This is a genomic window from Streptomyces luteolifulvus (genome assembly GCF_008806595.1).
Lineage (GTDB): Bacteria > Actinomycetota > Actinomycetes > Streptomycetales > Streptomycetaceae > Streptomyces > Streptomyces luteolifulvus.
In genome coordinates this window covers 57,672-115,342 of record NZ_VZRB01000022.1, presented here as the reverse complement: position 1 = coordinate 115,342, position 57,671 = coordinate 57,672, and the positions used below count along the sequence as shown (strand labels likewise).

The 57,671-nt window shown below is 70.2% G+C and carries 42 protein-coding genes, 5 pseudogenes and 1 riboswitch (1 of these 48 only partly in view); of the genes and pseudogenes, 15 read left to right on the top strand and 32 right to left on the bottom strand.

Annotated features, from left to right (window positions below; all coding sequences use genetic code 11):
• From F7R91_RS27785 to F7R91_RS27775, 3 genes are all read right to left on the bottom strand, one after another.
• Positions 1 to 675, bottom strand: the 5' portion of a protein-coding gene (locus F7R91_RS27785) for an alkaline phosphatase family protein (protein ID WP_150952618.1). It extends 519 nt beyond the left edge of the window; the window shows 675 of its 1,194 coding nt (coding positions 1–675); it begins with the start codon at positions 673 to 675; its stop codon lies off the left edge, out of view.
• On the bottom strand, positions 675 to 1,271 hold the full coding sequence (locus F7R91_RS27780) for a DUF5998 family protein (protein WP_150952722.1): 597 nt from the start codon (positions 1,269 to 1,271) through the stop codon (positions 675 to 677). Before F7R91_RS27780 ends, F7R91_RS27785 begins: the two co-directional genes overlap by 1 nt.
• 65 nt (positions 1,272 to 1,336) lie before the next feature.
• A complete protein-coding gene (locus F7R91_RS27775) occupies positions 1,337 to 4,306 on the bottom strand; it encodes a bifunctional acetate--CoA ligase family protein/GNAT family N-acetyltransferase (protein WP_150952615.1) in 2,970 nt (989 codons plus the stop codon).
• A gap of 178 nt (positions 4,307 to 4,484) precedes the next feature.
• Here F7R91_RS27775 and F7R91_RS27765 point away from each other — a divergent pair, with 178 nt between their 5' ends.
• Positions 4,485 to 4,766: an HPr family phosphocarrier protein gene (locus F7R91_RS27765; RefSeq protein WP_016432192.1), complete on the top strand. Its 282-nt coding sequence runs from the start codon at positions 4,485 to 4,487 to the stop codon at positions 4,764 to 4,766.
• 142 nt (positions 4,767 to 4,908) lie between these two features.
• Here F7R91_RS27765 and F7R91_RS27760 read toward each other — a convergent pair whose 3' ends face one another.
• From F7R91_RS27760 to F7R91_RS27745, 4 genes are all read right to left on the bottom strand, one after another.
• Positions 4,909 to 5,604, bottom strand: coding sequence for a GntR family transcriptional regulator (locus F7R91_RS27760; RefSeq protein ID WP_150952612.1), 696 nt, complete (start codon positions 5,602 to 5,604; stop codon positions 4,909 to 4,911).
• Positions 5,605 to 5,812: 208 nt separating this feature from the next.
• Positions 5,813 to 6,589 (bottom strand): M23 family metallopeptidase, encoded by a 777-nt coding sequence (locus F7R91_RS27755; RefSeq protein WP_150952609.1) that lies wholly within the window; start codon positions 6,587 to 6,589, stop codon positions 5,813 to 5,815.
• 13 nt (positions 6,590 to 6,602) lie between these two features.
• Positions 6,603 to 6,764, bottom strand: a riboswitch (cyclic di-AMP (ydaO/yuaA leader).
• 191 nt (positions 6,765 to 6,955) lie between these two features.
• Positions 6,956 to 8,344 (bottom strand): M16 family metallopeptidase, encoded by a 1,389-nt coding sequence (locus F7R91_RS27750; RefSeq protein WP_150952607.1) that lies wholly within the window; start codon positions 8,342 to 8,344, stop codon positions 6,956 to 6,958.
• Positions 8,341 to 9,729 carry a M16 family metallopeptidase gene (locus F7R91_RS27745; protein WP_150952602.1) on the bottom strand — a complete coding sequence of 463 codons (1,389 nt, stop codon included), beginning with the start codon at positions 9,727 to 9,729 and terminating at the stop codon, positions 8,341 to 8,343. Before F7R91_RS27745 ends, F7R91_RS27750 begins: the two co-directional genes overlap by 4 nt.
• Positions 9,730 to 10,021: 292 nt before the next feature.
• On the opposite strand from F7R91_RS27745, the gene F7R91_RS27740 reads away from it, so the two are divergent.
• Positions 10,022 to 12,478 carry a DNA gyrase/topoisomerase IV subunit A gene (locus tag F7R91_RS27740; RefSeq protein ID WP_150952600.1) on the top strand — a complete coding sequence of 819 codons (2,457 nt, stop codon included), beginning with the start codon at positions 10,022 to 10,024 and terminating at the stop codon, positions 12,476 to 12,478.
• On the opposite strand, the gene F7R91_RS27735 is transcribed toward F7R91_RS27740, so the two are convergent.
• Positions 12,475 to 13,515 (bottom strand): CobW family GTP-binding protein, encoded by a 1,041-nt coding sequence (locus F7R91_RS27735; RefSeq protein ID WP_225320816.1) that lies wholly within the window; start codon positions 13,513 to 13,515, stop codon positions 12,475 to 12,477. The two genes, F7R91_RS27740 and F7R91_RS27735, sit on opposite strands and share 4 nt — an antisense overlap.
• A 387-nt stretch (positions 13,516 to 13,902) precedes the next feature.
• On the opposite strand from F7R91_RS27735, the gene F7R91_RS27730 reads away from it, so the two are divergent.
• Both F7R91_RS27730 and F7R91_RS27725 read left to right on the top strand, forming a co-directional pair.
• Positions 13,903 to 14,400 carry a DUF6082 family protein gene (locus F7R91_RS27730; protein ID WP_150952598.1) on the top strand — a complete coding sequence of 166 codons (498 nt, stop codon included), beginning with the start codon at positions 13,903 to 13,905 and terminating at the stop codon, positions 14,398 to 14,400.
• A gap of 154 nt (positions 14,401 to 14,554) precedes the next feature.
• Complete coding sequence (locus F7R91_RS27725; RefSeq protein WP_150952595.1) at positions 14,555 to 14,791, top strand: hypothetical protein; 237 nt, start codon at positions 14,555 to 14,557, stop codon at positions 14,789 to 14,791.
• 258 nt (positions 14,792 to 15,049) lie between these two features.
• Here F7R91_RS27725 and F7R91_RS27720 read toward each other — a convergent pair whose 3' ends face one another.
• The gene (locus F7R91_RS27720; RefSeq protein WP_150952592.1) at positions 15,050 to 16,216 is read right to left on the bottom strand and encodes a citrate synthase/methylcitrate synthase; all 1,167 of its coding nucleotides are present in this window, start codon (positions 16,214 to 16,216) and stop codon (positions 15,050 to 15,052) included.
• Positions 16,217 to 16,313: 97 nt separating this feature from the next.
• Here F7R91_RS27720 and F7R91_RS27715 point away from each other — a divergent pair, with 97 nt between their 5' ends.
• The 4 genes from F7R91_RS27715 to F7R91_RS27700 all read left to right on the top strand — a co-directional run bounded on the left by F7R91_RS27715 (position 16,314) and on the right by F7R91_RS27700 (position 21,005).
• Entirely contained in the window at positions 16,314 to 17,570 is a 1,257-nt protein-coding gene (locus F7R91_RS27715; RefSeq protein ID WP_150952589.1) for a citrate synthase, read from the top strand.
• A gap of 54 nt (positions 17,571 to 17,624) precedes the next feature.
• Complete coding sequence (locus F7R91_RS27710; RefSeq protein ID WP_150952586.1) at positions 17,625 to 18,566, top strand: sucrase ferredoxin; 942 nt, start codon at positions 17,625 to 17,627, stop codon at positions 18,564 to 18,566.
• Positions 18,567 to 18,651: 85 nt separating this feature from the next.
• The gene (locus tag F7R91_RS27705; RefSeq protein WP_150952583.1) at positions 18,652 to 20,325 is read left to right on the top strand and encodes an ATP-binding protein; all 1,674 of its coding nucleotides are present in this window, start codon (positions 18,652 to 18,654) and stop codon (positions 20,323 to 20,325) included.
• Positions 20,325 to 21,005 (top strand): response regulator, encoded by a 681-nt coding sequence (locus tag F7R91_RS27700; RefSeq protein ID WP_150952716.1) that lies wholly within the window; start codon positions 20,325 to 20,327, stop codon positions 21,003 to 21,005. The genes F7R91_RS27705 and F7R91_RS27700 overlap by 1 nt, the downstream gene beginning before the upstream one ends.
• A gap of 68 nt (positions 21,006 to 21,073) precedes the next feature.
• On the opposite strand, the pseudogene F7R91_RS27695 reads toward F7R91_RS27700, so the two are convergent.
• Positions 21,074 to 21,592: pseudogene (locus F7R91_RS27695) on the bottom strand (ABC transporter substrate-binding protein); the annotation flags it as partial.
• Here F7R91_RS27695 and F7R91_RS27690 point away from each other — a divergent pair.
• Positions 21,548 to 22,250, top strand: a pseudogene (locus F7R91_RS27690) (response regulator). The pseudogenes F7R91_RS27695 and F7R91_RS27690 sit on opposite strands and share 45 nt — an antisense overlap.
• A gap of 33 nt (positions 22,251 to 22,283) precedes the next feature.
• Here the strand turns inward: F7R91_RS27690 and F7R91_RS27685 are convergent.
• The 4 genes and pseudogenes from F7R91_RS27685 to F7R91_RS27670 all read right to left on the bottom strand — a co-directional run bounded on the left by F7R91_RS27685 (position 22,284) and on the right by F7R91_RS27670 (position 27,336).
• On the bottom strand, positions 22,284 to 23,876 hold the full coding sequence (locus F7R91_RS27685) for a solute symporter family protein (RefSeq protein WP_150952582.1): 1,593 nt from the start codon (positions 23,874 to 23,876) through the stop codon (positions 22,284 to 22,286).
• Complete coding sequence (locus F7R91_RS27680) at positions 23,873 to 24,439, bottom strand: DUF485 domain-containing protein (protein WP_150952580.1); 567 nt, start codon at positions 24,437 to 24,439, stop codon at positions 23,873 to 23,875. The genes F7R91_RS27685 and F7R91_RS27680 overlap by 4 nt, the downstream gene beginning before the upstream one ends.
• Positions 24,440 to 24,491: 52 nt before the next feature.
• Positions 24,492 to 24,905, bottom strand: a pseudogene (locus tag F7R91_RS27675) (response regulator transcription factor); the annotation flags it as partial.
• A gap of 307 nt (positions 24,906 to 25,212) precedes the next feature.
• A complete protein-coding gene (locus F7R91_RS27670) occupies positions 25,213 to 27,336 on the bottom strand; it encodes a DNA gyrase/topoisomerase IV subunit B (protein WP_150952578.1) in 2,124 nt (707 codons plus the stop codon).
• Positions 27,337 to 27,778: 442 nt separating this feature from the next.
• Between F7R91_RS27670 and F7R91_RS27665 the strand changes: the two genes are divergently transcribed.
• The gene (locus F7R91_RS27665; protein WP_150952576.1) at positions 27,779 to 28,009 is read left to right on the top strand and encodes a DUF7455 domain-containing protein; all 231 of its coding nucleotides are present in this window, start codon (positions 27,779 to 27,781) and stop codon (positions 28,007 to 28,009) included.
• Between the two features lie 94 nt (positions 28,010 to 28,103).
• Here the strand turns inward: F7R91_RS27665 and F7R91_RS27660 are convergent, their stop codons facing one another.
• From F7R91_RS27660 to F7R91_RS27635, 6 genes are all read right to left on the bottom strand, one after another.
• A complete protein-coding gene (locus F7R91_RS27660) occupies positions 28,104 to 28,970 on the bottom strand; it encodes a serine protease (protein ID WP_150952574.1) in 867 nt (288 codons plus the stop codon).
• A 122-nt stretch (positions 28,971 to 29,092) separates the two neighbouring features.
• On the bottom strand, positions 29,093 to 30,628 hold the full coding sequence (locus F7R91_RS27655) for an RNA polymerase sigma factor (RefSeq protein WP_150952572.1): 1,536 nt from the start codon (positions 30,626 to 30,628) through the stop codon (positions 29,093 to 29,095).
• Positions 30,629 to 31,057: 429 nt separating this feature from the next.
• Complete coding sequence (locus tag F7R91_RS27650) at positions 31,058 to 31,945, bottom strand: FadR/GntR family transcriptional regulator (RefSeq protein WP_150952571.1); 888 nt, start codon at positions 31,943 to 31,945, stop codon at positions 31,058 to 31,060.
• Positions 31,946 to 32,107: 162 nt separating this feature from the next.
• A complete protein-coding gene (locus F7R91_RS27645) occupies positions 32,108 to 33,976 on the bottom strand; it encodes an ABC transporter ATP-binding protein (RefSeq protein WP_150952570.1) in 1,869 nt (622 codons plus the stop codon).
• A gap of 102 nt (positions 33,977 to 34,078) precedes the next feature.
• Positions 34,079 to 34,837 (bottom strand): NUDIX hydrolase, encoded by a 759-nt coding sequence (locus F7R91_RS27640; protein ID WP_150952569.1) that lies wholly within the window; start codon positions 34,835 to 34,837, stop codon positions 34,079 to 34,081.
• Between the two features lie 319 nt (positions 34,838 to 35,156).
• Positions 35,157 to 36,803, bottom strand: a complete 1,647-nt coding sequence (locus F7R91_RS27635) for a DUF4192 domain-containing protein (protein WP_150952568.1) — start codon at positions 36,801 to 36,803, stop codon at positions 35,157 to 35,159.
• A 143-nt stretch (positions 36,804 to 36,946) separates the two neighbouring features.
• Between F7R91_RS27635 and F7R91_RS27630 the strand changes: the two genes are divergently transcribed.
• Together F7R91_RS27630 and F7R91_RS27625 are read left to right on the top strand one after the other, a co-directional pair.
• Positions 36,947 to 39,118, top strand: a complete 2,172-nt coding sequence (locus F7R91_RS27630) for a RecQ family ATP-dependent DNA helicase (protein ID WP_150952567.1) — start codon at positions 36,947 to 36,949, stop codon at positions 39,116 to 39,118.
• Positions 39,119 to 39,425: 307 nt separating this feature from the next.
• Positions 39,426 to 40,061 (top strand): hypothetical protein, encoded by a 636-nt coding sequence (locus F7R91_RS27625; protein WP_150952564.1) that lies wholly within the window; start codon positions 39,426 to 39,428, stop codon positions 40,059 to 40,061.
• 371 nt (positions 40,062 to 40,432) lie between these two features.
• Here F7R91_RS27625 and F7R91_RS27620 read toward each other — a convergent pair whose 3' ends face one another.
• The 3 genes and pseudogenes from F7R91_RS27620 to F7R91_RS43005 all read right to left on the bottom strand — a co-directional run.
• The gene (locus tag F7R91_RS27620; RefSeq protein ID WP_150952561.1) at positions 40,433 to 41,071 is read right to left on the bottom strand and encodes a hypothetical protein; all 639 of its coding nucleotides are present in this window, start codon (positions 41,069 to 41,071) and stop codon (positions 40,433 to 40,435) included.
• A 68-nt stretch (positions 41,072 to 41,139) separates the two neighbouring features.
• Entirely contained in the window at positions 41,140 to 41,841 is a 702-nt protein-coding gene (locus tag F7R91_RS27615) for a ribonuclease HII (RefSeq protein WP_150952558.1), read from the bottom strand.
• 81 nt (positions 41,842 to 41,922) lie between these two features.
• Positions 41,923 to 42,012, bottom strand: a pseudogene (locus F7R91_RS43005) (TetR family transcriptional regulator); the annotation flags it as partial.
• Between F7R91_RS43005 and F7R91_RS27605 the strand changes: the two are divergent.
• Positions 42,004 to 42,620, top strand: a pseudogene (locus F7R91_RS27605) (MFS transporter); the annotation flags it as partial. The pseudogenes F7R91_RS43005 and F7R91_RS27605 sit on opposite strands and share 9 nt — an antisense overlap.
• A gap of 375 nt (positions 42,621 to 42,995) precedes the next feature.
• On the opposite strand, the gene F7R91_RS27600 reads toward F7R91_RS27605, so the two are convergent.
• The 3 genes from F7R91_RS27600 to F7R91_RS27590 all read right to left on the bottom strand — a co-directional run bounded on the left by F7R91_RS27600 (position 42,996) and on the right by F7R91_RS27590 (position 45,298).
• Positions 42,996 to 43,901 carry an ADP-ribosylglycohydrolase family protein gene (locus F7R91_RS27600; protein WP_150952555.1) on the bottom strand — a complete coding sequence of 302 codons (906 nt, stop codon included), beginning with the start codon at positions 43,899 to 43,901 and terminating at the stop codon, positions 42,996 to 42,998.
• A gap of 12 nt (positions 43,902 to 43,913) precedes the next feature.
• Positions 43,914 to 44,573 (bottom strand): histidine phosphatase family protein, encoded by a 660-nt coding sequence (locus F7R91_RS27595; protein WP_150952552.1) that lies wholly within the window; start codon positions 44,571 to 44,573, stop codon positions 43,914 to 43,916.
• Between the two features lie 119 nt (positions 44,574 to 44,692).
• Positions 44,693 to 45,298, bottom strand: coding sequence for a YdbC family protein (locus F7R91_RS27590; protein WP_150952549.1), 606 nt, complete (start codon positions 45,296 to 45,298; stop codon positions 44,693 to 44,695).
• A 160-nt stretch (positions 45,299 to 45,458) separates the two neighbouring features.
• Between F7R91_RS27590 and F7R91_RS27585 the strand changes: the two genes are divergently transcribed.
• Entirely contained in the window at positions 45,459 to 45,992 is a 534-nt protein-coding gene (locus tag F7R91_RS27585; RefSeq protein ID WP_150952713.1) for a TerD family protein, read from the top strand.
• Positions 45,993 to 45,995: 3 nt separating this feature from the next.
• Here the strand turns inward: F7R91_RS27585 and F7R91_RS43000 are convergent, their stop codons facing one another.
• From F7R91_RS43000 to nrdR, 3 genes are all read right to left on the bottom strand, one after another.
• Complete coding sequence (locus F7R91_RS43000) at positions 45,996 to 46,301, bottom strand: DUF2785 domain-containing protein (RefSeq protein WP_230989810.1); 306 nt, start codon at positions 46,299 to 46,301, stop codon at positions 45,996 to 45,998.
• Positions 46,302 to 46,774: 473 nt separating this feature from the next.
• Positions 46,775 to 49,669, bottom strand: a complete 2,895-nt coding sequence (locus tag F7R91_RS27575; RefSeq protein WP_150952546.1) for a vitamin B12-dependent ribonucleotide reductase — start codon at positions 49,667 to 49,669, stop codon at positions 46,775 to 46,777.
• A 162-nt stretch (positions 49,670 to 49,831) separates the two neighbouring features.
• Positions 49,832 to 50,395, bottom strand: coding sequence for a transcriptional regulator NrdR (gene nrdR / locus F7R91_RS27570; protein ID WP_150952544.1), 564 nt, complete (start codon positions 50,393 to 50,395; stop codon positions 49,832 to 49,834).
• Between the two features lie 564 nt (positions 50,396 to 50,959).
• On the opposite strand from nrdR, the gene lexA reads away from it, so the two are divergent.
• Positions 50,960 to 51,739 carry a transcriptional repressor LexA gene (gene lexA, locus F7R91_RS27565; protein ID WP_150952541.1) on the top strand — a complete coding sequence of 260 codons (780 nt, stop codon included), beginning with the start codon at positions 50,960 to 50,962 and terminating at the stop codon, positions 51,737 to 51,739.
• Between the two features lie 168 nt (positions 51,740 to 51,907).
• Here lexA and F7R91_RS27560 read toward each other — a convergent pair whose 3' ends face one another.
• From F7R91_RS27560 to F7R91_RS27550, 3 genes are all read right to left on the bottom strand, one after another.
• Positions 51,908 to 53,887: an ATP-dependent DNA helicase gene (locus tag F7R91_RS27560; RefSeq protein ID WP_150952539.1), complete on the bottom strand. Its 1,980-nt coding sequence runs from the start codon at positions 53,885 to 53,887 to the stop codon at positions 51,908 to 51,910.
• A 246-nt stretch (positions 53,888 to 54,133) separates the two neighbouring features.
• On the bottom strand, positions 54,134 to 54,862 hold the full coding sequence (locus F7R91_RS27555) for a GNAT family N-acetyltransferase (RefSeq protein WP_225320814.1): 729 nt from the start codon (positions 54,860 to 54,862) through the stop codon (positions 54,134 to 54,136).
• 150 nt (positions 54,863 to 55,012) lie between these two features.
• Entirely contained in the window at positions 55,013 to 56,977 is a 1,965-nt protein-coding gene (locus tag F7R91_RS27550) for an IucA/IucC family protein (RefSeq protein ID WP_150952533.1), read from the bottom strand.
• Positions 56,978 to 57,671: the final 694 nt, after the last annotated feature.

Here is a 57,671-nt window from a genome sequence, read left to right as displayed (position 1 = left end):
GGCGCCGTCCAGTTCGGCGTAGTACGTGTAGATCAGCGAGCGGTCGCCGAGGGCCAGCTGCTCGGCAGCGAAGTCCACTCGGTCCTCGCCCGACAGCCGCCCGTGGAAGGTGCCGCCGCTCAGCGCCACCTGCGTCAGCGGGGTGTTCTGGAACGTGGGCGACGACACCTGGGCGGCATGCACACCCGCCGCGTGCGCCAGCTCGAACACCGTCGGATAGGGCTGCCAGACGCCCGGCGGGGTCCAGGGCTGCCAGCGCAGCTGGTTCATCAGCTCGCCGGTGGCCGGATCGCGCACGGTGTACCCCGGCAGACCGTGGGCGCCCGGCGGCAGGCCCGTGCCGACGGAGGCGAGGGAGGTCGCGGTGGTCGCCGGATAGCCGGTGGTCAGGGGGCGGCCGGTGCCGCCGCGCGAGCCGGCGAGGAGCGACGTCATGAAGGGGGCCTCGTCCGGGTGTGTCCTGAGCTGCTCCCAGCCGAGACCGTCGATCAGGAACACGCAGTTCCGGTCGGCGGCGGTCAGCTCGGTGATCGCGGCGGTCATGCCCGGTACGCCCATGCCCGCGGCCAGTGTGGGCAGGAGATCCGCGAGCGAGCCCGAGCCGTACTCCGGCAGGGGCGCGGAGTCGACGGCGAGGGGTTCCGGGTGGGAGTCCCAGGTGGTGGGCTGCGCCATCAGCGTGTGACGTCCGCGGTCGCCTCGGAGATGGCCTGGGCGAAGACGAGCGTCTGGCGCACCGTCTCCGGGCCGTCCCCGGCCTCGCTGACCCGCAGGCTGAGGTCGTCCGCCGTCGAGTTGCCGGTGTAGCCGTGGTCGGCCTCGCAGTTGGGGTCGCCGCAGGCGGCGGGCTCCAGGTCGATGCGGGAGACGGCGCCCCAGCCGATGGTCAGCACGACCTCGCGGGGCAGCGTGCCCGGTGTGTACGACTCCGGGTTGGCGACCACACGGCTGACCACGACCGACGAGATCCGGCCGAGCTTCACCGACTCCGTGGACGTCGTGGCGTACGGCGTCGGGGAGGTGCTGTCCGCGGCCTGCTCGTCGGTGTGGCTGACGATGAAGCGGTTGCCGGTGAGGACGAGCACGGTCACATGCCGCCGCACCTCGTTCTGGTCGAACGTCGTCTCCTGATGGACCAGGTACGACCGGATGGGCTCGCCGCCCACAGCGGCCTCCACCGCCTCGGCCACGAGGGCCGGGTAGTAGCCGCTGCGCTCGATCGCCGCACGCAGCCCCTGGGTCGTCGTACTGGTCTTGGCCATGACGCCCATCCTACGGGGGCGCACTGACTACGAGGCACCGCTCCGCGCACAGGAGACGTCGCTCAGTAGATCGTTCAGTAGACCGGAAGCGTCCTCGGGCCGAGGTCGTCGCGGGCGGGCGGCGGCGCCAGGCGCACGGTGGCGCCGAGCACGCTCAGGCCGTGCGGGGCGACGACGACCGGCTCCAGGGTGACCGCGACGACCTCCGGATGGTCGTCGACCAGCCGCGACACCCGCAGCAGCAGCTCCTCCAGCGCAGGCGTGTCGACCGGGGTCGAGCCGCGCCAGCCGAACAGGAGCGGTGCCGTCCGGATCGACCGCACGAGCGAGGCCGCCTCCCGGTCGGTGACCGGAACCAGCCGGTGCGCCATGTCCCCGAGCAGCTGCGAGGCGGCCCCGGCGAGCCCGAACGAGAGCACCGCCCCCGCCGCCGGGTCGATGACGGCCCGGATCACCGTGTCCACCCCGCGCGGCGCCATCCCCTGCACCACCGGCCGCAGCTCCTCCGGCTGCCCGAACAGCTGGGTCAACTCGGTGTACGCGCGCCGCAGTTGCTCCTCGTCCGCGAGATCCAGTCGTACGCCGCCCAGGTCGGCGCGGTGCCGCAGGTGCGGGGCGGTTGCCTTGAGGGCCACCGGGTAGCCGAGGGTGCGTGCGGCTTCGGCGGCGGCGTCCGGGGTGGGGGCGGGCAGGGCGCGGTGCACCTCGATGCCGTACATGCCGAGCAGGTCGCACGTCTCGTCGCCGCCGAGCGTGAGCCCCTGTCCGCGCGCGAGCAGCCCGCCGATCAGCTCGGCGGCCCCCTTCTCGCGGATGTCCTCGAACTCGGGCACCTTCCCGGGCTCAGCGGCCTCCCTCCGCCACTGCCCGTACTTCACCGCCTCGGCAAGCGCCCGAACGGCCCGCTCGGCGGCGGGGTAGGCGGGGATGAGCCGGGAGCCGGCCGACGGCTCCCCACCACCCTTCGGCTTGGCCGCACCTCCGCCGGCCGCGGCCTTCTGCTCCACTCCCGCGGCCGCGGCCGTCCGCTCCGCTCCAGCCGCCGCGGCGGTCAGTCGTTCCGCAGGGCGACGGGAGTCCCCCGGCTCGAGCGAAGCCGAGCGTGGACGAGGGTGGGCGCCGCCTGCAGTGCCGGGTGCGTCGGCACCCGCCTGTGCTGCAGTACCGGCACCCGCCTGCGGAGCAGTACTCGCCGCCGCCGACAGCGCATCCGCAAGCCCCCCTAGCTCCACATGCACCACCAGCACCGGCTTCCCGGGAACCTCGTCCGCGGCCGACCTCAACGCCTCGGCCAACGCCGCATCCCCGGCCGACCCCTCCCCCACCGCCGGGATCGCCGTGACCACCACCGCATCGCACGCGTCGTCCCTCAACTCCCGCAGCAACGCCGCATGGAAGTCCTCCGCGGACGCCCCCGTCGTCAGATCCAGCGGAGCCAGCGGCTTCAGCCCTTCCGCGAGACAGGCGTCGTAGGTCAGCAGCCCCAGCGACTCGGAGTTCCCGAGGATGCCCACCCGCGGCCCGGCCGGCAGCGGCTGCCGCGCCAGCAGGAGCCCCGTGTCGACCAGCTCGGTGATCGTGCCCACGCGGATCACCCCGGCCTGCCGGAGCAGCGCGGACACCGTCGCGTGCGGCAGCCGTGTGGCCCGTACGGCGTGCCCCTGCGGAGCGGATCCCGCGCCCTGTACCACGACCAGCGGCTTCGCCGCCGCCGTGCGCCGCGCGAGACGGGTGAACTTGCGGGGGTTGCCGATGCTCTCCAGGTACATGAGCACGACGTCGGTGTCCGGATCGTCGTACCAGTACTGGATCAGGTCGTTGCCGGACACGTCCGCGCGGTTGCCCGAAGACACGAAGGTGGACACGCCGGTGACCCCGGTGACCCCTCCTCCGCGCCGGTGCAGCCGGGACAGCAGCGCGATGCCGATGGCGCCGGACTGCGCGAACAGCCCGATCCGCCCGGGCCGCGGCATCTCGGGGGCGAGAGAGGCGTTGAGCTGTACGTCCGGGGCGGTGTTGATGACGCCGAACGCGTTGGGCCCGATGATCCGCATGCCGTACGCGCGCGCGTGGCGCACGAGTTCACGTTGGCGCTCGCGTCCCTCGGGGCCGCTCTCGGCATAGCCCGCGGAGAGCACGACGAGTCCCTGCACGCCGTGCGCACCGCATTCGGCGACGGCCTCGGGGACGTACTCGGCCGGCACGGCGACGACCGCGACATCCACGTGACCGTCGATGTCGCCCACCGAGCGGTACGCCGGGACCCCGTCGAGTTCCTTCTGCCCTGCGGGGAAGGCCCTGTTCACGGCGTACAGACGGCCGGTGAACCCGGCGTCCCGGATGTTGCCGAGCACGCTGCGGCCGACGCCGCCGGGGGCACGGCCGGTCCCGATGACGGCGACGGAGCCGGGCGCCAGCAGCCGTCGTACCGACCGCGCCTCGGCGCGCTGTTCCCGCGCGCGCTGCACCGCGAGCGAGCGGTCGGTGGGTTCGAGGTCAAACTCCAGGCGTACGACGCCGTCCTCGAAGCTGCGCTTCTGGGTGTACCCGGCGTCCGTGAACACCTTGATCATCTTGGTGTTGGCGGGCAGCACCTCGGCGGCGAAGCGGCGGATGTCGCGTTCGCGCGCGACGGCGGCGATGTGTTCGAGGAGGGCCGAGGCGACCCCGCGTCCCTGGTGGGCGTCCTGCACCAGGAAGGCGACCTCGGCCTCGTCGGCGGGCGCGGAGGCGGGCATGCCGTCGGTACCAATGCGGTCATAGCGTACGGTGGCGATGAACTCGCCGCCGATCGTGGCCGCGAGTCCCACCCGGTCCACAAAGTCGTGGTGCGTGAAGCGGTGGACGTCCTTGGCGGACAGACGAGGGTAGGGCGCGAAGAAGCGGTAGTACTTCGACTCGTCCGAGACCTGCTCGTAGAAGCTGACCAGGCGGTCCGCGTCATCAGCGGTGATGGGGCGGATGCGCGCGGTGCCGCCGTCGCGCAGCACCACGTCGGCTTCCCAGTGGGCGGGGTACTCGTGCCTGTCCGACGAGGTCTGCATGGGCCCCAGAGTACGGCTCGCGTACGACAACGGCGCGAGGCAGTCTGTGCAGGACGCACGCCGGACCGAGGCCGCGGTCCGGCGCCACCGGGGAGGGACCGACGACCCCCCTCCCGGCATGGATGACGATATGGGAAACTGGTCTAGACAACCCTGAGACACTGAAGGGCAGCATCACATGGCTGAGCGCCGCGTCAACGTCGGCTGGGCCGAGGGCCTCCACGCCCGCCCCGCATCCATCTTCGTCCGGGCCGCCACGGCCGCAGGTATCCCGGTGACGATCGCCAAGGCCGACGGCAACCCCGTCAACGCGGCCTCCATGCTGGCCGTTCTGGGCCTGGGCGCCCAGGGCGGCGAGGAGATCGTCCTCGCCTCCGACGCCGAGGGTGCGGACGCCGCGCTCGACCGCCTCGCGAAGCTGGTCTCCGAGGGCCTCGAGGAACTCCCCGAGACCGTCTGAGGACCCTCTTGACGGCCTCCGGCCGTCAGCGATTCGCAGAAGGGCTCGCTCGAATTATCGGGCGAGCCCCTCACATTTCCCTCTCGCGGGCAGCAGAAATAATCCCCCGCGAATTACGTCTTCTTTGTATACGGCGCCTTTGTTAATGCCGCACGCTCGACATGTTTACGGGATGTTGCGAGTTCCTCACACGGTCGGAACGGTCCCCGCCCCCGGTGAAGCGCAGCCGGTGCGCCGTCGTCGAGCGCTCCGTGTGCAGCGTGGCCACCGACCGCGCGCGCTCGCTGTCACCACGCGCCACCGCGTCCACGATCGCCCCGTGCTCGGCCCAGGACTCCACGGGGTCGGCCGGCGCCTCCACCGAGTAGATCCAGGCGATCTTGTGTCGCAGCTGGGTCAGCATCGAGGAGAGCGCTGGGCTGCCGGAGGCCTGGGAGAGCGTTTCGTGGAACCAGCTGCCCAGGGAGCGCAGATCATCGCTGTTGCCGCCCCTGGCCCGCTCCTGGCCCAGCCGCACGAGGCCGCGCAGCACCTTGAGATGCGCCTCCGTGCGGCGCTGGGCGGCGCGGGAGGCGCCGAGCGGCTCCAGGAGCATGCGCATCTCCAGGAGGTCGGCACCCTCCTGCTCGGTGGGTTCGGCGACGCACGCGCCCGCGTGCCGCCGGGTCACCACGAAGCCCTCGGCCTCCAGCGTGCGCAGGGCTTCACGGACGGGGACGCGGGAGACGCCGTAGCGGCGGGCGAGCAGTTCCTCGGTGAGCCGGCTGCCGCGCTCGTAGACACCCTCGACGATGTCGTCCCGGATCGCCGTGCATACCGAGTGCGCCGGAACACGCATGACCGACCTCCGCTTTAATCCCCGTGAAACGTCGATGATTGACGTGTGTTCAGTGACTCTATTGCAATGAGCGGGAATTTCCGACGGCGGTTCGGAATCCGGGGATATTTTTTGGACAGCGTTGGCCGAGCCGGCCGTGAAACGCCGAAAGCCCCGGCTCGGTGAGCCGGGGCCTCGGGATGCCGTGCCGTGTGGACGACCGGACGGGTCAGACGTTCACGCCGTGCGAGCGGAGGTAGGTGACGGGGTCGATGTCCGAGCCGTACTCCGCGGTCGTACGGGCCTCGAAGTGCAGATGCGGTCCGGTGACGTTGCCGGTCGCACCGGAGAGGCCTATCTGCTGGCCCGGGGTGACCTGCTGGCCCACCGAGACGGCGATGGACGACAGGTGGCCGTACTGGGTGTACGTGCCGTCGTGCATCTTGATCACGATCTGGTTGCCGTAGGAGCCGCCCCAGCCGGCCTCGACGACGGTGCCGGAGCCGACCGCGTGCACGGTGGTGCCGCTCGCGGCGTGGAAGTCGACGCCGGTGTGGCTGCCCGAGGACCAGACGCCGCCGCCAGCCAGGTAGCCGGTCGAGACGTAGGAGCCGGAGATCGGAGCGACGAAGGAGTTGAGGCGCTTGCGCTCGGCCTCGCGGGCGGCGCGTTCCTTGGCCTCGCGCGCCTTCTCGCGCGCCTCCTCCGCCTCCGCGGCCGCCTTCTTGCGCGCAGCCTCCTCGGCCGCCTTCTTGTAGGCGGCCAGCTGGGCGGCCTCCCGCTGGGCGTCGGCCTGGGCGTCGATCTGCTCGGCGACCGAGTCGCCGATCTTGATGACCGGGGTGAGGCCGGTCTGCTCGGCGGAGGTCTCCGCGGCGAGCGCCGGGGCGGCGAGGGTGCCGACGACACCGGTCGTGGCGAGGGCCGCGACGCCCGCGGCGCGGGCGGAGGTGCGGTGCATCCGGCTGGGACGACGGTGCTTCCCGGTGGCGCGGGTGAACGCCATGGAGTGGCTGGTCCTTTCCTTCCTTCTCGCCTACCGGGTTAGCTGACGGGTTCGGAGCAGGAAGGTCTCCTACGGACCCCCTCGCGGTGCGCGGGCGTCCGATTCACCCCAGGGACTGCGATGGGTCCCCGGCTCCCCTGGCTCGCGCCGTACGGGGACTCGGCGATGGCTGTCCGGTGCCGCGGGTGCGGCGCACTGCCTGACGAACAGCCCGACCGACGCTAGACGCGGTCTCTTTCAATCCCCAAACGGATCACGCCTTTTGTAGCGCATGCCACAGGGCAGACAGGCAACCTCTCCCTCAATTCGGACATACGGGGGCCCTGATGACGCCTGCGTCACCAGGGCCCCTGTACGCGCGTGTCCCTACTCGGCCGTAACAACGGTGACTTCACCGATTCCGAGCGCCTCGACGGGCTCCTTGATCTGGGCCGCATCGCCGACCAGCACCGTCACCAGACGGTCCACCGGGAAGGCGCTCACGGCCGCCGCGGTGGCCTCCACGGTGCCGGTCGCGGCGAGCTGCTGGTACAGCGTCGCCTGGTAGTCGTCGGGCAGATGCTGCTCGACCTGGTCGGCCAGCGTGCTCGCCACGGCCGCGGCGGTCTCGTACTTCAGCGGCGCCACACCGACGAGGTTCTGCACGGCGACGTCGCGCTCGGCATCGGTGAGCCCTCCTTCGGCGAGCGTGCGCAGCACCGTCCACAGGTCCTGCAGCGCCGGGCCCGTGTTCGGGGTGTCCACCGAACCGCTGATGGCGAGCATCGCCGCGCCCGTGCCGTCCGGGGCGGACCGCAGGACCTGGCCGAACGCCCGCACGCCGTAGGTGTAGCCCTTCTCCTCACGCAGGACACGGTCCAGGCGGGAGGTGAGGGTGCCGCCGAGGCAGTACGTGCCGAGCACCTGCGCGGGCCACACACGGTCGTGCCGGTCGGAGCCGACGCGGCCGATGAGCAGCTGCGTCTGGACCGCGCCGGGCCGGTCCACGATCACGACCCGGCCGGTGTCGTCGGCGGTCACCGGCGGTACCGGCCGCGGCTCGGCCGGGGAGCCGGTCCAGGCGCCGAGGGTGTCGCCGAGCAGCGCGTCCAGCTCGATCCCGGTGAGGTCGCCGACGACGACGGCGGTGGCGGTGACGGGGCGGACGTGCTTCTCGTAGAAGGCGCGTACGGCAGCGGAGTCGATCGCGGCGACCGTCTCCTCGGTGCCCTGACGCGGACGCGACATGCGCGCGGTCGCCGGGAACAGCTCCTTGGAGAGCTCCTTGGCGGCCCGGCGGGACGGGTTGGCCAGCTCGTGCGGGATCTCGTCCAGCCGGTTGCGGACGAGCCGCTCGACCTCGCTGTCGGCGAAGGCGGGCGCCCTGAGAGCGTCGGCCAGCAGACCCAGCGCCTTCGGCAGACGCGAGACCGGGACTTCCAGGCTCAGGCGGACGCCGGGGTGGTCGGCGTGCGAGTCGAGGGTGGCGCCGCAGCGCTCCAGCTCGGCGGCGAACTCCTCCGCCGAGTGCTTGTCGGTGCCCTCGGAGAAGGCCCGCGCCATGATCGTGGCCACGCCGTCGAGGCCGGCCGGCTCGGCGTCCAGCGGGGCGTCCAGGAGCACCTCCACGGCGACGACCTGCTGGCCGGGGCGGTGGCAGCGCAGCAGCGTCAGGCCGTTGTCGAGCGTCCCGCGCTCGGGGGCCGGAAACGCCCACGGCCTGGCCTCGCCCGCCTGGGGCCGGGGGTGGAAGTCCATGTTGGCGAGCTCGGTCACTTGGCCGCCTCCTCGTTCTCGTCCTCGTCGGCGGTGTTCTCGGTGCTGTCGGGGCCCTCGGCGCCTTCGGTGCCGTCGGTGCCGTTGACGGGCTCGTAGACCAGTACGGCCCGGTTGTCGGGGCGCAGGCGGGCCTTGGCGACCTCCTGGACCTCCTCGGCCGTCACCTCGAGCACACGGCGGACCGCGGTGAGGGCGAGCTGAGGGTCGCCGAACAGGACGGCGTAGCGGCACAGTTCGTCGGCGCGGCCCGCGACCGTGCCGAGACGGTCCAGCCATTCGCGCTCCAACTGGGCCTGGGCGCGCTCCATTTCCTCGGCCGTGGGGCCCTCCTCGGCGAACCGGGCGAGCTCCTCGTCGATGGCGGCCTCGATGACCGGCACCTCGACGTCACCGGAGGTCTTCACATCCAGCCATCCCAGCGAGGGCGCGCCCGCCAGCCGCAGCAGGCCGAAGCCGGCCGCGACGGCGGTACGGTCGCGTCGTACGAGCCGGTTGTAGAGGCGGGAGGACTCGCCGCCGCCGAGGACGGTGAGCGCCAGGTCGGCCGCGTCGCACGCGCGTGTGCCGTCGTTCGGCAGCCGGTAGGCGGCCATCAGGGCGCGGGCCGGGACCTCCTCCTCGACGACCTCGCGCAGCTGCTCGCCGATGGTCACGGGCAGTGAACCGTCGCGCGGGGCGGGCTTGCCGTCGTGGGACGGGATGGAGCCGAAGTACTTCTCGATCCAGGCGAGAGTCTGCTCCGGGTCGATGTCTCCGACGACCGACAGCACGGCGTTGTTGGGCGCGTAGTACGTACGGAAGAAGGCGCGCGCGTCCTCCAGGGTCGCGGCGTCCAGGTCGGCCATCGAGCCGATCGGGGTGTGGTGGTAGGGGTGGCCCTCCGGGTAGGAGAGGGCGGTCAGCTTCTCGAACGCCGTGCCGTAGGGGACGTTGTCGTAGCGCTGCCGGCGCTCGTTCTTGACGACGTCCCGCTGGTTCTCCATGGACTCGTCGTCCAGGGCCATGAGCAGCGAGCCCATGCGGTCGGCCTCCAGCCAGAGGGCGAGTTCCAGCTGGTGGGTGGGCATGGTCTCGAAGTAGTTGGTGCGCTCGAAGCTCGTGGTGCCGTTGAGCGAGCCGCCCGCGCCCTGGACCAGCTCGAAGTGGCCGTTGCCCGTCACCTGGCCGGAACCCTGGAACATCAGGTGCTCGAAAAGGTGAGCCAGGCCGGTACGGCCCTTGACCTCGTGACGCGAGCCGACGTCGTACCAGAGGCACACCGCCGCGACGGGGGTCAGGTGGTCCTCGGAGAGCACCACGCGCAGGCCGTTGGCCAGGCGGTGCTCGGTCGCTGTCAGACCGCCGGAGTCTGCCTGGTCTGTGGCCGTGTGACCCATGGGCATGTCGTCCCTTCGATCGCGGACGCGGTCGTTGAAACCGCGTTTTTCCTGCTGTCCTGCCACTGTATGCAAGCGTGCGCGGCCTCGGCGAAGTTCCGGCGGGACGTACGCCGACAGCGGATCGCGTAGCCTGCGCACGTGCCGCCCCTCCCAGCGCGGGCGGCACCGGCGCACGCCGGGCGGGGCCGGCCGAGGTCGGGTCGTCGTCCGGGTTGTCAGTGCCGCGGTCCACAATGGTCCGCGTCAGATCCCGTCACACGCTCGAGCGACCAGAGAACAGAAGGAGCCGGCAGCGATGGCCCGCCGCAGCACGAAGACCCCGCCGCCCGACGACTCGTACGAGGAGAAGATCCTCGACATCGACGTCGTCGACGAGATGCAGGGCTCCTTCCTCGAGTACGCGTACTCGGTCATCTACTCCCGCGCCCTGCCGGACGCCCGCGACGGCCTCAAGCCGGTGCATCGCCGCATCGTGTACCAGATGAACGAGATGGGGCTGCGCCCCGACCGCGGTTATGTGAAGTGCGCCCGTGTCGTCGGCGAGGTCATGGGCAAGCTGCACCCGCACGGCGACGCGTCGATCTACGACGCCCTGGTGCGTATGGCGCAGCCCTTCTCCATGCGCGTCCCGCTGGTCGACGGCCACGGCAACTTCGGCTCGCTGGGCAACGACGACCCGCCGGCCGCCATGCGGTACACCGAATGCCGGGCGGCCGACCCCGCGAGCCTGATGACGGAGTCGATCGACGAGGACACGGTCGACTTCGCCCCAAACTACGACGGCCAGGAGCGGGAGCCGGTCGCCCTGCCCGCCGCTTTCCCGAATCTCCTGGTCAACGGCGCGTCGGGCATCGCGGTCGGCATGGCGACGAACATGCCGCCGCACAACCTGGCCGAGGTCATCGCGGCCGCCCGCCATCTGATCCGCCACCCGAACGCGGACCTCGACGCCCTGATGAGACACGTCCCGGGCCCCGACCTGCCCACGGGCGGCCGGATCGTCGGCCTCTCCGGCATCCGGGACGCGTACGAGACGGGCCGCGGCACCTTCAAGATCCGCGCGACGGTGTCGGTGGAGACGGTGACGGCGCGCCGCAAGGGCCTCGTCGTCACCGAGCTGCCCTTCACGGTCGGCCCGGAGAAGGTGATCGCCAAGATCAAGGACCTGGTCGGCGCGAAGAAGCTGCAGGGCATCGCCGACGTCAAGGACCTCACCGACCGTGAGCACGGACTGCGCCTGGTCATCGAGGTCAAGAACGGCTTCGTGCCGGAGGCGGTCCTGGAGCAGCTCTACAAGCTGACGCCGATGGAAGAGTCCTTCGGCGTGAACAACGTGGCGCTGGTCGACGGCCAGCCCCTGACGCTGGGCCTCAAGGAACTCCTGGAGGTCTATCTCGACCACCGCTTCGAGGTCGTGCGCCGCCGCTCCGAGTTCCGGCGGGGGAAGCGGCGCGACCGTCTGCACCTGGTCGAGGGCCTGCTCACCGCGCTGGTCGACATCGACGAGGTCATCCGCCTCATCCGCTCCAGCGAGAACTCCGCGCAGGCGAAGGAGCGCCTGATGGAGCGCTTCTCGCTGTCGGAGGTCCAGACCCAGTACATCCTCGACACCCCGCTGCGCCGTCTCACCAAGTACGACCGCATCGAGCTGGAGTCCGAGAAGGAGCGGCTGAACGCGGAGATCGCGGAGCTGACGCGGATCCTCGAGTCGGACGCCGAGCTGCGCAAGCTGGTCTCCGGCGAACTGGCCGCGGTCGCCAAGAAGTACGGCACCGCGCGGCGGACGGTCCTGCTGGAGTCGGCCGGCGCCCCGGTGGCCGCCGTGCCGCTCCAGGTGGCGGACGATCCGTGCCGGGTGCTCCTGTCCTCGACGGGGCTGCTGGCCCGTACGGCGAACGGCGAGCCCCTCCCGCAGGACACCGGCGCCAGGCGCGCCAAGCACGACGTGATCGTCTCGGCGGTGCCGGCCACGGCCCGCGGCGAGGTGGGCGTGGTGACCTCGGCCGGCCGTCTGCTGCGGCTCAACGTCGTCGACCTGCCGCAGCTCCCGGACACGGCGACGGCGCCGAACCTCGCGGGCGGCGCACCGCTGGCGGAGTTCGTCTCCCTGGAGGACGACGAGACGGCGGTCTGCCTGACCACACTCGACGAGTCGTCCCCGGGCCTGGCGCTCGGCACCGCACAGGGCGTCGTCAAGCGTGTGGTCCCCGACTACCCTTCCAACAAGGAGGAGTTGGAGGTCATCACCCTCAAGGAGGGTGACCGGATCGTCGGTGCGGTGGAGCTGCGCACAGGCGAGGAGGACCTGGTCTTCATCACGGACGACGCGCAACTGCTGCGCTACCAGGCCTCGCAGGTGCGTCCGCAGGGCCGCCCGGCCGGTGGCATGGCCGGCATCAAGCTCACCGCGGGCGCGAAGGTCATCTCCTTCACCGCGGTCGACCCGGCCGCCGACGCGGTGGTGTTCACGGTCGCCGGCTCGCGCGGCACGCTGGACGACTCCGTCCAGACGACGGCCAAGCTGACCCCGTTCGACCAGTACCCGCGCAAGGGCCGCGCCACCGGCGGCGTCCGCTGCCAGCGTTTCCTGAAGGGCGAGGACTGTCTGTCTCTGGCCTGGGCGGGCCCCGTCCCCGCCCGGGCCGCCCAGAAGAACGGCACCCCGGCCGAGCTGCCCGAGATCGACCCGCGCCGTGACGGCTCGGGCGTGTCGCTGGCGAAGACGGTGTCGGCGGTGGCGGGTCCGGTCTAGGCGGCTGAGTCTTCCGGGTCCGGTACGTAGCGCAGGACGCCCCACATGCCGTGCTCGTCGGCGTGCGGGGCGTCGCTCTTGCACGCCTCGAGTTCCTTGGCCAGTGCGGGCGCGTCGATGCCGGAGCCGATCAGGACGAGCTGCGTGAGGCGTTCGGCACCGGGCGGCCAGGCCTCGGGATAGAACCGCAGGAACCGCCCGACGGCATGGACGGCGTACCGGTTCGCCGGGTCGTGCGGGCCGAAGCCGATGGACCCCTTGATCCGGTACAGCCCCTCGGGCCTGGTGTCGAGGAACTGCATCAACCGGCGTGGGTCCAGGGGGACTTCGGAGGTGAAGGACAGGCTGTCGTAGCCGGTGTGCAGATGACCGGCGTGCTCGTGGCCGGAGCTTGCGGTGCGGTCGTGCAGGTCGTCGAAGGACAGCTGGCCGATGCGCTCCTCGCTCGGCCTGCAGTCGAAGAGGAATTCGGGGTCGATGCGTCCGTAGGAGGCGGGGACGACGGCCGCCCGGTCGACGAGGGACCGGACGAGTCCGAGGACCCGCTCACCATCGGCGGCCCGGTCGAGCTTGTTGACCACGACGAGGTCGGCGAGCGCCAGATGCCGGTCGAGTTCGGGATGGCGCGCCCGGGTGGCGTCGAACTCGGCGGCGTCGACGACCTCGACGAGTCCGCCGTACACGATCCCCGGGTGCTCACTGGCGAGGACCATGCGGACGAGTTCCTGGGGTTCGGCGAGACCGCTGGCCTCGATGACGATCACGTCGATGCCGGCGGAGGGCCGGGCGAGCCGCTCCAGGTAGCCGTCGAGCTCGCTCGCGTCCACGGCACAGCACAGGCACCCGTTCCCGAGGGAGACGGTGGAGTCGCCGAGCGCTCCCGCGACGGCCATCGCGTCGATCTCGATGGCACCGAAGTCGTTGACAAGGGCCCCGATGCGGCTGCCGCCGCTGCGGTGGAGAAGGTGGTTGAGGAGAGTGGTCTTGCCGGAGCCGAGAAAACCGGCGAGCACGACGACCGGGACCTGCCGGTTCAATGGGCGCCCTCTCTCACGAATTTCACGCTGTACGACCTCTCTCACGCCGACGCGTGCACCGGATCGCGGGTTCGGCGCACGGACGAAGGTTGAATGCCGACCCAGGATACGAGCCGGAACAATCACGACGAAGTGAACGATTGTTAGCAGCACTTGCGGGGCAGACGTTGGGCAAGGCGCCGGTTCGTGCGACCCTCGCTTCCCTCCGTGCGCCTCCTCTCCGCCTCCCCGCCGATCAGAGCCGCTCGGCATCCTGGGAGACGGCAAGCGCCGCCCACCGCTCGCCGGTCCGCTGCCCGTTGTCCACACCCGACGACCGGCGGACGGCCGCCTGACTCGGGGGTTGACATGTCCACTTATGGAAAGCGGGGGTGGGGTCCTGTGGCGATGGCAGGTCTCGCCTTCGCGGCAGGGGCTTTCGCGGCTCTTGCCGTGCAGCGCCTGCACGGGGAGGCCATGCTGCTCGCACGGCTCGAGCTGATGCACGAGGAACAGCGGCAGCACCACTGGCGCACCGACATGGCAGACAAACACCGGCTCCACTTCGACCTGCTGTGCAAAGCGGTCCAGGATCCGGACCTGGCGGCCGTGCTCGACACCTACGAAATCGAGATAACTCCGACGCAGTTGAAGCAGTACCTGTTCGCCAACGCCCTGTACGGAAACCTCCTGCATGCCTTTCGCTCAGGCACGGTCAGCCTCGAGGAAGCCCTCGGCCATATGCGGGGCATATGCCAGAGCTCGATCTTCCGTGAGTACTGGGAAGTCACCGGACACCACCGGGAGAGCCTGCCGGCCGGCTCGCAGGAACGATTGCTCGCCCGACATGTGGACGAGATCGTCGCCCGGGCCAACGACGAGAACGACCAGTGGTGGGTCGCCTGACGATCGACGCCGCTTTCCTTCACCTGCCGGGCCCGCATTAGGCACCCTGGCTGAAAAATTTCGTCACATCCGACATGGACGATTACTTTTGGTGAGGAGTTCCGCTAGACAAACCCGGACAAAACAGAACAACTCACCCGAATGGAACTCCCCGTTGAAGATCGTCCGCAGAATCGGCGTACCTCCCACGGCCCGGGGCAGCATGTCGGGGCAGACCTGCCCCGACATCTTCGAGCTCAGTGATGGAAATTTCGCCATTATCGGTACAGACGCCACCGAGACCCTGGACGGGAAGCTTCCTCCGGATGCCGCGCGAGCTGAATACGAGCGCATCGTGGTCATTGATCGCAAAACACTGATTCACGCCAAGACGGACATCCCCGATGTGTGACCAGCCGATCAAGGCCGAAAGCCGTCTGCGGCAGGCAGAGGCGCGATGACGCCACCGGGCCGTCGAGGTCCGCGTTCTTCCTTGTTGAGGACGTCACAAACGTCATGGCCCCCCTCGCGGGAGCCACACCGGGCCGCACTCCCGGCCCCCCTGAAAGCTACGGTGAGGTCCGCACCCGATCGGTGCCGGGCCTCGCAGTCATTTCAGGCCAACTTCGGGCCTCTGCGGGGTTCCGGTGAGGGCGGCACGCCCCGCCCGTCATGCCGCCTCGGGGACGGCCTGAGGTGCGGGAAGCCCCACATAGCGCGCCGCGGGCCTGATGATCTTCGATTCCGCCGCCTGCTCCAGGATGTTCGCGCTCCAGCCCACCACTCGCGCGGCCGCGAACGTCGGCGTGAACATCTCCCGCGGCAGACCGCACAGTTCCATGACGACGCCCGCGTAGAACTCGACATTGGTGTGGAGTTCGCGGCCGGGCTTCAGCTCGGCGAGGATCGCCTCGACATGGCGCTCGACCTCGACGGCGAACTCCACCCGCGGGCCGCCGAAGCTCCGGGCGACGTCGCGCAGCATCCGGGAGCGCGGGTCCTCCGTGCGGTAGACCGCGTGACCGAAGCCCATGATCCGCTCGCCGGCGAGGACACGCTCCCGGATCCACGGGTCGATGCGGTCGGGAGTGCCGATCGCATCCAGAGTGTCCAACGCGCGGCTGGGTGCGCCGCCGTGGAGCGGACCCGAGAGCGCCCCCACCGCTCCCACGAGGCAGGCCGCCACGTCCGCCCCCGTGGACGCGATGACGCGTGCGGTGAATGTTGACGCATTGAATCCATGGTCAATGGTGGAGATCAGATATTGCTCGACCGCGCGGGCCTGTCGCGGGTCGGGCTCCGAACCCGTCAGCATGTACAGGTAGTTCGCCGCACCGGACAGATCCGTGCGCGGCTCCACCGGATCGAGTCCCCGGCCGAGCCGGTACAGCGCCGTGAGCAGGGTGGGTACGGCCGCTGCCGCCACGAGGGAGTCCTGCCGCCGCCGGTCGGCGTCGATGTCGTACAGCGGGCGGAAGCCCTTCGCGGCGCCGAGCAGCGACAGCGCCGTGCGCATCCCGGCCAGCGGGCCGGACCGTCCGCTCGCCGCGGCGATGGCGGGCAGGGCGGCCCGTACCTCGTCCGGCAGTCGGCGCAGCGCGGCCGTCTCCTCGGCGAAGGCGGCGGAGCGTGCGGCGTCCGGCAGTTCACCGTGGACGAGGAGATGCCAGACGTCCTCGAAACCCCGGGTTTGTGCGAGGTCGACGGCCGAGTACTGGCGGTAGTGGTAGAAGCCCTCAAGGCCCCGGACGTCACCGATCTCCGTGTCGGTGACGACGACACCCGCGAGTCCCCGCGGTACGTCGACAAGTGTGGCTGCTGACCTCTTGACGGACATGATTTCCTCCCTGGACTTGATTCGACTGTCCATGCTTGACTATTTCCCTGTCAATATTGATTGAGTCAATGCATCGGATGCGGATACCGTGACCTCCATGCGCGATCAAGAGCCCGACCCCGGCGACGCGGGGCGGCGGCTGAGCACCAAAGAGGCCGCCGAACTCCTGGGCGTGAAGCCCGAAACCGTGTACGCGTACGTCAGCCGCGGCCAGCTCACCAGCCGACGGGTGCCGGGCGGCCGGGGCAGCACCTTCGACGCCGGGGAGGTGGAGGCGCTCGCCCTGCGCAACAGGCGGGAGAGCGGCGGGAGTCCGGGCAGCAGCGGTGAACTGTCCGTCCGGACCCGGATCACGCTCATCAACAAGGACCGGTACTACTTCCGGGGTGTCGACGCGACGGAACTGGCGGCACGCCGCTCCTACGAAGAGGTCGCCGAGTGGCTGTGGACGGGGCAGTTGCGCCCGGGCATCACCTTCGCCGCACCCGACGCCTCCGTCGCCGTCGCCCGACAGGCCGCGGACTCACTGCCCGAACACACCAGCCCCACCGACCGGTTGCGGGTCGCCGCGGTCGCCGCGGCGGCCGCGGATCCGCTGCGCTTCGACCTGTCGGTGGAGGCCGTGCTCGGCACCGCGCGCGTGCTCATCCCCACGCTCGTCGCCTCACTGCCACCGGTACGGCACAGTCACCGTGACACCGGCCCGCTGGCCCACCGGCTGTGGGGGCGGCTCAGCGGGAAGCCCGCCGACGACGACTCGCTGCGCGCCCTGGACACCGCGCTCGCCCTGCTCGTCGACCACGACCTGGCCGCCTCCACCCTCGCGGTGCGCGTGGCCGCGTCGGCCCGCGCGCACATCTACGCGGCCGTCTCCGCCGGGCTGGGCGTCATCGAGGGCCCCCTGCACGGCGCGGCCAGCGGCCTGGCCCACCGGCTGCTGCTCGACGTGCTCGACCACGGCGACGCGGCCCCCGTGATCGCGGACGAACTGCGCGCGGGCCGCCGCATCCCGGGCCTCGGCCACCGGCTCTACACCGGCGAGGACCCACGCGCGCGTGCCCTGTTCGCCCTGCTGGAGGAGATGCCGCACACGGCGCCGGCCCTCGCCGCGGCCCGCGACATCGTGGCCACCACCGCCCGGCACACCCCGTTGCACGCCAACGTCGACCTGGCTCTCGCCGTCTTCACCGCGTCGTCGGGCATGCCGTCGACAGCGGGCGAAACGATCTTCGCCGTGGCCCGTACGGCGGGCTGGATCGCGCACGCCCTGGAGGAGTACGGCGAACGCCCGCTGCGCATGCGCCCGAGCGGCCACTACGTGGGTCCCAGGCCGCCACGGCCGCTGCCTGAGTAGACACACACAGGGCCGGGAGCGGGTTCTGCCTCAAGTCAGGTTAGGCTCACCTTTGTGAGTACGTGCTCAACCGTCTCCCGGGGCCTCGACGAGCCCCTGTCGGGAACCGCGGCCACCGCGAGGACCTGGCTGCTGCTCGAGCAGCCCGGCCCATGGGGTGCCCAGGCGCTCACGTCGAGCCACCTGGACCCCGCGCTGGGCCGCGCCCTGGAGGCGGCCACGGAGGGCACCGGCGTACGCATCGCGCTCATCCGCCGCCCCGGCCGCCACGCCGACAGCCGGACGCCCACCGTGCGTCAGGTGTACGCGGCCCACACCAGGCCCGGAAACGCCTGGCTGCACGCCGCCACGACCCGCGACCCCCGCCGGCTGCTCGATCTCGACTTCGCGGAGCTCGGCGCGGGCGACCACCACACCTTCGGCTCGGCGCTCCATGGCAGACCCCACGCCGGCGACCCGCTCGCGCTGGTGTGCACCAACGGCAAGCGCGACCAATGCTGTGCACTCCTCGGCCGGCCCCTCGCGGCCGAGCTGGCCGCCTCCGGTGTGGAGGGCACCTGGGAGGTCACGCATCTGGGCGGTCACCGCTTCTCGCCGACCCTGCTCGTCCTGCCCTACGGCTACGCCTACGGCCGGGCCGAGGCCCATGCCGTCAAGGAGGTCCTGCACGGGGTCCAGGAGGGGCGGATCGTCGTGGAGGGGTGTCGCGGCAGCTCGGCCTGGGAGCGTCCCGGGCAGGCCGCCGAACTGGCCGTGCGCGCGTACGCGGACGAACACGCGGCGGACGCCCTGGCCGTCGTACGGACGGAGGGTGCGGCTCCGCGCTGGGAGGTGACCGTCGCCCATGCCGACGGGCGCCGCTGGAGCGTCGTCGTGGCCCAGGGCGCGTCCCTGCCGCCGCGGCCGGAGAGTTGCGGCACCTCGGTGCTCGGCTCACCCGCGCGGATGGACGTGGTGGCCGTGCGCGAGCTGACGACGACGGCACTCGCGGGTTGACGACCGCAACGCTCGCGAGCTGACCGGGAGTATCCGGGCCACACCCCCTACGGCAGCTCCGGCACGCCCCCGTACCGTCTCGGGTATGAGCCCCGCTCCCCCCGCTCGCCGCCTGCGCCTCGGACTGCCTCGGCGGGTCTTCTCGCAGGTGCTGATGATGCAGCTGGCCATCGCCGCGGGAGTCGTGGTGCTCGCCACCGGGTTGTTCCTCGCGCCGCTCAGTCACCAGCTGGACGACCAGGCGATGCGCCGCGCGCTCGCCATCGCGCAGACGACCGCCGCGCAGCCGCGGATCGCGCAGGACGTCACCACCACGCCTCCCACGGCCGAGGGGCCCGTCCAGCAGGAGGCGGAGCGGATCCGCCTGGCCACCGGTGCCGAGTACATCGTGGTCATGGACCGACGAGGTATCCGCTGGTCGCACACCGAGCCCAAGCAGATCGGGAGGAAGGTCTCGACCGACCCAAGCCGGGCCCTCGCCGGCGAAGAGGTCATGGAGATCGACAGCGGCACCCTGGGCCGCTCGGCACGCGGGAAGGTGCCCCTGCGCGACGGTCGGGGCGACATCGTCGGCGCGGTCTCGGTCGGCATCGCGTACGACAGCGTGCGGGCCCGGCTGATCCACGCGATCCCGGGGCTGCTCGCGTACGAGGGCGGTGCCCTGGCCGTCGGCGCGCTCGCCGCCTGGTTCATCGCCCGCCGGGTCCAGCGGCAGACGCGGGACCTGGCCTTCTCGGACATCTCGGGGCTGCTCGCGGAGCGCGAGGCCATGCTGCACGGCATTCGGGAGGGCGTCGTCGCCCTGGATCGCACCGGCCGCGTCCGACTGCTCAACGACGAGGCGCAGCGCCTGCTCGGCCTGGGGGACGAGGCCGTCGGCCGGTCCCCCGACGAGGCGCTCGGGGAGGGCCGTACGGCCGACGTCCTGGCCGGCCGGGTGGCGGGCACCGATCTGCTCACCGTCCGCGGCCGGCGCGTCCTGGTCGCCAACCGCATGCCCACCGACGACGGCGGCGCCGTCGCCACCCTGCGCGACCGCACGGAGCTGGAGCAGCTGGGCCGGGAGCTGGACTCGACACGCGGTCTGATCGACGCCCTGCGCGCCCAGGACCACGAGCACGCCAACCGCATGCACACCGTCCTGGGCCTGCTCGAACTGGAGATGTACGACGACGCCGTGGAGTTCGTCGGGGAGGTGGTCGGCGATCACCGGGCGACCTCGGAACAGGTCACCGAGAAGATCCAGGACCCCCTGCTGGCCGCTCTGCTCGTCGGCAAGGCGACGGTCGCGGCCGAGCGTGGAGTCGCCCTGTGGATCTCGGACCGGACCCGGCTCCCGGACCGGCTGGTGGATCCCCAGGGACTCGTGACGGTGGCGGGCAACCTGGTGGACAACGCGCTGGACGCCGTCGCGGGCTCTCCGCACGCGCGCGTGGAGGTCGAACTGCGCGCGGAGGGACGTACCGCCGTCCTGCGCGTCCGGGACACCGGGCCCGGGATACCTGTGGAGCAGCGTGAACTGGTCTTCACCGAGGGCTGGTCCACGAAGGAGCCCCCGGCGCACCGCAAGCGGGGAATCGGGCTCTCCCTGGTGCGCAGGCTCGCCGAGCGGCAGGGCGGCAGCGCCACCGTCGGCGAGGCGGCCGGCGGAGGCGCCGAGTTCACCGTCGTGCTGCCCGAGGCGCTGGCCGGGCCGGATCTGGAGCCGGCCCTCACCATGCCGTCCGCACCGCAGTCCGCCACCGAGGAGGAGTCGTGATGATCGAGGTCCTGGTCGTGGACGACGACACCAGGGTTGCGCGGGTCAACGCCGCCTATGTCGAGAAGGTGCCCGGCTTCCACGTGGCCGGCGAGGCGCACAGTGCCCGGGAGGCGCTGCAGCAGCTGGAGATGCTGCCCCGGCTGGATCTGGTGCTCATGGACCACTATCTGCCCGACGAGACGGGCCTGGCGGTCGTCCAGGAGATGCGCCGGCGCGGCCACCAGACCGACGTGATCATGGTGACAGGGGCCCGGGACGTGACGACCGTGCAGGCGGCGATGCGTCAGGGCGCCCTGCAGTACTTGATCAAGCCGTTCGCCTTCGCCGGGCTGCGGGCCAAGCTGGAGGCGTACGCGGAGCTGCGCCGCACGCTCGACAGCGGCGGAGAGGCGGAACAGGCCGAGGTGGACCGGATCTTCGGCGCCCTGTCGGCGCCGTCGGAGCCCCACCTGCCCAAGGGCCACTCCCCCACCACCGCGGAGCTGGTGCGGCAGTCCCTGATGAACGCCGAAGGCCCCCTGTCGGCCCAGGAGATAGCCGGGCGGACGGGAGTGAGCCGTCAGACCGCCCAGCGCTACCTGAAGCTTCTGGAGCGCACGGGCCGGGCCCGGCTCACGCTCAGATACGGCGACGCGGGCCGCCCGGAACACCGTTATGTGTGGGCGACCCGCGCCTGAGGCACGGCCCGTGGGGGCGGGGGAAGTGACCGTGCCCCCTCTGTGTACGGATGGCAGGCGTCCTGGTGTCAGCCGGTCGCCTTCTCCACGAACTCCGTCGTGTAGGTCTTGTCCAGGTCCACGTCGGCATTCTTGATGTTGGGGTTGAACGCCTTGAGCACCTTCTCGACGGTCTCGGGGCCGTCCTTGGGCATCACACCGTCCCTGGTGAACATCGGCAGCGTGCTCTTGATCGCCGCCGCGTAGAGGAGCTTGTTCCCCTGGGAGTACTCGGCCGGCATCTTCTCGGCGATCTCGCTCGCGCTGTGCGAGGACATCCAACGCAGCGTCCTGACGAACGCGTTGGCCAGCTTCTGGACGGTGTCCTTGTGGCTGTTGACCCAGTCCGTCTGCATGTACAGGCTCGACGAGGGGTACGGTCCGCCGAGCGCCTCCTGGGACCCGCGGGGCGTCCTCATGTCCAGCAGGATCTTCCCCGCCTTCTTGTCCAGGATCGTGGCCACGGTCGGGTCGGTCGTCATACCGCCGTCGATGGCGCCTTGCTGGAGCGCCGAGATGAAGGTCGGTCCGGCGCCGACGGCGACCGGCACGACGACTTCCGTGTCGCCGAGATCAACGCCAAGTACGTGGGAAGGGTTCCCGGGTTCCAGGTGACCGCCCGCGCGCACAGCGCTGTCCAGGCGCTGGCCACCGTGCAGCGCGGAACGATCGACCTGGTGCTGCTCGACCACTACCTGCCCGACGGGACGGGCCTCGAACTCGTCCACCGCATGCGGGAACAGGGTCACGGCACCGACGTCATCATGATCACGGCGGCCGGGGATGTGGCGACCGTGCAGGCCGCGATGCGCCTGGGTGCCCTGCACTACCTCGTCAAGCCGTTCACCTTCGCCGCACTGCGCACCCGCCTCGACTCGTACGCCGCGCTGCGCCGCACCGTCGACCGCGTCGGCGGCCGCGGCATCGCCGGCCAGGAGCAGGTCGACCGGATCTTCGGCGCCCTGCGCACCTCACCGGCGCCTTCTTCACCGGGGCTGCCGAGCGGCCACTCGGAGCCGACGACGGATCTCATCTGCCGTGTCCTGCACGGCGCGGACCGTCCGCTCTCGGCCCACGAGGTCGCCGCCGAAACGGGCCTCAGCCGCTCCACAGCCCAGCGCGGAACAGGCCGGCCGCCTCCGCCTCTCCCTCAAGTACGGCGACACGGGGCGCCCCGAACACCGCTACGCGTGGGTGGCGCCATAGCCCCGGAGCACGCGGCCCGTAGGGACGCCCTTCCTATGCGGCTCCCGCCCCCGTCAGCGAGCGCACTTCCGTCTCCGCGTGCTTGGCCTCGTCGGGCACCTCCGCCGAGGTGACCGTGCCGAGCCAGCCCGCCAGGAAGCCGATCGGGATCGAGACAAGGCCGGGGTTCTGCAGCGGGAAGTACTGGAAGTCCACGTCGGGGAACAGCGATTCGGGGCTCCCCGACACCACCGGCGACAACAGGACAAGCACCAGGGCCGGGGCCAGACCGCCGTAGACGGCCCAGACGGCGCCGCGGGTGGTGAAGGCGGGCCAGAACAGGGAGTAGAGCAGCGCCGGCAGATTGGCGGACGCCGCGACGGCGAACGCGAGGCCCACCAGGAAGGCGACATTGAGGTCCCGGGCCAGCAGACCGAGAGCGATCGCCACCACACCGATACCGACGGCGGCGGCACGCGCCACGGCCACCTCGCTGCGTGCCTTGCCGCGGCGGTGACGCAGGGACGCATAGAGGTCGTGGGCCACCGATGCCGACGAGGCGAGCGTGACCCCGGCGACCACCGCGAGGATCGTGGCGAAGGCGACGGCGGCGACGATCGCAAACAGAACCGTTCCACCCGTGGACTGCGCTCCGCCGCCCAGATCGAGCGCCAGCAACGGGACGGCCGTGTTACCGGCCGCGTTCGATCCGCGTACGGCGTCCGGCCCCACGATCGCCGCCGCACCGAAGCCGAGGACGATCGTCATCAGATAGAAGCCGCCGATCAGCCCGATCGCCCAGACCACCGAGCGTCGTGCGGCCCGTGCGGTGGGCACGGTGTAGAAGCGGGACAGGATGTGCGGCAGCCCGGCCGTGCCCAGCACGAGCGCGAGTCCCAGGCTGATGAAGTCGAGGCGGGCGCTCCAGTCCCTGCCGTACTTCAGCCCGGGCGCCAGGAAGGCGTCGCCGTGGCCGCTGCGTTCCGCCGCCGTGAGCAGCAGCCGGTCGACGTCGCCATGGAAACGCATCAGGACGAGCACGGTCAGCGCGACGGTGCCACTGAGCAGCAGGACCGCCTTGACGATCTGAATCCAGGTGGTGGCCCGCATCCCTCCCAACGACACATAGATCACCATGAGCGCGCCGACACCGATGACCGTCCAGGCCCGTGCCGCCTCGTCGGTGCCGCCGAGCAGCAACGCCACCAGACTGCCCGCACCCACCATCTGCGCCACCAGATACAGAACGGACACCGTGACCGACGAAGTTCCCGCGGCGATCCGCACGGGCCGCTCACTCATCCGTGCCGCCACCACGTCGGCCAATGTGAACCGCCCGCAGTTGCGCACCAGTTCGGCGACGAGGAACAGCACCAGCAGCCAGGCCACCAGGAAACCCACGACATAGAGCAGCCCGTCGTAGCCGAACAGCGCGATGAGCCCCGTGACCCCCAGGAAGGAGGCGGCCGACATGTAGTCCCCTGCGATGGCAAAACCATTCTCTATCGGCGAGAAGAGCCGGCCGCCCGCATAGAACTCCTCGGCCGAACCACGCCGGTGGCGACCCACCCATGTCGTGATCGCCAGCGTGACCGCAATGAACACGCTGAACAGCAGCAACGCCAGTGTCTGATGGTCACCGGTCACAAAGCACCGCCCCGCAATCCACGCGCCAGTTCCTGGGTCTCCCACCGCAGTTCGAGTGCGAGTCGATCCCTGCGGAGCCTCGCGTGCCGGGCGTAGGCCCAGGTGAGCAGAAAGGTCGTGAGGAACTGGCCGAGCCCCGCGAGCATCGCGACGTTCACGGCACCCACCACGGGCCGCGCCATCAGCCCGGGCACGGTCGTGGCGGTCACCACATAGGCCACGTACCAGACGAGGAACAGCGCAACCGCCGGCCCCACGAACCTCCGGTACCGGGTGCGCACCTCCTGAAAGGCGGCGCTGCGCTGCACCTCGAGGTAGACATCGGCCGCGACAGCAGCCCTCTCCTCGCCCTCCCTGCTCGACGGCACGACCGCGGCCACAGGCACGGGCACGCCCGCCGCGTCCAACTCACCCCATCCGGAAGCGAGTGCGTCGTACCACGGGTCGTCGTATCTCACTCTGCCGGACGGCTCGGCGGGGGGCGATCCCTGATCTTCGTGGTGCTCGGCCGAACCCTCGGCACCACCCCCGCCTCCGCGGGGACGGCTGTTGCTTGACTGCATACCCAAGGATGGACAGACCGCGAAGCTCCCCGAACCTCCTTCCCCACGCTCTTCACCCCATCAGGTGACTCACCCCCGCGCAGGGCCGCACCAGGCCCTTCGCGTACGCGTAACACACCGCCTGAGCTCGGTCTTTGAGGCCCGCCTTGGCGAAGAGGTTGTTGATATGGGTCTTCACCGTGGCCGTCGAGACATGCAGCTTGCGGGCGATCTCCTGATCGCTGAGGCCTTCGGCGATCAGTACCAGCACCTCGGTCTCCTGCGCGGTGAGCCCGTCCGGCGCATCGGCCGACTCCGTGGGCCGGGGCTCGGGCTCGGACAGTCGCTCCAGAAGCCGCCGTTGGATACGCGGCGACAGACCCGCATCCCCGGACAGCACGCTCTCCACGGCCCGCACGATCTCGTCACCGCCCGCGTCCTTGGTGAGACAGCCGCGCGCTCCCGCTTTCAACGCGGGGAACAGGGAATGCCGACCCGGCGCCCGAGCAGCAACCGGAGCCCCGCCCCCTCAACCGACCACGGGGCGGGTACCCCGATCTCGAGCCCGAGCAGAAAAGCCGGAGCCCGAGCAGAAGCCGAGCCCCCCGACACCGCACCCGACGACAGGCCGCCGCTACCTCATCCGGAGCCCGAGCGGACGCCAGTACTCCGGCTCCAAGCCGGTACCCCGGCCCATCGCCCGACTGCAGTCCCGTACACGGCCCAGCGGCAGCCGGCCCCGCCAAGGAACTGCGCGTGCCACCCCCACCGCCCGGCCACGCACAGCGCAACGGCTACGCGTCGATGCGCGACCGGTCCAGCGTCGCCGCCGAGCTGGAGATGAACTCCTTGCGCGGTGCCACGTCGTTGCCCATCAGAAGGTCGAAGACGCTCTCGGCGGACTCCAGGTCGGAGAGGTTGATCCGGCGCAGCGTGCGGTGGCGCGGGTCCATGGTCGTCTCGGCCAGCTGGTCGGCGTCCATCTCGCCGAGACCCTTGTAGCGCTGGATGGAGTCCTTGTACCGGATGCCCTTGCTCTGGAACTCCAGGAGTGTGTCCCTCAGTTCACGGTCCGAGTACGTGTAGACGTATTTGTCCTGGCCCTTCTTCGGCTGGACGAGCTCGATGCGGTGCAGCGGCGGCACGGCCGCGAACACCCGGCCGGCCTCGACCATCGGCCGCATGTAGCGGTGGAACAGCGTCAGCAGCAGGGTCCGGATGTGGGAGCCGTCCACATCGGCGTCGGTCATCATGATGATCTTGCCGTAGCGGGCGGCGTCGATGTCGAACGTCCGGCCCGATCCCGCTCCTATGACCTGGATGATCGCTCCGCACTCGGCGTTCTTGAGCATGTCCGTGACGGACGACTTCTGGACGTTGAGGATCTTGCCGCGGATCGGCAGCAGCGCCTGGAACTCGGAGTTCCGGGCGAGCTTCGCGGTGCCGAGCGCGGAGTCTCCCTCGACGATGAACAGCTCGCTGCGGTCGACGTCGTCGCTGCGGCAGTCGGCGAGCTTGGCGGGCAGCGACGAGGACTCCAGGGCCGTCTTGCGGCGCTGCGCGTCCTTGTGCTGGCGGGCGGCGATGCGCGTACGGGCCGCGGCAACGGCCTTCTCCAGGACGACCCTGGCCTGGGCCGCCGCATCACGCTTGGTGGAGGTCAGGAAGGCCTTGAGTTCCTTGGAGACCACGGTGTTCACGATGCGGCGGGCCGCGGACGTGCCGAGGACCTCCTTGGTCTGCCCCTCGAACTGCGGTTCGGCGAGGCGGACGGTGACGACCGCGGTGAGGCCCTCGAGGGCGTCGTCCTTGACGATGTCGTCCTCGGCGACACGCAGCAGCTTCTTGGTCCGCAGCACGTCGTTGAGCGTGCGGGCCACAGCCTGCTCGAAGCCCGAGACGTGGGTGCCGCCCTTGGGGGTGGCGATGATGTTGACGAACGACTTGAGCGTCGTGTCGTAGCCCGTCCCCCAGCGCAGGGCGACGTCCACGCCGAGCTCTCGGGTGACCTCGGTGGGCGTCATCTGGCCGTGGTCGTCCAGGACCGGCACCGTCTCCTTGAAGGTGCCGTGGCCCGAGAAGCGGAGGATGTCGCAGACGGGCTTGTCGCCGGCCAGGTAGTCGCAGAACTCGCTGATGCCGCCGTCGAAGCGGAAGGACTCCTCGCCCTTGCTGCCGCCCTCGCCGAGACCGTACTCGTCGCGGACGACGATGGTCAGGCCGGGCACCAGGAACGCCGTCTGGCGCGCACGCTGGTGCAGCGTGTCCAGGGAGAGCTTGGCGTCCTTGAGGAAGATCTGGCGGTCGGCCCAGTACCGCACACGCGTGCCGGTGCGGGTCCTCGGGATCTTCTTGGCCTTGCGCAGGCCGCCGGTCGCATCGAACTTGGCGTCCGGGCCGTTCGCGGCGAAGGCGCCCGGCACACCGCGCCGGAAGCTGATGGCGTGGGTGTGGCCGCTGCGGTCCACCTCGACGTCGAGCCGGGCGGACAGGGCGTTCACCACGGAGGCGCCGACGCCGTGCAGACCGCCGGAGGCGGCGTACGAGCCGCCGCCGAACTTGCCGCCGGCGTGCAGCTTGGTCATGACGACCTCGACACCGGACAGACCGGTCTTGGGCTCGACGTCGACCGGGATGCCACGGCCGTTGTCCCGCACCTCCACCGAGCCGTCGTCGTGGAGGATCACGTCGATGTGGTCGCAGTGACCGCCGAGTGCCTCGTCCACGGAATTGTCGATGATCTCCCACAGGCAGTGCATCAGACCGCGGCTGTCGGTCGATCCGATGTACATGCCGGGGCGCTTGCGCACGGCCTCGAGGCCCTCGAGGACGAGCAGGTGCCGCGCGGTGTAGTTGGAACCGTCCCGGTCTGCTCCTGCCAGCAGCGCTGTGGACGGCACGGACGTCTCGGCGGTCACGCGGTTCGCTCCTCGCTGAATTTCAGGTGGGGCCCTTCTGGGTAAGGGCGCGGCTTCGGTAGCCGCTCAGAGGGTACCGAGGCCTGGTAGAGCCGTTGTAACGCAACCCTCGTCTGAACTCAGAGTAGTCCAGAGTCGCATGCATGTTCGATCCCTCGATGGAGTGAAGTACATATCACGTTCCCTTCGGGGCATGAACCATTTAGGCTCCGGGCACGTCCTCATGAACAACCGGCAACCCGGCCGGGAGGGCGACGATATTGATAGACAGCGCGAAACCGTAAGACACACAGACACGCAATACGGCACATTCGCCGCCAACCGGCAACAGACAGCCGGCCTCGGAAGATTTTTCCGAGGGAAAGCCCCGAGCGGGAACACGTCGGGGCTGGTTGGATGTTGACCCTGGTACGACAGCTCGTCGAGCTAGAGAAGAGGCGACGTGACTACTGTTCTGACCCCCGCGAGCCCGTTGACGGCCGCCGATCGCTGCGACCGCTGCGGCGCCCAGGCATACCTGCGCGTCGTCCTGCTCAGCGGCGGTGAACTGCTCTTCTGCGCCCACCACGGACGCAAGTTCGAGCCGGAACTCAAGAAGATCGCCGCCGAGATACAGGACGAGACGGAGCGGCTGACGACCGTTCCCGCAACCGCCACGGAAGACGAGCGCTGACACCTCGCATCCACGACGAGCCAGCCCGGCACAGGCCGGAACGGGCGGCTGTCCCTGAAGGGGCAGCCGCCCGGCTCGTGCCGGCGAAACCCGCTCAGGCGCGGCCAGGCGCCCTTTCGGCTCCCCGCGCGGCGCGGCCCCACCCCAGCTTCCTCACAACGTCCGACACGCGCGTGTAGACACCCGGGCTGCCCGGGCGCCCACAGCCACTCCCCCAGGACACGAGCCCGATCAGCTTCCCCCGGGCGACCAACGGGCCTCCGCTGTCCCCCTGACACGCGTCACGGCTGCCTGTGGGCTCCCCGGCGCACACCATGGCGCCAGGGACGTATGTGCCGTCGCCGCCGCCTGGATAGGCGCCCTTGCAGAGGGCGTCGGACAACACGTGCAGCGGTGCCGCCCGCAGACTGTGCACGTAGTCGCCGGCACCCGTCATGTCGCCCCAGCCGTAGACCATCGCCCTCGTACCCGGCCCGTAGGCAGGATCACCGGCCGCGGCCATGGGGATGACAGAGGACTGGGCAAGAGGCGTGGCAAGAGTGATCACGGCGAAGTCCCCGGCATTACTGCCGGCGTCGTAGCCCGGGTTCACCCAGGTGTCACGCACGGCGATCTCCTGGCCCTGATTCGAGAGCAGGTCGGTCCTGCCGGTGATGACCCTGAGGTCCTTCACGCGGTCCGGTGGCCCTCCCAGCACCTCCTCGTTCAGGCAGTGGGCGGCGGTGAGCACGGTGGTGCGACCGACGGCCACACCCCCGCAGAACTGACCGCCCCGCGTACCTCCGAACCGGTCACGGCTGGACAGCGCCACCGTCCACGGGCTCTGGGACACGTCCACGGGAAAGCCGCCGACGACCACGCTGTCGGCAGCGGCCGGGGCAGTGGTCACCAGCGGTATCGCGGCCGCCACGGCCGCCAGAACCAGCGGCCGGGACAGGGTTCGGGCAATGCGACGGTACATGCATCCTCCTCACTCCGGGGTGATGATCGGACACCCAGAGTGATGCAGAGTGCGGTGGTCCGCAGCACGAAGGCCCGGCTCCCACGCGGGGAACCGGGCCTTCGGTGTCGTACGAACGCGACCTAGTCGAGGTAGTCGCGCAGCACCTGCGAACGGGACGGGTGGCGCAGCTTCGACATCGTCTTGGACTCGATCTGGCGGATGCGCTCGCGCGTGACGCCGTACACCTTGCCGATCTCGTCGAGGGTCTTCGGCTGACCGTCGGTGAGACCGAAACGCATGGAGACGACGCCCGCCTCGCGCTCGGACAGGGTGTCGAGGACCGAGTGCAGCTGCTCCTGCAGAAGCGTGAAGCTCACGGCGTCGGCCGGGACGACCGCCTCGGAGTCCTCGATGAGGTCACCGAACTCGCTGTCACCGTCCTCGCCGAGCGGGGTGTGCAGCGAGATGGGCTCACGGCCGTACTTCTGGACCTCGATGACCTTCTCGGGGGTCATGTCGAGCTCCTTGGCCAGCTCCTCCGGGGTGGGCTCGCGGCCCAGGTCCTGGAGCATCTGGCGCTGCACGCGCGCGAGCTTGTTGATGACCTCGACCATGTGCACCGGGATACGGATGGTGCGGGCCTGGTCGGCCATGGCGCGGGTGATCGCCTGACGGATCCACCAGGTGGCGTACGTGGAGAACTTGTAGCCCTTGGTGTAGTCGAACTTCTCGACCGCGCGGATCAGACCGAGGTTGCCCTCCTGGATGAGGTCCAGGAACAGCATGCCGCGGCCGGTGTAGCGCTTGGCCAGGGAGACCACCAGACGGAGGTTGGCCTCCAGGAGGTGGTTCTTGGCGCGGCGGCCGTCCTCGGCGATGATCTCCAGCTCGCGCTTGAGCTTGGGGGCGAGCTTGTCGGCATTGGCCAGCTTGTCCTCGGCGAACAGGCCGGCCTCGATGCGCTTGGCGAGCTCGACCTCCTGCTCGGCGTTGAGCAGCGGGACCTTGCCGATCTGCTTGAGGTAGTCCTTGACCGGGTCGGCGGTGGCGCCGGCCGCGGCGACCTGCTGGGCGGGCGCGTCGTCCTCGTCCTCGTCGGAGAGCACGAAGCCCGCGCTCTCGGTGCCCTCGGGCTCCTCGCCGGGCTTGGCGTCCTCGAGGACCTCTTCCTCGATGACCTCGGCGTCGTCCTTCTTGGCGGTCGTCTTCTTGGCCGCCGTCTTCTTGGCGACGGTCTTCTTCGCGACCGCCTTCTTGGCGGTCGTCGTCTTCTTGGCCGCAGCGGCCTTCTTGGCAGGCGTTTCTTCCTCGACGGTGGCCTCGACGGCGGGTGCCGCCGGAGCGGCGGCGGTGGTGGCCTTCTTGGCGGTCGCCGTCTTCGCCGCGACCGTCTTGGTGGCGGTGCGCTTGGCCGGACTCTTCGCTGCGACGCTCTTTCGGGTGCGCTTGGGCTCCGCGGCACTGACCATCAGCGTCACACCCTCTTCCTCGAGGATCTGGTTGAGGCTGCGCAGTACGTTCTTCCACTGAGTGGCCGGAATCTGGTCAGCTTCGAAGGCCCGACGCACATCGTCGCCGGCGATCTGCCCCTCAGCCTTTCCCCGCTCAATGAGAGCCATGACAGAGACGGACTCGGCGATCTCCGGCGGGAGCGTACGGGATGTGCTGGCCGACACGAACAACCTCTCGGAACGTTGGAAAACGGCTTCCGGCCCCGTCCACGGCGGACAGGAGCCGACCACCGGCTTGGGGATGGGCCGACGGTGCGGGCGGGGGCCGGGAAGATGCACAGCGCCGTGAGCGGCGTCCGTATTCCCTCCTCGGCTGTCACCTCTTAGGTCATCGCACTGTCTCCACGAGCGTTACGCCCAATCTGCGTGGCCCGAGTCACACCCCGTAAGCACTCAAAATCGGTCAGGCACGGACAGAAGAGGTCACCTCCTATGGTGACCGGGTACATCCTCACAGCTCGGTCGCCTCGTCGCACCGTCGGACCCCGCAGGGTCCCTGAAGATCCTGCGGGGTCCGAGGGGAGACGGTTCGCCGGCCGAGCGGTGCCACAAGGAGGGGGGACACCCCCCGGCTGCGCCGTCCTCGGTGCGTGGTCAGTGCTCGCGCGGCGCAGGCACCACGCGCTCCACCTCGGGGTGGACGGTGAGCAGTTGCCGCATGGCTCCCTCGGCGGCCGGGCCGTCTCCGGTGGCGAGGGCGTCGACGATCCTGCTGTGGTGCCCCAGCGACGTGTCGTTCGGGCGGTCACAGCCGGTGACCGGGCCGCCGGACACCTGAAGGGCGGCCGACACGATCCCGGAGAGGTGCTCCAGCATCCGGTTGCCCGCGACCTGGATGAGCAGGGAGTGGAACTCGGCGTCGGCGCGGGAGAACGTGAGGGCGTCACCCTGACCCATGGCGTGGCCCATGATCTCGACCATGTCGGCGAGCCGCTGCTGGAGGTCCTCGCGCCCGTGCCCCGCGGCAAGACGCGCGGCGAGCGGCTCGATCGTCCAGCGCAGTTCGCTCAGCTCGCGGCGCTGGTCGTCACGCTGCGGGCCGAAGGCCCGCCACTCGATGATGTCCGGGTCGAGCAGATTCCAGTCGCTGACGGGGCGCACGCGCGTGCCGACGTTGGGGCGGGCACTGACCAGGCCCTTGGCCTCCAGGACACGGAGGGACTCACGGACGACGGTGCGGGAGACCTCGAAACGCTGGCCGATCTCCTCGGGCACGAGCGGCCGGTCGGCGCCCAGGTCACCGGAGACGATCATCTGGCCCAGTTGCTGGACGAGTTGGCCGTGCAGCCCGCGGCCACGGCTGCCTGCAGCGCGCCGGCCGGCGCGGCCCAGCTCCGGGTCCGCGCCCTCCCAGACGGGGGCCCCGACACGGTCGGCGGCCGGCGCCTCCGCGTACGGGTAGCGGTCGAGTTCGCCCGGGCCGGCGAGACCGGAGTCTGCGGAGCGGGCGGCGGTCATCATGGTGTGCGCAAGGGTACTCACGCATCCTTTGTCGGCGTTGGCTCCAACTCCCTTGAGGGCTTTGGTGAAAAGCACACGAAAGGGTGATCGCTCACCCCGTCGCAATTGACGCCTTATCGGAAAGAAATGGGCTTTCCCCGGGAAGTTGTGCGCAGTGCTGGATCCGAAGGGTGCCAGACGCCGTCATCGGACCCTGCTGCGCAGGGTCGTGAGCAGGTACGCCCCGAGGAGAGCCACGAGGGACAACATCAGCGCACCACCCACGGGTTGGACGAGCACCCGCGCCGCAGCAGCCACATAGCGGTCCCCGCCGAAGGGCCACTGCATCAGGAACACCTCGCGCAGCCGCGCGGGAATTCCGGCGGCCGTCCGCACGGACGGCCCCTCCACGGCCTTCTGTACGAGGGGCACGACCAGAACCGGTACGGCGACCACCGCCGCGAGCCCGGCCGTGGTGGACCGGAACGTGCCCGCCGCCAGTACACCGGCCCAGGCGCATCCGACCACGAACCCGATCCAACTCGCGCTCAGCGAAAGCCAGTCACCCGGAACTTCCACGAGCTCCCGACCGTAGAAGAGATAGAGCAATTCGGCGTCGCAGCCCACCGAGAGCAGGGCCAGCAGCAGCGCGGTGACCGCGGCGACGACGAGTTTCGCGGCCAGCAGCCCCAGCCGGCGGGGCACGGTGCCCCGGTCCGCCGCCAGGGCAGGATGGCGGAACTCGTCGCCGAAAGCGAGCGCCCCGAGCAGGCCCGCGCCGAGAGCCGCGGGCGGCAGCGGCAGCTCCCGCGGCCATGCGGCCAGCAGGCGCGGCTGGGGGGTGTGACCGACACGGGCCAGGAGTACGGCGGTGAGGGCGGAGGTGACGAGCACGGCGCCGCCCGTGAGGAACCCGGTGCGGATCCCGGCGGCGCGGCGCAGCTCGTAGCGCAGCGGGCGCAGAGGGCTGGGCGCGGAGCGTACGGAGATGGGCGGTGGGAGGGGAGAGGAGGTATCGGCCGCTGCGGGGGGTAGTGCCGGCGATACGGCTCCCCGGTCGTGGACTTCTCCTTCGGCGTCTTCCGTTCTCTCCGCGGCCGACCCGTCCTTACCGGTCACGGAGGGCTCAGCGGCGCCCCTCGCCGGGTCGTCCAGCTGTGCCCCCTGCACGCCTGGGACGTTCGAGGGGAGCGGAGCCGGTCCCATGTCCCCGATCTCGTCGGCGAGTTGGTGGACGAGGATGTTGTGCCGGAAGGCCGTTTCGCCGACCTCGGCGCACGTACTGCCATACACGGACAGGCGGTTGCCGCCCTCCCGTACGACTTCGACGGAGCGCCGCCCGGTACGGGCCTCCTTGGCGAGCTGTGCTGCGAGGCGGGCGGCGTGCGGGCTGCGGACGGCTACACGGGGGCGCAGCCGGGTGCGCGCGAAGTCCGCGGCCTCCTGGTCGGCGACCAGCCGGCCCTCGGCGAGCGTGACGACCTGGTCGGCGGTGCGCGCGGCCTCCTTGGGGTCGGCCGTCGTGAACAGGGCCGTGCCACCGTGGGTCGCGTGCGCCCGCAGCAAGCCGTGCAGCCAGTGACTTTCGCGCGTGGACAGGCCGCGGGCCGGGTCGTCGAGCACGAGCGTGTGCGGGTCGGGCAGCAGGGCACAGGCCAAGCCGAGGCGGCGGTCCATGCCGCGTGACAGGGTGCCGAGCCGTTCACCGCGCAGGCTGACGAGGCCGACCACCTCCAGGACTTCGTCGGCACGGCCGACCGGGACGCCCGTCGCGGCGCACAGCATGCGCAGGTGGCCGCGGACGGTGCGGGCGGGATGACCCGGCACGTCGCCCAGGAGTACGCCGACTTCGCGCGACGGGTGGGCGATACGGTGCAGCGGGCGGCCTCTGAAATGGGTGACACCCCGGCCCTGTTGGAGTTCGAGCATGAGCCTGAGGGCCGTCGACTTACCGGCGCCGGGAGCTCCGAGGAGCACGGTGACACGGCCTGCGCGCGCTTCGAAGGAGACATCGTCGAGGGCGGGCGGACGCTCCTTGCGGGGGGTGCTGGTCAGTCCGAAGGCCTGGATCACCCGCAGCAAGATAGCGCGCTATGTCCAGTTTTCAGGCATTTCAACGCCCGCCGCGGTTCGGGCGCGGACCCGTCCACCTTCCATCCCCACAGGGCCCCCGCCTCAGACCTCGGGGCGCAGCATCGGGGGGTTGAGCAGGGTGGCACCGCCGGCCCGGAAGAGCTGGGCCGGACGGCCGCCCTGGCGCGTGGTCGTGCCGCCGGTGGGGACGAGGAACCCCGGTGTGCCCGTGACCTTGCGGTGAAAGTTGCGCGGGTCGAGCGCCACTCCCCACACCGCCTCGTAGACGCGGCGCAGCTCCCCGACGGTGAACTCGGACGGGCAGAACGCGGTGGCCAGCGACGAGTACTCGATCTTGGACCGGGCCCGCTCCACGCCGTCCGCCAGGATCTGGTGATGATCGAAGGCGAGCGGTGCGACCGGCTCGCCGTCCCGACCGTAGCCGCCCTGCTGCAGCAGCTCCTCCACGGGCGCCCAGCGCGCGTTGCTCGCGTCGCCGCCCGCGCGCGGCGCCGGCAGGTCGGGGGCGAGCGCGAGGTGGGCGACGCTGACCACGCGCATCCGGGGATCGCGCTTGGGGTCGCCGTAGGTGGCGAGCTGTTCCAGGTGGGCGCCGTTGTCCTGGGCGGGCACGGACGGGTCGTGCGCGCGCAGCCCCGTCTCCTCGACCAACTCGCGCGCCGCTGCCTGCGCCAGATCCTCGTCGGGCCGTACGAAGCCACCAGGGAGCGCCCACCGCCCCTGGAACGGCGGCTCGCCCCTGCGCACCGCCAGCGCGCACAGGGCATGGCGGCGCACGGTCAGCACGACCAGGTCCACAGTGACGGCGAAGGGCGGAAAGGCTGACGGGTCGTAGGGCATGTCGCGATCATAGTCGTCTGCTTGACGATAAACACTCCCTTCCTCGGCCTCATCAACGGCTGATCCACATCGGTCCGAGAGCTGCGTCCCGAATGGCCGGCGATTGTTCTCCGCGACCACGTCTTACGAGGTCACGCCCCCGGTAATTGTCCGTCCGCCGCCTCCTCGAACACGGCGGACCGAGCGAGCCGACCGTACGGAGGAGCGGGCGTCCGACCCGCCGGCGGGTCAGCCCGATCTCTCGGGGGCACACTCCGCACCGCGGTCCGGACGGGTCAGCCTCGTGACGTACGTCGGCCGAACCGCACCCCATGATTGCTCATGTCTTGCCCCCAGGCGCATCGTTCCCCGGACTCAGGCTCCCGGAGCCGGTGCTGCTCCCCCGTGGAACCCCATTCCCGGAGACACGTCGACCTCCGCCTCCCGGCCTCCGCGCGCCCGAACGGGAACCGCCCGCCGCCCGGGTTCGCGGGCGAGATCCGCCCAGGCCCGGCTGTCGTTCTCGCGGCTGCCGTCCGCCCGCTGCCACGGAGCCGGGGCCGCTGTCCTGGCACGCGGCGGAACGCGTCCGGCGTCGACGACGGGAAGACGCACCCGACGAAGGAGCCGGTTGCACCCCGCCCGTACCGGTCGCCGCATCCTGCTGCGGCACCCCCTGCTCGTCGCTCTCCGCTTCCGCCCCCGTGCGCCGCTCGCGTTCCGCACGCAGGCAACGGCGGATCGACTCCGGGTCGAGATCCTCGTTGCACGCCTGGTGCAGGAGCCGGGCGAAGAAGTAGCCGGGATCCGCGGCGAGAGCCATGGCCAGCGCTTCCCGGGCTTCGATGCCGTCCCCGGCGGACCAGGCGACCCAACCGGCCAGAGTGAGGGGAGCCGCCGCGTGTTCGCCGTACGGACCGACACAGCGGCGGGCGAGGGCTCGCCACAGGCGCAGGGCCGGGTCTGCCTCGTCGCCCTCCATCCATTCGGCCGCGCGGTCCCGGGTCGTGCGGTCCTGCAGACCGAGGATCAGGGCGGCGGCTTCCTCGTGTCCGAGGAGTGTGTCGTCACGCAGGTCCGCCTGAAGGGAACCGGCGACAGGCGACGCTTCTGCGAAGCGTGTCAGTGCCCGCCAGGCGAGTTCCATGGTCTCCTCGGCCACGTCCGCCCGGCTCTCCTCGTCGAGCATCCTGGAGACCAGCGCCATGCTGGTGGTGTCCAGGACGACCTCCTGCTCCAGTGCCGCGGCGGTTTCCCAGGGCTGCAGCCTGGCCCGCATCTCGCGCAGCGTGCCCCGCACCTGAATCCCGGCGTAGGTCGCGGCGGCGGCCAGCACGGAGGTCCCGGGCAGTCCCATCGGCAGCCCGTCGGGAGGACAGCATCCCTCACTCGGGCAGCAGTACGACCAGAACCGGCCGTCCGAGATGCACAGTGCCTCGATCACCGGCACGTCGTGCCGCCCGCACTCCGTGCGCAGCATCCCGGCCAGTGAGGCCAGCCGCTCCTTGACCTGCCGGCCGGACTCGCCTTTCGCCGGTTCCTGGCAGAGGTAGGCGACCATCTGCTCCGGCTTGGCGCCCCTCCGCTCGCTGCCCGTGATCAAGCCGTGGGCCAGTTGCCGGGCCACGTCGGCCCAGTCGTCCATGTGGGAGGGAATGCCGAGCCGGGCCCGGCCGCCGAACCGGCCGCGCCCGCTCCGGTCGTGCAGAGCGACCAGGACGATGCTGTCCTCGGGGCGGTATCCGAGCAGATACGGGAGAGCGTCGGCCAGCTCGGCCGGCGTGCGCAGGGTGACCTGGTGCTCGCTTGCGTGTGCGTCGTATGTCAGGCAGCCGACGGGCCCATCGGAGCCGACAGGCATGTCGTCCGCACCTGCCGGTTCGCCGGTCTTGCGTGCGGATTGCTCATGAGTGTCCCTGATCTCGGAGGGTCGCCTGTTGATGTCGCCGTTGCCGGAGGATCCGGTCGTTTCGCCGTGATTCGTCATGCGCCGACGATCTCGCAGATCGCGATTTCTCGTTGCACCCTGTGGATAACCTCGATCAGGGACACACCAATCCGCACACGGGACGGCCCGGACGTCACCCGGGCCGCGCCCGTCTGTCAGTGCCGTCCTGTTGTATGGGATGCATGACGGACAGCGGCAAGGCGGAACTGCGCACGACGGCCGATGCGGTGCTCGCCCGGCTCGTGGGGGACGAGACCGGGTCGGCGCGGCTGCGCGAGGACCAGTGGCGGGCGATCGAGGCGCTGGTGGCCGACAAGCGGCGGGCCCTCGTCGTACAGCGCACCGGCTGGGGCAAGTCCGCGGTGTACTTCGTGGCGACCGCCCTGCTGCGCGAGCACGGTGCCGGGCCGACCGTCATCGTCTCCCCGCTGCTCGCGCTCATGCGCAACCAGGTCGAGGCGGCCGCCCGCGCCGGCATTCACGCCCGCACCATCAACTCGTCCAATCCCGAGGAGTGGCAGACCATCCAGGCCGAGGTGGCCGCGGGCGCGGTGGACGTGCTGCTCGTGAGCCCCGAGAGGCTCAACAATCCCGACTTCCGCGACAACGTACTGCCCGAACTGGCCGCCGCCACCGGACTCCTCGTCGTCGACGAAGCCCACTGCATCTCGGACTGGGGCCATGACTTCCGCCCCGACTACCGGCGGCTGCGCACGATGCTCGCGGATCTGCCGCCGGGCGTTCCGGTGCTCGCCACAACTGCCACGGCCAACGCACGGGTCACGGCGGACGTGGCCGAGCAGTTGGGCACGGGAACCGGCTCGGACGCGTTGGTGCTGCGCGGTCCGCTGGACCGCGAGAGCCTCAGCCTGGGCGTCGTGCAGTTGCCCGACGCGGCACATCGGCTGGCATGGCTCGCCGATCACCTGGGCGATCTGCCCGGCTCCGGCATCATCTACACCCTCACCGTCGCGGCCGCCGAGGAGGTCACCGCCTTCCTGCGGCAGTGCGGGCACACCGTCGTCTCCTACACGGGCAGGACGGAGAACGCCGAACGCCAGCAGGCCGAGGAAGCCCTTCTGGCGAACCGGGTCAAGGCACTGGTGGCCACCTCCGCGCTCGGGATGGGGTTCGACAAGCCAGACCTGGGCTTCGTCGTCCATCTCGGCTCGCCCTCCTCCCCCATTGCCTATTACCAGCAGGTCGGCCGTGCCGGACGCGGGGTCGAACATGCCGAGGTGCTGCTGCTGCCCGGCCGCGAGGACGAGGCGATCTGGGCCTACTTCGCCTCCGTGGCGTTTCCGCCCGAAAACATGGTCCGCCGCACCCTGGACGTACTCGCACGGGCAGACCGACCGCTGTCGCTGCCCGCGCTCGAACCGCTCGTGGAGCTGAACCGCACACGCTTGGAGACGATGCTCAAGGTCCTCGACGTGGACGGTGCCGTGCACCGGGTCAAGGGCGGCTGGATCGCGACCGGTGCCCCCTGGTCGTACGACACCGACCGCTATGCGTGGGTCGCCAAGCAGCGTGCCACGGAGCAGCAGGCCATGCGCGACTACGCCGGCACCACCGGCTGTCGTATGGAGTTCCTCCGGCGGCAGCTGGACGACGAGCAGGCCGAGCCCTGTGGCCGCTGCGACAACTGCGCGGGCGCCCGGTTCACGGCCGAGGTCTCCGCGGGCGCCCTCGAGTCCGCCGGTGGCTCGCTCGCCCGCGCCGGAGTCGTGGTGGAGCCCCGAAGGATGTGGCCGACGGGGCTGCCGGCCGTGGGCGTCGACCTCAAGGGCCGCATCCCGTCCGGCGAGCAGGCCGCCCCGGGCCGGGCGCTGGGCAGGCTTTCGGACATCGGCTGGGGCAACAGGCTGCGCCCCCTGCTCTCACCCCAGACCCCGGACGCGCCCGTGCCCGACGATGTGGCCAACGCGGTCGTGACCGTGCTGTCCGACTGGGCCAAGGGACCGGGCGGATGGGCCTCGGGCGCTCCGGACGCGGTGGCCCGTCCCATCGGTGTGATCACCGTGCCCTCGCGCGCCAGGCCACAGCTGATCGAGTCGCTCGGCACGAGGATCTCCGCCATCGGCCGCATCCCGTTGCTGGGGTCGCTCGCCTACACGGATCACTGCGACGCCCTGTCCATGCCCCGCTCCAACAGTGCCCAGCGTCTCCGGGCCCTCAGCGGGGCGCTTGCCGTCCCGCCGTCGCTGCAGGAGGCTCTCGATGCCGCCGACGGCCCCGTGCTGCTCGTCGACGACCTGACCGAGAGCGGCTGGACACTCGCGGTCGCCGCCCGCCTGCTTCTACGGGCAGGCGCCAAGGGGGTGTTGCCGCTGGTCCTGGCCGTGAGGAGCTGAGTCCGCGCCACACGCCGAGCTGAGTCCGCGCCGCACGCCGAACGGTGCTCGGCGGCATTCGGACATGTCCTGTCGTGCTCGCATGCCCCATGCGTTGTCAGGCAACACACAGGGTAGGGATATAAGCCATGAAGGACCCGATAAGGGTCGGTGGGCTCAATTGCTCGTTGCCGCAACCAAGTTCGACAGGAAGAATCGAAGTCCGCTCCCCGCACGGCTCGTCCGTGATCCGGTAGGGCTCTGCTGCGGTGCGCGCTCCCCCGAATCCGACCCCGCCCGCAGTGGGCGCGTAGCCGAAGGGAGGACCGTGACCTTCGGATTTACTCCGTCCTCCGCGGCATCAACCTCGTCGCCTGCCGAGTTGTCCGCCGCATCCGCCAACCCCCTGGCCCGCATGCTCGAACCCGCGGAGTGGGCCGCCGCCGGAATCCCTCTGCTGCGCAACCCCCGCCAGGTGGTCAGCGGGCTGCACTCACGACACCGCCCCGGGCCGGCGACCGCGATCCTGGCGGTCCTCGATCCGGACGAGCGGTTGTTGGCGAGCGCCTCGTTCACCCGCCGCCAGGCCCCGGCCGACGGCTGGATGTTCCGCAACTCGCTGCTCGCCCAGCTGCGCCGGGTGATCCCGCACGACCTGCGGCGCCGCACGCCGGTGCGCACCGCCGTGCTGCTCTACTGCCGTGAGGGTGACGCGCGTTGGACGCAGGAGGACGGCGCATGGATGTGGGGTCTGCGTGACGCCTGCACGCTGCATGGGCTGCGCTGCGGGGCATACATCACGCTGACGCGGGACGGCTGGCAGGTCCTCGGTGAGGGCCGCGGCGGACGCCGTCCGAACTCACACTCGGCGCCGGAGCCCTTCGCCCTGTCCGAAGCCCCGCCTCCGCTGCCGCGTACCGGCGGTGCCGTCTCCGAGGTTCTCCGCCGCGCAGCGGCGCGCTGAAGCCGAGAGCGCCGCGCCTCAGCCGCCTGGGCCTCGTACGGCGCAGGGTGCTGCGTGGCCCAGTACGACGGCGGCGGCAGCACAGCACGACCACTGCCCGCACCGTCAGGATGAACCTTCGGCGCTTACGGCCACTGGCCGCACCTCGGAACGAACCTCCGTGCCCGCACCTCGGAACGAACGTCCGGTTCGTACAGCCCCGCCCGCCACCCACGACGCACCGTGCCGCTGGCCAGCCCAGTCGTGCACGCAGGCCGAAGCGCCGCCGTGCAGATGCGTGCACGGCGGAACGCCACTGCCGTCCAGGTGCCGCCGCAACGGCACCTTCGTCGCCCCAGCCCCCTGAGTCCGCTGGACGTACCGGAGCGGACTCAGACGCCCGCGCCGAGCACCGAGTTGATCTGCTGCGGGTCACCGCAGACGATCAGCAAGGCGTCGGCCCGGGTATGGGCCAGCGGCAGGGCGGTGGCGGCAGCCGTGTCGGGACCGTCGTTGATGGCGACCACGACCACGGGACGGGACGCGGCGCGGGACGCCATGGTGGCGTCCGCGTAGAACACGTCGTCGCCCGCGTCGTGCTGGGCCCAGTAGGAGGCTTCGCCGAAGGACAGCTCGTGGGCAGCCCACGGGTGTGGTTCACCGGTAGTGATCACCAGCACCTCACCGGGGGCACGACCGGTCTCCAGCAGCAGGTCGACGGCTTCCTCCGCAGCGTCCAGCGCGCCCTGGGCCGAGGCCGGGATCAGCTGGATCTGCGGGGTCACCGACGCCGGAGCGGAGGCGGCAGGGGCGGCCGGACCCGACGGTGCGGGCGTGGCCGTGGCCACGTCGCGCGGCGTGCGCTGCATCGGCGGCGCGGGCCGGGGGCCCGGACGACCGGGGCGCGGCGGAGCCGCTGGGCGGGGGCCGGGTACGGGGCGAGGGGTCGGCGCGGTACGGCCGCTGGCCGGAGTAGCGCGGGGACCCTGGGCACTCTCGTGAATCTGAGGCTCCTCGGGAATGAGAGGCATGAGCTGATATCTATCAAACGTTGGTGCGGCTCGCGTCAGCGGGTGGCACATGAGTGCGAGCGGGTGCGTCAGAAATCGAAGCCGAGCTGACCCTCGATCTCCGGAACGCCTCCGTCCGCCCAGCTGCGGGCCTTCTTGAGATGCCGCCACTGGGGCAGCGCATCAAGATACGCCCACGACAACCGGTGGTACGGAGTGGGGCCCCATACCTCCAGCGCGGCCTTGTGCACGGGCGACGGATACCCCGCGTTGGCCGCAAAATCGAAGTCTGCATGGTCGATACCCAGTTCGGCCATCATTTTGTCGCGCTGAACCTTGGCGATCACCGAGGCCGCCGCGACCGCCACGCACGACTGGTCTCCTTTGATGACCGTACGGACCTTCCAGGGCGCTCCGAGGTAATCGTGCTTCCCGTCGAGGATCACGGCATCGGGGCGGACCGGCAGTGCCTCCAGGGCGCGTCCGGCGGCCAGCCGCAAGGCAGCGGTCATCCCGACGTTGTCGATCTCCTCCGGCGAGGCATGCCCCAGCGCGTACGAGGCCACCCACGTCCGGAGCGCCACGGCAAGCTCGGTGCGCCGCTTGACGGTGAGCAGCTTGGAGTCGGTGAGGCCCTCGGGAGGCCGACGCAGTCCGGTGATCGCCGCGCAGACGGTGACGGGACCGGCCCAGGCGCCGCGCCCCACCTCGTCGACACCGGCAATGACCTTCGCTCCGGTCGTCGCGCGAAGGGAGCGCTCGACGGTGTGAGTAGGTGGTTCGTACGGCATGGCGCCCTTAGCGTACGCCGCCCGGAACATCCTGCGACACCCCGGTTCCCGGAGCTCCGTCGCGGGCTCCACAGCGCACCGTCACACACCGCTCGGCCGCAGCAGTGGAAGCATCAGCTGGTCGATCATCTCCTCCAGCTCACCATCACTCCATTCGCATGCGCACATCTCGCCTTCCTGCCGGTGACGGTCGTGATCGCGCTCGGCGCGGGCCTGTCCCAGCGATTCCTGCCGGTGCTGGGCCCCAAACCGTTCATGGTCGCCGGCTCGGCGCTCGCGGTGGCCGGGCTGGGCTGGGCTGGCAGACCCTCATCAGCTCGGACAGCTCGTACGTCGGCGGAGTGCTCGGACCGATGCTGGTGTTCGGCTTCGGTATGGGCCTGAATTTCGTGGCGCTGACGGTCACCGCGGTCTCCGGAGTCGCCCAGCACGAGGCGGGCGCGGCATCCTGACTGCTCAACACCACGCAGCAGGTGGGCGGTTCGCTCGGCCTGTCCATCCTGACGACGGTCTTCGGCACGGCCAGCAAGGACGAGGCGGAGAAGCAGCTGCCGAGTTTCCTGTCCGACGGGTCGGCGGAGCAGAAGGCGGAGTTCGCCAAGTCGCATCAGTTGCCCGCCCCGTGGGGGCATGAGGTACTCGCCCAGGGCATCTCGACCGGCTTCGTCGCCGCCGCGGCGATGGCCGTACTCGCCCTGGCCACCGCCTGGTTCGTCATCCGGGTCCGCAAGAGCGACCTGGAGGCGCTCGCGGGGGCGGCGGGCCCGGGCATCGGCTGAGCCGGCCGGACCCGCCCGGAGCCGCGGATGGCCGGGCCACGTCCGAGGGACCGACGGCGAGGACGCCGGTCCGGTCATCCGCGCACCGCACGCCGGGCTCGGCGACGAACAGTCCGATCGAGCGGACTCCGACCGGGCCGCACCCAGACCTCTGAGCAGCGGGACCAGAACGGCCGCAACGGCCGATACGACCACCGCAGCGAGCCCGAACTGCATGACCACCAAAGACTGCATGACCACCCCCGTGCCTCTCACCTGCCACCTGGGCTGTGCGAGCCCATGCCTCACACAGCGGATGACACGACAACGCCCGAGTGGTCACGCAGAGTTCCCGAACATCACAGAAAGTGTCCGGGGGTGAGCCCGGACCACGGGTCAGCCGGAGGCGATCGCCCACTCCGGCAGCGGCTCCGTCTGTTCCGCCCACGCGGTCGGTGGGGCACCCGCCTTCCCACCGGCGATCACCCCGCCCACGATGGCGCAGGTCGTGTCGACGTCGCCGCCAACCTGTGCAGTCGTCCAGAAGGCCTGCTCGTAGTCGCCCAAGGCCCGCGCGGCCGACCAGAGCGCGAAGGGCACCGTGTCGTGGGCCGACGTGCGCCGTCCGCAGCCCAGCACGGCCGCGACGGTGCTCGGGTCGTCGTAGTCGAGCATGTCCCTGGCCCGCCGCAGTCCCGCCCCGACGGCGCTCTTCGGAACGAGCGCGACGACGTCGTCGAGGAGTGCCTCGGCCGTGGGCGGGCCGGCGGGGGCGGCGGCCAGTGCCGCGGCGGCCGCGACGGCCATCGCTCCGACCACGGCCTCACGGTGCTGGTGCGTCGGGTACGCCGAGATCTCAGCCTGATGGGTCGCCTGCTCCGGATCGTCGGCATACCAAGCGCCCAGAGGCGCGATCCGCATGGCCGCGCCATTGCCCCAGGAGCCCTGTCCGTTGAAGAGCTCGGCGGCCAGCTCGCGCCAGTCGCCGCCCTCCCGGATCAGCCGGAGCAGCCGGTTGACCGCGGGACCGTAGCCGCGGTCGAAGTCGTGGTGAGCGGCGAACGAGTGGGCCAGTGCGTCCTGGTCGATGCGGTGGTGGACGGTCAGGACGGCGAGCACGGAGCAGGCCATTTCGGTGTCGTCCGTCCACTGCCACGGGCCGGGAGGCAGGTCACGGCGCTTGAGCAGCGGATAGTTCGCCGGGACGAAGAACTGTGAGCCCAGCGCGTCCCCCACCGCAAGTCCGCGCAGGCTGGCCAAGGCGCGCTCCAGGCGCCCGACGAGAGAGGAATCAGGGGTCATCGCTCTGCCACTCTATCCGGTGATCCCGTACGGTTCCGGATCTCGCCAGCGTTCGAACGGCCGGTCGAGCACGTACTTGCCGTCGTCGCCGAGAACCAGCATCCGCATCTCCGCGTTCCCCGGGTTGGACAGCGACTCGAATTCCGCGACCGTCCAGTGGAACCAGCGCATGCAGAACAGCCTCATGGCCAGTCCGTGGGTCACCAGCAGCACGTTCGGCGGGTGGTCGGGGGCCTCGAAACTGCGGTAGAGGCTCTCCAGGAAGCCGCCTACCCGGTCGTAGACATCGGCACCGGACTCGCCCTGGGCGAAGCGGTAGAAGAAGTGCCCGTACGCGTCCCGGTATGCCTTCTGGAGCCGTACGTCGTCGCGGTCCTGCCAGTTTCCCCAGTCCTGCTCGCGCAGGCGGGGCTCCTCACGCACCCGTATGAGTTCCGGGTCCAGATGGAAGGAACGCAGCGTCTCGTGCGTACGGCGGTACGGGGAGACGTACACGCTGACGCGCTCGCGGCCGAACACCTCGCGAAGCCGCTTACCCGTCTCCTCGGCCTGCTGCCAGCCCCGCTCGGTGAGGGCCAGCGCATGGTCGGGTTCGCGCTCGTACACGGTGTCATCAACATTGCCCGTTGACTCTCCGTGCCGGACAAGGATGATGCGCCGTGGTCGTGCCATGCCGAAACCCTAGATCGAGTGACGGCCTGCCGAGCAGTCCTACGGGCTCCATACGGTGTAGGTCACACACTTCCTGCACCATGGGTCACACAAGGGCGCACGATTGACGAGTCCGGTTTTCAAACCGTCCAGGTGGGTTCGAGCTCCACGATGTCACCCGTGAGGGCCGCGACATCCGCCTCCGTCTGCGCCCTGAGGGCGAGTCGCTCCACCCGCTCGGTGCGGTACTTGCCGTGTTCGGCGGCAGACCGCCACATCGACAGCACCATGAACTCATGGCCCGGTGCCTCGCCGAACAGCCCACGGATCATGCCGGGCGAGCCGGCCATCGCCGGATTCCATACCTTCTCCTGCATCAGCGTGAAGTGCTCGGCACGCTCCTCGTGGACACGGCAGTGGGCGACCCGTACGAGGTCCGCGTCCGTGAAACGCGGCTCGAAGCCGGTCTTCACGTCGAAGCGGTAGTCGAACAGTTTGACCTGGGTGTCTTTGAAGGTGCCCGACTGGGATGCCGCGAGCCGGTCGTGGGAGCGGGCCATGAAGGAGTCGTAGAAGGCACGGCTCTCCCAGAAGGCGAAGATGTGCGCCACCCCCGGCCGCCCCCGGCTCCAGCCCCCGCCCTGTCCCCGAAACCCCGGCTCCCCCAGAAGCCCCGCCCACTTCCGCTGCCCCCGCTCGAAGCCGCGGCGGTCCACCACGGTGCAGCGAATCCACTTGACCAGCACCGCGCCATCGTAAGGCCAGGGAGCGTGGCGTCGGTCACTGTCTGCCGCAGAGCTCTTCCGCACGCGCGCCCCCGCGCGTGGCAGGATGGACAACCGGCCTTGCCCACCCGGCAGTTCGGGCCGAGGGCACACATGGGGACACGGAGAAGGGGAACGCATGGTGAGCGGCCTCAACAAGGGGATCCGCAAGGTGGAAGTCGCGATCAAGTGGGACCCCAGCCCGGCGGGGCAGCCGCCCACCGATCTGGACATCGTCGCCGCGACCTACCTGACGAGCGACCCTCACGGCGATCCCGCCTATGTGGTGCACTTCGACAGCCGCTCCCCCGACGGCACCATCTACCTCAACCGGGACAGCAAGGACGGCAAGGGCTTCGGCTGGGACGAGGTCATGACGCTGGAACTCGACCGGCTCGACGGCCGGTACGCGCGCGTGGTCGTCGGCGTCATCATCCAGCAGCGTTCCGCGCACCGGACCTTCGTCGGCGTGGTCAACCCCGGCCTGCGCATCCGGGAGGGGTACACGGTCCTGGCCGAGGACGACTTCGGCGGCGTGCTCGGTTCGACGGCGGCCACGGTCGGGGAGTTCGTGCGCGCAGGGACCGGTACATGGGATTTCCACCCCGGCATCCAGGGCTTCGAGGACGACCCGGCGCATTTCACGCGGACCATGGGCCAGGCACACCGGCCCTGAGCCTCAGGCAGGGTAGCGGGCCACGATCGCCAGGGTCTTCGTCAGGGCGGGTACCGGTCCCGGCCCGCCCGTCCGGAAGGCCGGTGCCATGGGGGTCGGCCACTCCGTGGACTGTGCCGCGGTGAGATCCGCGTGAGTGAGGATCTGGGCGAGTGCGTAGGCGAGGCGGTCGTCCTCCTGGGCATCGAAGAGGTGGTCGGTGGCGGCCAGGAGGCATGCGACCGCCAACTTGGCCGCCTGCGGAGGGTTCTGACCGGGCTGCCGGGCCAGGACGGCCAGCAGGTCGGCGCCGTGCGGCGCGGCGGGCAACCAGCCGAGGGCGGGGTCGTATCCGCTCAGAACGCTCGGCCGGATACCAGTCGGCGGACGCGTGCCACCACTCCTCGCTCCAGTCGCCCGCCTCGGCGATCCGCGCCAGGATCAGCGGGGCGAAGGCGCGGGCCTGGACTTCGGGATCGGTGAGCGCGCGGCCATCCGGTCACCGAGGTGCCGCCGCTCCGCCGTGCCCAGGGTGGGTAACAGGCGCACCGCGGCGACGTACGCCCGATCGTCGCGGACGGCCGGATCCGGGGAAGCGGAGATCCGCGAGGAGCACACCGAGGGCCGGTCCGGAGGGGGCGCGGACACCCCCGTCGTACTACTGCAGAAGAATCCATGATCGCATGGCTACGGACCCGTGGGAGCCGCCGAGTGCCTTACGGCGAGGAGGGGCGTCGGCACTTGGCCCGCGCCCCTCCTCCGGAGCTGCCTGTCAGTCAGGGACGTATGCCCGCTGCCCTGTGTCAGCTGCAGCCGCTGGTCGAGCCGCAGCCCTCGCAGATGTAGCAGGAGCCGGCCCGCTGCATCTTCGTACCGCAGGAGAAGCACAGCGGTGCGTCGGCCTGGATGCCCAGTTGCATCTCGACCAGCTCGGCGCTGGTGTGGGCCTGCTGCGGGGCGGGCTTGGCCGCCTCGACCTCCGCCTTCGGGGCGGCGACGGCCTTCAGCTCCTGGGCACGCGGCGCCGACTGGGCCAGGCCCTCGACGTCGACATCGTCGATGGACGGCTCGTACGAACCGGTCTCCAGGTGACGCTGGCGCTCCTCGGCGGAGTGGATGCCGAGCGCGGAACGCGTCTCGAAGGGCAGGAAGTCGAGCGCCAGGCGGCGGAAGATGTAGTCGACGATCGACTGGGCCATCCGCACGTCCGGGTCGTCCGTCATACCGGCCGGCTCGAAGCGCATGTTCGTGAACTTGGAGACGTAGGTCTCCAGCGGCACGCCGTACTGCAGACCCACCGAGACGGCGATGGAGAAGGCATCCATCATGCCGGCGAGGGTGGAGCCCTGCTTGGACATCTTCAGGAAGACCTCACCGAGACCGTCGTCCGGGTAGGAGTTGGCGGTCATGTAGCCCTCGGCGCCGCCGACCGTGAAGGACGTGGTGATGCCGGGACGGCCCTTGGGGAGGCGCTTGCGGACCGGGCGGTACTCGACGACCTTCTCGACCGTCTCGCGGATGGTGGCCTCGGCCTTCGCCGTGACCTCCGCCTTCTCCTTCGCCTTGGTCTTGGCGGAAAGGGGCTGGCCGACCTTGCAGTTGTCCCGGTAGATCGCGAGCGCCTTGACGCCCAACTTCCAGGCCTCGAAGTAGATCTCCTCGACCTCCTCGACGGTCGCCGACTCCGGCATGTTGACCGTCTTGGACAGGGCGCCGGAGATCCACGGCTGGATTGCGGCCATCATCCGGACGTGGCCCATCGCGGAGATGGAGCGCTCACCCATGGCGCAGTCGAAGACCTCGTAGTGCTCGTGCCTGAGGCCAGGCGCGTTGACGACATTGCCGTGCTCGGCGATGTGGGCGACGATCGCCTCGATCTGCTCCTCCTGGTAGCCCAGGCGGCGCAGGGCCTGCGGAACCGTGCCGTTGACGATCTGCATCGAGCCGCCGCCGACGAGTTTCTTGAACTTGACCAGCGCGAGGTCGGGCTCGAGGCCGGTGGTGTCGCAGGACATCGCGAGACCGATGGTGCCGGTCGGGGCGATGACGGACGCCTGGGAGTTACGGAAACCGTTCTTCTCGCCGAGGCGCCGCACGTCCTGCCAGGCCTCGGTGGCGGCGGCCCAGATCGGCGTGTCCAGGTCGTCCATGCGGACGGCCGCGGTGTTGGCGTCGGCGTGCTGCTTCATGACGCGCAGATGCGGCTCGGCGTTGCGGGCGTAGCCGTCGTACGCCCCGACGACCGCGGCGAGTTCGGCGGAACGGCGGTACGACGTGCCGGTCATCAGGGAGGTGATGGCACCGGCAAGCGCACGGCCGCCGTTGGAGTCGTAGGCGTGGCCGGTTGCCATCAGCAGGGCGCCGAGGTTGGCGTAGCCGATGCCGAGCTGGCGGAACGCGCGCGTGTTCTCGCCGATCTTCTGGGTCGGGAAGTCCGCGAAGCAGATGGAGATGTCCATCGCGGTGATGACGAGCTCGACGACCTTGGCGAAGCGCTCGACGTCGAAGGACTGGTTGCCCTTGCCGTCGTCCTTCAGGAACTTCATCAGGTTCAGTGAGGCGAGGTTGCAGGACGTGTTGTCCAGGTGCATGTACTCGCTGCACGGGTTCGAGCCGTTGATACGGCCGGACTCCGGGCACGTGTGCCAGTGGTTGATGGTGTCGTCGTACTGGATGCCGGGGTCGGCGCAGGCCCAGGCGGCCTCGGCCATCTTGCGGAAGAGGGTCTTGGCGTCGACCTCTTCGATGACCTCGCCGGTCATCCGCGCGCGCAGGCCGAACGTGCCACCCTGCTCGACCGCCTTCATGAACTCGTCGTTCACACGGACCGAGTTGTTGGCGTTCTGGTACTGGACGGAGGTGATGTCCTCGCCGCCGAGGTCCATGTCGAAGCCCGCGTCGCGCAGCGCGCGGATCTTCTCCTCTTCCTTCACCTTGGTCTGGATGAAGTCCTCGATGTCGGGGTGGTCGACGTCGAGGATGACCATCTTGGCGGCGCGGCGGGTGGCGCCGCCCGACTTGATCGTTCCTGCAGAGGCGTCCGCGCCGCGCATGAAGGAGACGGGCCCGGAGGCGTTGCCGCCGGAGGAGAGCAGTTCCTTGGAGGAGCGGATGCGGGAGAGGTTCAGGCCGGCGCCGGAGCCCCCCTTGAAGATCATGCCCTCTTCCTTGTACCAGTCGAGGATCGACTCCATGGAGTCGTCGACGGCCAGGATGAAGCAGGCGGAGACCTGCTGGGGCTGGGGCGTACCGACGTTGAACCAGACGGGGCTGTTGAAGCTGAAGATCTGGTGCAGGAGGGCGTACGCCAGCTCGTGCTCGAAGATCTCGGCGTCGGCGGGCGAGGCGAAGTACTTGTAGTCCTCACCGGCCTTCCGGTACGTCTTCACGATGCGGTCGATCAGCTGCTTGAGGCTGGTCTCGCGCTGTGGGGTGCCGACGGCACCGCGGAAGTACTTGCTGGTGACGATGTTGACCGCGTTCACCGACCAGAAGTCGGGGAATTCGACGCCACGCTGCTCGAAATTGACCGAGCCGTCGCGCCAGTTGGTCATGACGACGTCACGACGCTCCCACGCAACCTCGTCGTACGGGTGCACGCCGGGGGTGGTGTGGATGCGCTCGATACGCAGTCCCCTGGTCGCCTTGGTGCCCTTGGCTCGGGACCCTCGCGCCGGACCGCTCGCCGTCTCTGTCATGCCGCCTCCCTGTACGGGCGAAAACGCCCTGAAGTGCCCCGTTGTTCCCGTGGCACGGTGTTCTGTCTGGTGTTGCGGGCACCCTCTTCGCACCCCGCAACAGGTCTTCCCTCGCCGCCGCCCGGCCGGGCCCGGAGCCTCCGTCCGGGGCCGGCCCGCCGGTCAGTCGGCGGCGCCTGCGGGCTCCAGGGCCTGAGCAGTCCCCCCGGATCCGCGATCGTCTTCTTTTCGGCTCCCCGCGCCCGCACCTTCGCGGTCCTCGTCGTCCGCGGCGGGGCGTCCCGTCTGTTCCCTGAGTTCCACGATGGCGGCCTCGAAGTCCTCGAGCGAGTCGAACGCCCGGTAGACAGAGGCAAATCGCAGAAACGCGACGAGATCGAGCTCCTGCAATGGGCCGAGTATGGCCAGCCCCACGTCGTGGGTGGTCAGCTCGGCACTCCCGGTGGCCCGCACCGCCTCCTCGACCCGCTGGCCGAGCTGGGCGAGTGCGTCCTCGGTGACAGGCCGTCCCTGGCATGCCTTGCGCACACCGTTGATGACCTTGGTACGACTGAAAGGCTCAGTGACTCCGGACCGCTTGACCACCATGAGCGAGCACGTCTCCACGGTCGTGAAACGACGGGAGCAGTCAGGACACTGGCGGCGCCTGCGGATCGACGTGCCGTCGTCGGTCGTACGACTGTCGACGACACGGCTGTCGGGGTGCCTGCAGAAGGGACAGTGCATGATCTCCAACCCTCCTCACAGCAGACTCAATAGCCCCAAGAGGCCACTCGGGCCCCTCGAAGCAGCCCCAAGCATAGGCGATCAGTGAGGGCCCGAAGACCCGGGGGACCACAACTTCTGGGCTGCTGCTGCAATCCAACCACTAGATGTGGGGATTGGCTCATACATCCACACCATGCGCGCGTGTCGCGCGCATCGGGGCACGCGCCATGCCGCCTGTGCGGCCGCAGCGGATACGGGTATGCACGGCCGTATCCCGTGCGGCCGCGCGGAGATACGGTGGGCGCCGCAGGAGGTGGCGCGGGACTCCCGCACGGATGGGGGTCGGTCCACGGTTGACGGGGTGCCGGATGGCAGACTGGGTCAACGACCCATGAGGTCGCCACGCCGGCGGTGAAGAGTACAACAATGGACACCTTTGCTCGCCGGGCAGCGCGTCAGCCATACACCCGGACGCATGATCAAGTCAGGCACTTCGCGGTTTTTCACTCGAACGTGTGTTTGGCGCAACCTTTCGAAAGCAACTACCGTTGTCCAGCAGGGAGACCATCGAGAGGGGCCGACGTGACCACCACCGCAGACAGTGCCACCATCACCGCCCAGGACCGCTCCCAGGGCCGACTCGAGCCGGTGCATGCGATGAACGAAGCCGCGAATCCAGAGGGGCACAAGCGCTCTCTGCCGGGCCGACCTCCAGGCATCCGCGCGGACAGCTCGGGACTCACGGACCGGCAGCGCCGCGTGATCGAAGTCATCAGGGACTCGGTGCAGCGGCGCGGCTACCCGCCGTCCATGCGGGAGATCGGCCAGGCGGTCGGCCTGTCCAGCACATCGTCCGTCGCACACCAGCTGATGGCGCTGGAGCGCAAGGGCTTCCTGCGCCGCGATCCGCACCGCCCGCGCGCATACGAGGTGCGCGGCTCCGACCAGGGCGCCTCGGTCCAGCCCACGGACACCGCGGGCAAACCGGCCGCGTCCTACGTCCCTCTGGTCGGCCGCATCGCCGCCGGTGGCCCGATCCTCGCGGAGGAGTCCGTCGAGGACGTCTTCCCGTTGCCCCGGCAGCTGGTCGGTGACGGAGAACTGTTCGTGCTGAAGGTCGTGGGCGACTCGATGATCGAGGCCGCGATCTGCGACGGCGACTGGGTCACGGTCCGCCGCCAGCCGGTCGCCGAGAACGGCGACATCGTCGCCGCGATGCTCGACGGCGAGGCCACCGTCAAGCGCTTCAAGCGCGAGGACGGCCATGTCTGGCTCCTCCCGCACAACTCGGCGTACGAGCCGATTCCGGGTGACGACGCGACCATCCTCGGCAAGGTGGTGGCGGTGCTGCGGCGCGTGTGACGGCTGCGGCGGACGGGCCGGATCGGACCCCGTCCCCTGACCGGGCCCCGGGACCCCTGCGCCGGTTCCGGGGCCCTGTGCTGTCCGGCCCCGCCAGTCATCCGGCGCCCCGTCCCATTTCGCTCCCTGGCTGCGTGGCCACGCCGACGCAGCCAGGGGCGAAGTGGCTCAGCGGTCAGCCTCCTCCTTCTGCGCCACCGCATCGATCGCCGCCAGCGACTTACGGACCTGGTCGCGGTCCGTCGTGTACCAGAAGTCCGGCAGTGACGCCTTCAGATAGCTCCCGTATCGCGCCGTGGCCAGCCGCTGATCCAGTACGGCGACCACGCCCCGGTCTCCCATCGCCCGTACGAGACGGCCGGCGCCCTGGGCCATGAGCAATGCGGCGTGGGTCGCGGCGACTGCCATGAACCCGTTGCCGCCTGCGTCCTCCACCGCTTTCTGGCGGGCGCTCATCAGCGGGTCGTCCGGACGCGGGAACGGGATCTTGTCCATCACCACCAGCTGACAAGCGGGGCCGGGGACATCGACGCCCTGCCAGAGCGACAGCGTGCCGAAGAGGCAGGTCTTCGGGTCCGACGCGAAATTCTTGATCAGCTCACCGAGGGTCTCCTCGCCCTGGAGGAGGATCGGGAACTCGGGGATGCGCGAGCGCAACTCCTCCGCTGCGAGCTGAGCTGCCCGCATCGAGGAGAAGAGGCCCAGGGTGCGGCCGCCGGCCGCCTGGATCAACTCCGTGAGTTCATCCAGCATGTCCGCGCGGTCGCCGTCCCGCGCGGGGCGCGCCAGGTGCTTCGCGACGTACAGGATGCCCTGCTTGGGGTAGTCGAAGGGCGAACCGACGTCGACGCCCTGCCACTTCGGGAGATCGTCGCCCTCCGTCCCCTCGGGAGCAAGTCCCAGGGAGGCTCCGACGCCGTTGAAGTCCCCGCCCAGCTTCAGAGTCGCGGAGGTCAGAACGACGGAACGGTCCGTGAAGAGCTTCTCCCGCAGCAGACCCGAGACGGACATGGGGGCGACGCGGAGGGAGGCGCCGAAGCGGTCATGGCGTTCGTACCAGACAACGTCCCATGCCGACCCGTTCGTGATCCGCTCGGCCACATCGTGCACCGCCTCCACGGAGGCCAGCGCCTGTTTGCGGACCGCGTCCTCGTCCTGGACGGACTTGTCGCGGGTCGCTCCGATCGCGGAGATGACGGTGCGGGCGGCGTCGCGCAGCGCCATGAGCGCGTAGCCCAAGTCCTCCGGGATCTCCTCCAGGCGCCCGGGCAGGGCCAGTTCCATCAACCGCTCGAACCCCTCGGCGGCGGTCTGGAGCTGGTCGGCGGCCTTCTCGTTGACAAGCTTCGCGGCGCGCCGCACCGCGCGGTTGACCTGGCCGGGGGTGAGCTCGCCGGTCGCGACCCCGGTGACCCGTGAGACCAGTTCGTGCGCCTCGTCCACGATCAGCACCTCGTGCTGCGGGAGGACCGGCGCGCCCTCGATGGCGTCGATCGCGAGCAGTGCGTGGTTGGTGACGACGACATCGGCGAGCTTGGCACGCTCGCGGGCCATCTCCGCGAAGCACTCGGCGCCGTACGCGCACTTCGAGGCACCCAGGCATTCCCGGGACGAGACCGACACCTGGGCCCAGGCGCGGTCGGAGACTCCGGGCGTGAGGTCGTCGCGGTCGCCGTTCTCCGTCTCGTCCGACCAGTCGCGCAGCCGCAGCAGGTCCTGGCCGAGCTTGCTGGTGGGAGCGGCTGCCTCGAACGGGTCGAAGAGACCCTCCTCCTCGTCCTGCGGGACGCCCTCGTGGAGGCGGTGCAGACAGAGATAGTTGGATCTGCCCTTGAGCATCGCGAACTCCGGGCGGCGGCGTAGCTGCGGGTGCAGCGCCTCCACTGTGCGCGGAAGGTCCCGCTCCACGAGCTGGCGCTGGAGGGCCAGGGTGGCGGTCGCGACGACGACGCGCTCCCCGTGCGCGAGCGCCGGCACGAGATAGCCGAGCGACTTTCCGGTGCCGGTGCCGGCCTGGACCAGCAGATGCGAGCCGTCGTCGATCGCCTCCGCGACGGCTTCGGCCATGGTCACCTGGCCGGGGCGCTCCGTACCGCCGACGGCAGTAACGGCAGCATGCAGGAGCTCGGGGAGTGAGGGCTTCGTCATAGCCCGACCACCCTACGGCGCCCCACTGACAAACGGGCGATCAAGGCCGAAGCCGGGGGCAGGATCAAGTCCGGGGTGCCTTTCGTTTCGGATCGGATCAGCTCCGGTTGAGATGGGAACCGGTTCACGTGGGGGTGTGTTCGCCGTGTCCGGGGGACTCGGCCCGATCTCGAAGTCTGTGCGGCGCGATTGGGAACCGGATCGACGCGAGCGGTGTACCAAAAGTGATGGCGCTGTGACGCGGCGCTACATCACGTGGCGAAGGGACCGGTCCCGGACCACGAGGGCTGCCCGCTTGGCGGGCAGGTCGACCTCGGCGAAGAAATGAAAACCGGCACTCAGGAAGGAAGCGATGGACGGGATGTTGCGAAGGTCGGGCTCCGCGACGACGCGAGCGCAGGCGGGGCGCTTGTCGAGCACGAGATCGGCTACGGCTCTGAGCAGCGTGCCGCCGAGCCCACGCCCCCGGTCGGCCATGCTGCCGATGAGGAGGTGGATACCGGTGTCATGAGGTCGGGCGGGATAGTGGCGGGCCAGGGGATCGAGATCGGCCCGGTAGAGCTCCCAGTAGCTCATCGGAGTGCCCTCCAGCGTGCCCATGCACGGAACGCTGCGTCCGTCTTCGGCGAGCCGGGCCCGCACATGTTCCTCCGTCACGCTCTCGGGACCGGCCAACTTCCAGAACGCTGCGACGGCGGGGTCGTTCATCCATCGGCAGATGAGCGCACGGTCCCGTTCCAGGCGTACGGGGACGAGTTGGAACGCGCCCGCAGAAGTGGCGGTCGGACCCCAGTCGGCAATGCGGTCGAGCAGATCATCGCTGGTGTGATCGAAGGCCGACGCCGGGGTGCCCGTGCGACGGGGCCATGGTCTGTGGCCTCCGGTGCCCTCCTCCTCGAAGAGCGCGAGCAGTTCCTCGGGCAGCCGTAGGTCCAGCGTGTCCTCACTGTCTGCGCTCACGTCGTTGGGAGACACGGCGACGCTCCTCTCGGGGCTCGGTGGGTCAGGTTCTCGGGGCTGAAGGGGGCTGTTGGTGATCAAGAGGTCCGGGTCTGAGACCGGCGCCAGGGCGCAGGCCCGGTCCGTGGAAAGTGACGGGAACGGGTAGTGATCGGCCCAAGGACGTCAAGAGTGGAGGGGATTGGCGATGGTGACGTAGACGGACTGCGTGTCGACGGGGCCGGCGAGTTCGTCGAGGCCGTGCAGCCGGGTCAGCAGGTTGGCCTTGCAGCGCAGAGCGGGTGAGTCGAGCAGCAGGGCGGGAAGCGCGGTGCGCAGCCGGGTTGGGCCCGACGCACCATCGGAGAGGAAGCGCCGGAAAGCGGCGAGCAGTAGCTGTTCGTCGGCCAGGGACTGGGAGCCGAACGCGCCGATGAGTCCTAGCACGTTGTTGATGGCGAGGTAGTAGGCGAAGCGCTCGTCCGTGACCTCGTCGGAGACGAAGGTGTCGCTGCGCTCGCCGATACCGGGCAGTCGGGCATCGAGTTCGGCGCGACGGGACTCACGGAAGTAGTAACCCTGGTTGTCGCGGTAGCGGCCGCCCGTGGGCCAGCCGTTGGCGTCCAGCAGTAGCAAGGTGTTCTGCTGGTGTGCCTCCAGGGCGATGCCCGCCTCCGCGTCCAGCCACAGGACCGGGCGGACGACCTGCTCCAGATAGCGCAGGAACCACTCGGCGGCGACGGCCTCGCGGGGTCGGCTCGTCCGTTCGGCGAGGCGTGTGACGACCTCGTCCAGGCGGGATCGCAGAGCCGGCCGGTCGGACCCTGGTGGCCCTGCGGCGAGATCCTGCTCGGCACGGGGGCGCGGCGAGATGAGTCCGGCGACGCAGGAGACGTCGTCCGTCGGGCGGAACGGGTTGTGCCGGATCATCACGTCGAGCCCTGGCACGGGGTTGCCGTCCGGCCCGTCGACGGCGAGCCAGGCCGGGTCGCGGACGATGTCGAACCCGGGGTGCGAGGCCTGCCACTGCTTGGACAGACCGCTGCGCAGAAGCCGGTGCACCTCGACCCCGCGGTGAAGTTCCTTGCGGAGGTTCTCCCGACGCGAGTTGGTGATGCGCAGGCCGAGTGACAGCTTGAGCATGGCCGGAGCACCGGACCGATGAACAGTACGTACGGAGGAGGTGGGGTGCCAGGGAGAGCCCAGCGCGCCGAGATCGCGGATCAGCCCGGAGTCGAGCAGCGCCGCGGTGCCGGGACGGTGTCGGACCTCGCGCAGTTGCCAGGGGTGCAACGGCAGGGCCGTGTAGCCGTCGGGGAGGGGCAGTTCGGCCTCGGCGAGGCGTGCAGTGAGCTGGGCAGCGGGGATGAGCCGGCCACGTTCGGTCCAAGCCGAGTCGGTAGCGAGTACGGAAGGAGCGACAGCGAACCAGTGCAGGGGGAAGGAGCCACGCAACTCGGGTGAGTACAGCCGCGCTTCGGCCTCGGAGAGACCCTCGCGACTCTTCGGCGTGGGATGCAGCGGATGGCCGAGCACGAGTGCCTGCTCGGCGGCGAGGAAGAGATCGGGCTCATCGTCGGGACGTCTCCGGCGGTCGCTGATGAAAGCGGCGGTGCGGCGGAGCGAGTCGGCTACGCGGGCCACGAGGTCTGCGGCGTCGAGGATCCGGGGCGCGGGGGCAGGGTTGCTTGCTCCCCAGAACTCTCTGGTGAGCAGTGCAGCGACCGTGACCGCGTCGGCCGGCGGGGACTGTTCGGGGGTGTCGGCAAAGCGTGGGGGGCCGAAGCGGTGCCATCCCGTCGGGGACCAGTAGTGGACGGGGGCGAGCAGGGCAGTGCCGCTGGCGGGGAGGGGGATGCGAAGGGTCCTGCCGTCCGGGGCCGGAAGGTTGGACTCGCGTACCCAGCACCGCAGCAGGTTCTCCACAGCGGCGGCATCAGCAGCGGTGTGCGGGTCCGGGTGCTGGAAGAGGTCGGAGGTGGCACCAGGCAGCCGCTCGGAGTCCGGAGCCCCGCCCTGCTGTGGGGTGACTCCGCTGTGGGGAGCCGAGGGGATGTCCCGCCTGCGCGGTCGCTGCCGGGACACCTCTGTGTCTGCGGAGCGGGGAGAAGGTGCAGGGCTGGGGCCGTCGGAGCCGGGGGTGGGGTTCAAGGGTGAGTTCCTTGGGGGCTGGGGTGGTTCCGGTTGCTCGTGGGCTCGCTGAAGGGCCACGTCCTTCAACGGGAGGTGAGCCGCGATCGGGGTTCAGATCAGGCGGCGGGGGTGTGTGAAGTGACGGCACGTGCGTGCACGTACAGGAAGGAGGGAGCAGGCATGGCTGAGCAGACCCGATCGATGGGGCGGGGTCGCTGCTGACAGCCCCGGACGGCTTTCCGTGCGCAGGCTCGGTCACGGTCACGGCTCACTGTCCTCCTGCTGTCCACGGGCGAACAGGGGCTCGTGTCTCCCCGACCGACCCGGCATACGAATCCCGTATGCGTCGGCTGGACGCCCGGGCAACTGGACACAGGGGACCGGACACAGGCGGCGGGCCCCTCACCGCTACCAACCGCGGACCGCTCACCGGGTTACGGGTCGCCTCAAGATCCTTGTTCTGCCCTTTGCCGCACAACTCCCGTACCGGGTGTGCGGGTTCGTCGGACGTGTGCTCAACATGGTCGCCGTCCTCCTCGGAACGACGCTGCAATGGCCAGGTCAGACCGCTTGTAGCCGAACCGTTGCCGTTCCGTCGGAAGTCCCCCACAGCGAGCGCATAGTGTGTGGTGCCATTCGAGGTTGCCCATGTTGCCGTGAGATCGGGCGAGATCGCGGCGCCGCTCCAAGTGTGTCCATACCAGGGGGAGTA

Coding starts and splice junctions, on each gene's coding strand:
- F7R91_RS27780 (WP_150952722.1), bottom strand. CDS start 1,271: ATGGGCGTCATGGCCAAGACCAGTACGACGACCCAGGGGCTGCGTGCG.
- F7R91_RS27765 (WP_016432192.1), top strand. CDS start 4,485: ATGGCTGAGCGCCGCGTCAACGTCGGCTGGGCCGAGGGCCTCCACGCC.
- F7R91_RS27560 (WP_150952539.1), bottom strand. CDS start 53,887: ATGACGAAGCCCTCACTCCCCGAGCTCCTGCATGCTGCCGTTACTGCC.
- F7R91_RS27640 (WP_150952569.1), bottom strand. CDS start 34,837: ATGCCCTACGACCCGTCAGCCTTTCCGCCCTTCGCCGTCACTGTGGAC.
- F7R91_RS27620 (WP_150952561.1), bottom strand. CDS start 41,071: ATGCCTCTCATTCCCGAGGAGCCTCAGATTCACGAGAGTGCCCAGGGT.
- F7R91_RS27705 (WP_150952583.1), top strand. CDS start 18,652: ATGAGCCCCGCTCCCCCCGCTCGCCGCCTGCGCCTCGGACTGCCTCGG.
- F7R91_RS27680 (WP_150952580.1), bottom strand. CDS start 24,439: ATGCAGTCAAGCAACAGCCGTCCCCGCGGAGGCGGGGGTGGTGCCGAG.
- F7R91_RS27630 (WP_150952567.1), top strand. CDS start 36,947: ATGACGGACAGCGGCAAGGCGGAACTGCGCACGACGGCCGATGCGGTG.
- F7R91_RS27730 (WP_150952598.1), top strand. CDS start 13,903: ATGGCAGGTCTCGCCTTCGCGGCAGGGGCTTTCGCGGCTCTTGCCGTG.
- F7R91_RS27720 (WP_150952592.1), bottom strand. CDS start 16,216: ATGTCCGTCAAGAGGTCAGCAGCCACACTTGTCGACGTACCGCGGGGA.
- F7R91_RS27755 (WP_150952609.1), bottom strand. CDS start 6,589: ATGGCGTTCACCCGCGCCACCGGGAAGCACCGTCGTCCCAGCCGGATG.
- F7R91_RS27700 (WP_150952716.1), top strand. CDS start 20,325: ATGATCGAGGTCCTGGTCGTGGACGACGACACCAGGGTTGCGCGGGTC.
- F7R91_RS27715 (WP_150952589.1), top strand. CDS start 16,314: ATGCGCGATCAAGAGCCCGACCCCGGCGACGCGGGGCGGCGGCTGAGC.
- F7R91_RS27760 (WP_150952612.1), bottom strand. CDS start 5,604: ATGCGTGTTCCGGCGCACTCGGTATGCACGGCGATCCGGGACGACATC.
- nrdR (WP_150952544.1), bottom strand. CDS start 50,395: ATGCACTGTCCCTTCTGCAGGCACCCCGACAGCCGTGTCGTCGACAGT.
- F7R91_RS27745 (WP_150952602.1), bottom strand. CDS start 9,729: ATGCCCATGGGTCACACGGCCACAGACCAGGCAGACTCCGGCGGTCTG.
- F7R91_RS27615 (WP_150952558.1), bottom strand. CDS start 41,841: ATGCCGTACGAACCACCTACTCACACCGTCGAGCGCTCCCTTCGCGCG.
- F7R91_RS27635 (WP_150952568.1), bottom strand. CDS start 36,803: ATGACGAATCACGGCGAAACGACCGGATCCTCCGGCAACGGCGACATC.
- F7R91_RS27660 (WP_150952574.1), bottom strand. CDS start 28,970: ATGTACCGTCGCATTGCCCGAACCCTGTCCCGGCCGCTGGTTCTGGCG.
- F7R91_RS27740 (WP_150952600.1), top strand. CDS start 10,022: ATGGCCCGCCGCAGCACGAAGACCCCGCCGCCCGACGACTCGTACGAG.
- F7R91_RS27575 (WP_150952546.1), bottom strand. CDS start 49,669: ATGACAGAGACGGCGAGCGGTCCGGCGCGAGGGTCCCGAGCCAAGGGC.
- F7R91_RS27600 (WP_150952555.1), bottom strand. CDS start 43,901: ATGACCCCTGATTCCTCTCTCGTCGGGCGCCTGGAGCGCGCCTTGGCC.
- F7R91_RS27775 (WP_150952615.1), bottom strand. CDS start 4,306: ATGCAGACCTCGTCGGACAGGCACGAGTACCCCGCCCACTGGGAAGCC.
- F7R91_RS27595 (WP_150952552.1), bottom strand. CDS start 44,573: ATGGCACGACCACGGCGCATCATCCTTGTCCGGCACGGAGAGTCAACG.